At 62.9% G+C, this 57671-nt stretch carries 43 protein-coding genes and 5 pseudogenes (1 of these 48 running past the window's edge); 38 read left to right on the top strand and 10 right to left on the bottom strand.

Annotated features, from left to right (window positions below):
• Positions 1–21: 21 nt before the first annotated feature.
• The 3 genes from CEW88_RS18770 to CEW88_RS18760 all read left to right on the top strand — a co-directional run bounded on the left by CEW88_RS18770 (position 22) and on the right by CEW88_RS18760 (position 3995).
• Positions 22–1131, top strand: coding sequence for a mandelate racemase/muconate lactonizing enzyme family protein (locus CEW88_RS18770; protein WP_108969662.1), 1110 nt, complete (start codon positions 22–24; stop codon positions 1129–1131).
• 454 nt (positions 1132–1585) lie between these two features.
• A complete protein-coding gene (locus tag CEW88_RS18765; RefSeq protein WP_108969660.1) occupies positions 1586–2518 on the top strand; it encodes an IS5 family transposase in 933 nt (310 codons plus the stop codon).
• A 388-nt stretch (positions 2519–2906) separates the two neighbouring features.
• Positions 2907–3995 carry a hypothetical protein gene (locus CEW88_RS18760; protein WP_108969658.1) on the top strand — a complete coding sequence of 363 codons (1089 nt, stop codon included), beginning with the start codon at positions 2907–2909 and terminating at the stop codon, positions 3993–3995.
• Between the two features lie 112 nt (positions 3996–4107).
• On the opposite strand, the gene CEW88_RS18755 is transcribed toward CEW88_RS18760, so the two are convergent.
• On the bottom strand, positions 4108–4995 hold the full coding sequence (locus tag CEW88_RS18755) for a LysR family transcriptional regulator (RefSeq protein ID WP_108969657.1): 888 nt from the start codon (positions 4993–4995) through the stop codon (positions 4108–4110).
• A 102-nt stretch (positions 4996–5097) separates the two neighbouring features.
• On the opposite strand from CEW88_RS18755, the gene CEW88_RS18750 reads away from it, so the two are divergent.
• From CEW88_RS18750 to CEW88_RS18725, 6 genes and pseudogenes are all read left to right on the top strand, one after another.
• Positions 5098–5595: a lactoylglutathione lyase family protein gene (locus CEW88_RS18750; RefSeq protein WP_108969655.1), complete on the top strand. Its 498-nt coding sequence runs from the start codon at positions 5098–5100 to the stop codon at positions 5593–5595.
• Between the two features lie 351 nt (positions 5596–5946).
• Positions 5947–6486 carry a hypothetical protein gene (locus tag CEW88_RS18745; protein WP_108969653.1) on the top strand — a complete coding sequence of 180 codons (540 nt, stop codon included), beginning with the start codon at positions 5947–5949 and terminating at the stop codon, positions 6484–6486.
• 772 nt (positions 6487–7258) lie between these two features.
• Entirely contained in the window at positions 7259–7669 is a 411-nt protein-coding gene (locus CEW88_RS18740) for a transposase (protein ID WP_108969651.1), read from the top strand.
• Positions 7663–8016 (top strand): IS66 family insertion sequence element accessory protein TnpB, encoded by a 354-nt coding sequence (gene tnpB / locus CEW88_RS18735; protein WP_108969649.1) that lies wholly within the window; start codon positions 7663–7665, stop codon positions 8014–8016. Before CEW88_RS18740 ends, tnpB begins: the two co-directional genes overlap by 7 nt.
• 54 nt (positions 8017–8070) lie before the next feature.
• Positions 8071–9485: pseudogene (gene tnpC, locus CEW88_RS25325) on the top strand (IS66 family transposase).
• Positions 9486–9524: 39 nt separating this feature from the next.
• Positions 9525–9953: a manganese efflux pump MntP gene (locus tag CEW88_RS18725; protein ID WP_254694487.1), complete on the top strand. Its 429-nt coding sequence runs from the start codon at positions 9525–9527 to the stop codon at positions 9951–9953.
• Between the two features lie 840 nt (positions 9954–10793).
• Here CEW88_RS18725 and CEW88_RS18720 read toward each other — a convergent pair.
• A complete protein-coding gene (locus tag CEW88_RS18720) occupies positions 10794–11876 on the bottom strand; it encodes a hypothetical protein (protein WP_108969645.1) in 1083 nt (360 codons plus the stop codon).
• Between the two features lie 137 nt (positions 11877–12013).
• Between CEW88_RS18720 and CEW88_RS18715 the strand changes: the two genes are divergently transcribed.
• The 16 genes from CEW88_RS18715 (at position 12014) to CEW88_RS18640 (ending at position 35479) form a co-directional block, all read left to right on the top strand.
• Positions 12014–12925, top strand: a complete 912-nt coding sequence (locus CEW88_RS18715) for a LysR family transcriptional regulator (protein WP_217626460.1) — start codon at positions 12014–12016, stop codon at positions 12923–12925.
• Positions 12926–13084: 159 nt separating this feature from the next.
• Entirely contained in the window at positions 13085–14023 is a 939-nt protein-coding gene (locus CEW88_RS18710; protein WP_108969641.1) for an IS5 family transposase, read from the top strand.
• A 387-nt stretch (positions 14024–14410) separates the two neighbouring features.
• The gene (locus tag CEW88_RS18705) at positions 14411–17164 is read left to right on the top strand and encodes a calcium-binding protein (RefSeq protein ID WP_108969639.1); all 2754 of its coding nucleotides are present in this window, start codon (positions 14411–14413) and stop codon (positions 17162–17164) included.
• 610 nt (positions 17165–17774) lie between these two features.
• Positions 17775–18488: a response regulator transcription factor gene (locus CEW88_RS18700; RefSeq protein ID WP_108969637.1), complete on the top strand. Its 714-nt coding sequence runs from the start codon at positions 17775–17777 to the stop codon at positions 18486–18488.
• A gap of 385 nt (positions 18489–18873) precedes the next feature.
• Positions 18874–20193: a nucleotide sugar dehydrogenase gene (locus tag CEW88_RS18695; protein ID WP_108969636.1), complete on the top strand. Its 1320-nt coding sequence runs from the start codon at positions 18874–18876 to the stop codon at positions 20191–20193.
• A 1-nt stretch (position 20194) separates the two neighbouring features.
• The gene (locus CEW88_RS18690) at positions 20195–21682 is read left to right on the top strand and encodes a glycosyltransferase (RefSeq protein WP_254694486.1); all 1488 of its coding nucleotides are present in this window, start codon (positions 20195–20197) and stop codon (positions 21680–21682) included.
• A gap of 58 nt (positions 21683–21740) precedes the next feature.
• On the top strand, positions 21741–22868 hold the full coding sequence (locus CEW88_RS18685) for a hypothetical protein (protein ID WP_108969634.1): 1128 nt from the start codon (positions 21741–21743) through the stop codon (positions 22866–22868).
• Between the two features lie 3 nt (positions 22869–22871).
• The gene (locus tag CEW88_RS18680; RefSeq protein WP_108969632.1) at positions 22872–24377 is read left to right on the top strand and encodes a mannose-1-phosphate guanylyltransferase; all 1506 of its coding nucleotides are present in this window, start codon (positions 22872–22874) and stop codon (positions 24375–24377) included.
• Between the two features lie 20 nt (positions 24378–24397).
• Positions 24398–26065, top strand: a complete 1668-nt coding sequence (locus CEW88_RS18675) for a right-handed parallel beta-helix repeat-containing protein (protein WP_108969630.1) — start codon at positions 24398–24400, stop codon at positions 26063–26065.
• A gap of 2 nt (positions 26066–26067) precedes the next feature.
• A complete protein-coding gene (locus tag CEW88_RS18670) occupies positions 26068–27546 on the top strand; it encodes an MBOAT family O-acyltransferase (RefSeq protein ID WP_108969628.1) in 1479 nt (492 codons plus the stop codon).
• A 10-nt stretch (positions 27547–27556) separates the two neighbouring features.
• Entirely contained in the window at positions 27557–28804 is a 1248-nt protein-coding gene (locus tag CEW88_RS18665) for an alginate O-acetyltransferase AlgX-related protein (RefSeq protein ID WP_108969626.1), read from the top strand.
• Positions 28794–29612: a hypothetical protein gene (locus CEW88_RS18660; protein WP_159099668.1), complete on the top strand. Its 819-nt coding sequence runs from the start codon at positions 28794–28796 to the stop codon at positions 29610–29612. The genes CEW88_RS18665 and CEW88_RS18660 overlap by 11 nt, the downstream gene beginning before the upstream one ends.
• Positions 29609–30976: an alginate O-acetyltransferase AlgX-related protein gene (locus CEW88_RS18655; protein WP_108969623.1), complete on the top strand. Its 1368-nt coding sequence runs from the start codon at positions 29609–29611 to the stop codon at positions 30974–30976. Before CEW88_RS18660 ends, CEW88_RS18655 begins: the two co-directional genes overlap by 4 nt.
• 2 nt (positions 30977–30978) lie before the next feature.
• Entirely contained in the window at positions 30979–31623 is a 645-nt protein-coding gene (locus CEW88_RS18650; RefSeq protein ID WP_159099667.1) for an alginate O-acetyltransferase AlgF, read from the top strand.
• Positions 31624–31640: 17 nt separating this feature from the next.
• On the top strand, positions 31641–34370 hold the full coding sequence (locus tag CEW88_RS18645) for a tetratricopeptide repeat protein (RefSeq protein WP_108969619.1): 2730 nt from the start codon (positions 31641–31643) through the stop codon (positions 34368–34370).
• Positions 34367–35479: an alginate lyase family protein gene (locus CEW88_RS18640; protein WP_108969617.1), complete on the top strand. Its 1113-nt coding sequence runs from the start codon at positions 34367–34369 to the stop codon at positions 35477–35479. The genes CEW88_RS18645 and CEW88_RS18640 overlap by 4 nt, the downstream gene beginning before the upstream one ends.
• Before the next feature lie 159 nt (positions 35480–35638).
• Here CEW88_RS18640 and CEW88_RS18635 read toward each other — a convergent pair.
• Positions 35639–36225 (bottom strand): annotated as a pseudogene (locus CEW88_RS18635) (IS5 family transposase); the annotation flags it as partial.
• Here CEW88_RS18635 and CEW88_RS25250 point away from each other — a divergent pair.
• Positions 36109–36534 carry a BLUF domain-containing protein gene (locus CEW88_RS25250; protein ID WP_159099666.1) on the top strand — a complete coding sequence of 142 codons (426 nt, stop codon included), beginning with the start codon at positions 36109–36111 and terminating at the stop codon, positions 36532–36534. The pseudogene CEW88_RS18635 and the gene CEW88_RS25250 overlap by 117 nt on opposite strands.
• 512 nt (positions 36535–37046) lie before the next feature.
• Here the strand turns inward: CEW88_RS25250 and CEW88_RS18625 are convergent.
• Both CEW88_RS18625 and CEW88_RS18620 read right to left on the bottom strand, forming a co-directional pair.
• Positions 37047–37535: a GFA family protein gene (locus CEW88_RS18625; protein WP_108969613.1), complete on the bottom strand. Its 489-nt coding sequence runs from the start codon at positions 37533–37535 to the stop codon at positions 37047–37049.
• A 329-nt stretch (positions 37536–37864) separates the two neighbouring features.
• Positions 37865–39187 (bottom strand): mechanosensitive ion channel family protein, encoded by a 1323-nt coding sequence (locus CEW88_RS18620; RefSeq protein WP_108969611.1) that lies wholly within the window; start codon positions 39185–39187, stop codon positions 37865–37867.
• 310 nt (positions 39188–39497) lie between these two features.
• On the opposite strand from CEW88_RS18620, the pseudogene CEW88_RS18615 reads away from it, so the two are divergent.
• Positions 39498–40637 (top strand): annotated as a pseudogene (locus tag CEW88_RS18615) (IS1182 family transposase); the annotation flags it as partial.
• 95 nt (positions 40638–40732) lie between these two features.
• Here the strand turns inward: CEW88_RS18615 and CEW88_RS18610 are convergent.
• The gene (locus CEW88_RS18610) at positions 40733–41665 is read right to left on the bottom strand and encodes an IS5 family transposase (protein WP_108969609.1); all 933 of its coding nucleotides are present in this window, start codon (positions 41663–41665) and stop codon (positions 40733–40735) included.
• A gap of 892 nt (positions 41666–42557) precedes the next feature.
• On the opposite strand from CEW88_RS18610, the gene CEW88_RS18600 reads away from it, so the two are divergent.
• Together CEW88_RS18600 and CEW88_RS18595 are read left to right on the top strand one after the other, a co-directional pair.
• The gene (locus CEW88_RS18600; RefSeq protein ID WP_108969608.1) at positions 42558–42914 is read left to right on the top strand and encodes a cupin domain-containing protein; all 357 of its coding nucleotides are present in this window, start codon (positions 42558–42560) and stop codon (positions 42912–42914) included.
• Positions 42915–43135: 221 nt separating this feature from the next.
• Positions 43136–43591 (top strand): GNAT family N-acetyltransferase, encoded by a 456-nt coding sequence (locus CEW88_RS18595; protein WP_159099665.1) that lies wholly within the window; start codon positions 43136–43138, stop codon positions 43589–43591.
• A 389-nt stretch (positions 43592–43980) separates the two neighbouring features.
• Here the strand turns inward: CEW88_RS18595 and CEW88_RS18590 are convergent, their stop codons facing one another.
• The 3 genes and pseudogenes from CEW88_RS18590 to CEW88_RS18580 form a co-directional block, all read right to left on the bottom strand.
• Positions 43981–45048, bottom strand: coding sequence for an IS110 family transposase (locus CEW88_RS18590; RefSeq protein WP_108969605.1), 1068 nt, complete (start codon positions 45046–45048; stop codon positions 43981–43983).
• A gap of 256 nt (positions 45049–45304) precedes the next feature.
• Positions 45305–45772, bottom strand: coding sequence for a DUF411 domain-containing protein (locus CEW88_RS18585; RefSeq protein WP_108969603.1), 468 nt, complete (start codon positions 45770–45772; stop codon positions 45305–45307).
• A 13-nt stretch (positions 45773–45785) separates the two neighbouring features.
• Positions 45786–48072, bottom strand: a pseudogene (locus CEW88_RS18580) (heavy metal translocating P-type ATPase).
• A 137-nt stretch (positions 48073–48209) separates the two neighbouring features.
• On the opposite strand from CEW88_RS18580, the gene CEW88_RS18575 reads away from it, so the two are divergent.
• Positions 48210–48638 carry a MerR family transcriptional regulator gene (locus tag CEW88_RS18575; protein ID WP_108969601.1) on the top strand — a complete coding sequence of 143 codons (429 nt, stop codon included), beginning with the start codon at positions 48210–48212 and terminating at the stop codon, positions 48636–48638.
• Positions 48638–48960 (top strand): annotated as a pseudogene (locus tag CEW88_RS18570) (YnfA family protein). Before CEW88_RS18575 ends, CEW88_RS18570 begins: the two are co-directional and overlap by 1 nt.
• 295 nt (positions 48961–49255) lie before the next feature.
• Here the strand turns inward: CEW88_RS18570 and CEW88_RS18565 are convergent.
• Positions 49256–49960 carry a GntR family transcriptional regulator gene (locus CEW88_RS18565; protein WP_108969600.1) on the bottom strand — a complete coding sequence of 235 codons (705 nt, stop codon included), beginning with the start codon at positions 49958–49960 and terminating at the stop codon, positions 49256–49258.
• Between the two features lie 150 nt (positions 49961–50110).
• On the opposite strand from CEW88_RS18565, the gene CEW88_RS18560 reads away from it, so the two are divergent.
• The 7 genes from CEW88_RS18560 to CEW88_RS18530 all read left to right on the top strand — a co-directional run.
• A complete protein-coding gene (locus tag CEW88_RS18560; protein ID WP_108969598.1) occupies positions 50111–50881 on the top strand; it encodes a class II aldolase/adducin family protein in 771 nt (256 codons plus the stop codon).
• A gap of 76 nt (positions 50882–50957) precedes the next feature.
• The gene (locus CEW88_RS18555; protein ID WP_108969596.1) at positions 50958–52505 is read left to right on the top strand and encodes an ABC transporter substrate-binding protein; all 1548 of its coding nucleotides are present in this window, start codon (positions 50958–50960) and stop codon (positions 52503–52505) included.
• A gap of 87 nt (positions 52506–52592) precedes the next feature.
• Positions 52593–53570: an ABC transporter permease gene (locus CEW88_RS18550; RefSeq protein ID WP_108969594.1), complete on the top strand. Its 978-nt coding sequence runs from the start codon at positions 52593–52595 to the stop codon at positions 53568–53570.
• A 14-nt stretch (positions 53571–53584) separates the two neighbouring features.
• Entirely contained in the window at positions 53585–54418 is an 834-nt protein-coding gene (locus CEW88_RS18545) for an ABC transporter permease (protein WP_108969592.1), read from the top strand.
• Positions 54415–56025 carry an ABC transporter ATP-binding protein gene (locus CEW88_RS18540; protein ID WP_108969590.1) on the top strand — a complete coding sequence of 537 codons (1611 nt, stop codon included), beginning with the start codon at positions 54415–54417 and terminating at the stop codon, positions 56023–56025. Before CEW88_RS18545 ends, CEW88_RS18540 begins: the two co-directional genes overlap by 4 nt.
• Positions 56022–56915 carry a 2-hydroxyacid dehydrogenase gene (locus CEW88_RS18535; protein WP_108969588.1) on the top strand — a complete coding sequence of 298 codons (894 nt, stop codon included), beginning with the start codon at positions 56022–56024 and terminating at the stop codon, positions 56913–56915. Before CEW88_RS18540 ends, CEW88_RS18535 begins: the two co-directional genes overlap by 4 nt.
• A 16-nt stretch (positions 56916–56931) precedes the next feature.
• Positions 56932–57671 carry the 5' portion of an amidase family protein gene (locus CEW88_RS18530; RefSeq protein ID WP_254694484.1) on the top strand. The gene runs 649 nt beyond the window's last position, so 740 of the gene's 1389 nt are visible here — the first part of the coding sequence; the start codon lies at positions 56932–56934; the stop codon falls past the right edge of the window.

Here is a 57671-nt window from a genome sequence, read left to right as displayed (position 1 = left end):
ACCCGCAAGCCAGAGGGACTGATGGCCAAGATCGAGCGCGTCGAGATATTCATGGTGAACCTGCTTCCGAAGGTGAAGCGCACGGACGCGATCCAGAGCTTCGTGAGCCAGGAAACGCCCTTCGTGCGGATCACGGATGCCGAAGGCGCAAGCGGGCTTGGCTATTCCTACACGATCGGGCAGGGCGGTCCTGCCATTATGTCGCTTCTGCGCGAGACACTGGTTCCCCGGCTGATCGGGCAGGAGGCCGAGGCGATCCAGCGCATCTGGCGCGACCTGCTGTTTTCCAGCCATGCAACCAGCGTCGGGGCGATCACCTCGCTCGCGCTGGCAGCCGTGGACACGGCGCTCTGGGACCTGCGCTGCAAGCGGGCGGGGCTGCCGCTTTGGCGCATGCTGGGAGGGGCGAAAGACAGCGTTCCGATGTACACGACCGAAGGCGGCTGGCTGCACATCGAGACGGACGATCTTGTCGCCGATGCGCTTTCGGCGCAGGCCGCCGGGTTCGCGGGCAGCAAGGTCAAGATCGGGCGCCCGCACCTGAGCGAGGACCGGGAGCGGCTCACAGCGGTCCGCGAGGCCGTGGGGCCCGCGTTCGAGATCATGGTGGATGCCAACCAGTCCTTCAATCTCGCCGAGGCGACCCGGCGCGCGAAGGTGCTCGAGCCGCTCGCCATCGCCTGGTTCGAAGAGCCGATGCCGGCCGACGACGTGGCCTCTCACGCGGTCCTGTCGGCGCGAACCTCGGTGCCGGTCGCCGTTGGCGAGAGCATGTATTCTCTGAGCCAGTTCAAGGACTACCTCGTCGGAAACGCGGCAAGCATCGTGCAAGTGGACGTCGCGCGCATCGGAGGGATCACCCCCTGGATGAAGGTCGCCCACATGGCGGAGGCGCACAATGTGCCGGTCTGTCCGCACTTCCTGATGGAACTGCACGTAAGCCTCGTCTGCGCGATCCCGAATGCGCCGTGGCTGGAATACATCCCGCAGCTTGATGAACTGACCAAGGCGCCGATGCGGATGGAGAACCGTCGGGCCTACCCGAGCGACAGCCCCGGTCTCGGGATCGATTGGGACGAGGACAGGCTTGCCGCGTCGCGGGTAAAGGGGCTGGATTTGACCGCAAGCTAAACGCGGATCAGAGATCCTTTAGTTCCGTTGGTTCATATTACACAGTTCTTTGAGCCCTAGGCTTCGGTTCACGCGAGGATCATGACTGCCGAAAACACGTATAGATAGAGTTATGGATTTTAAGTCATCCATTGGTTGTGTGTTCCGGTATGACCAGGAGCGCCGCGGATCGCTGCCGTAACGGCATTTTGGGGGCTTTTCGCCTCGTTCCATCGCTTGGCTTTTCTGCGAAAGGGTCCGCTGCCTCAGCGGTCACTTCGCATAGTTTTTCGTTCAGGCAGCAGGCTTGACCCCGAAAGGAGCCGCCTAGGGCGCTTTCAAGGCTTCAAGAAAATTTATTTTTTTCGCAAAATCAATTGGTTGACTCTCTATCGCGGGTGGAGGTCTAGAAAGGCGTTGTTGCACAAAGGGGCGAGGGATTCACCTCGTGAATCCAATGTAGTAGCCGGAAGGTATGAGCAGACCTCCGAAGACGACCTACAAGACCACCAACTGGCAAAGCTACAATCAGGCGCTGAGGCAGCGCGGATCACTGACCGTTTGGTTCGATCCCTCGATGCATTGGGAAGCCATTCCGTCGGGGCGTCGCGGCCGTCAGCAGGCCTATAGCGACGCTGCGATCCAGGCCTGCCTCACCCTCAAGACACTCCTCGGGCTGCCGCTCCGCCAAGCGACCGGTTTCGTGGCGAGCCTGCTCGAACTGTCCGGGCTCGGCTGGTCCGTGCCGGACTTCAGCACTCTGTCACGTCGCCAGAAGACTTTGAGCGTGACGATCCCGTATCGCGGTTCCAAGGGGCCGCTGCATCTGCTCGTGGACAGCACCGGCATCAAGGTGGAAGGCGAAGGCGAGTGGCACACGCGCAAGCATGGCGGCTCGAAACGAAGGGTCTGGCGCAAGCTCCACCTCGGGATCGATGAGGAAACGCTGGAGATCCGGGCGGTCGAGGTCACCTCCAGCAATGTCGGCGACGCGCCGATGCTGCCGGACCTGCTTGCCCAGCTGCCCCCGGATCAGGAGATCGCCACCGTTACAGCAGACGGTGCCTACGACACGCGCGCCTGCCACGACGCCATCGCTGACCGCGGTGCGGCAGCAATCATTCCGCCCCGCCGCAACGCGAGACCCTGGAAGCCGGACACGGCAGGAGCCCGAGCGCGCAACGAGATACTGCGGACGTCAAAGCATCTTGGCCGGGCGCTGTGGCGGAACTGGAGCGGCTACCACCGACGTAGCAGGGTGGAGACGAAAATGAACTGCGTAAAGCTACTCGGACAGAAGCTGATGTCCCGCGACTTCGACCGCCAGGTTGCCGAAGTTCAGCTCCGTGCGGCGGTGATGAACCGCTTCACTGCCCTCGGCATCCCGGTCACCGTGGCCCTGGGATAAGTGTGTCCGGGGAAAGGGGAACTGCGGTAATCATCTGATTTGTGCAACAGCGCCCCAGTTGACGAGAATGTTGGAGGCCGGCCTGAGCCGCGGCGCAAGAGGATCACCTGACGCCCGTCATCGGATCAAGCACGCCGCGCTTCTGCGCTTGTTGCCCCTTTGCCTAAAGGTCTGAAACTGGCTCCCCGCAGTCCGATGGTGATACCGGCGCGCCGATAGGTTTTCATGAGAAGGTTGAAGGGGCCCGAATCTTTGCTGCCGATGGCTCATGCGTCGCGCGTCGTCAAGAACCTTGAGGCGAAAGGGCCTCTCGATTCCGATGGCAACCGACTGCAAGGAACGGCTTGTCCACTTGTCGCGTTAAATGCCCAAAGGAAAGGCGTTTGACATGAGTAGATTACTAATCGGCAGCGCCTTGGCGCTTGCACTGTCCTCTACATCCCTGACTGCGGCCCCTATCCACGCCGAGCGCGGCTTCGCTGAGACAGTCGGCGCGCAGCACCTCTGGCTTGCCAAAGGCAACAATGGCAACGGGAACGGGAACGGCAGCAACGGCAATAAGCTGATCAAAAAGGGGCACGGCAACGGCGGGAAGGGCAATCCCGGGAAGGGTAACAGCCACTCGGGCAATGGCTCCGCGAAGCCGGGCAAAGGAGATGCTCAGGCTGGCAACGGCAACGGCAACGGCAAGCCCGAACACGCAGGTGGCGCGAAGGCCAAGGCAAAAGGCCAGGAAGTCGCGCAGGAGGCCGCTGGCAATGGCAATGGCAATGGCGCAAAGGCCCGTCGCGGCTTTTCCGAAGCGGAGCGCGAAAGCGCCGTTCGCCGCCTCGTCTCGACGCCGGCACCCGATGGGCGTGATATGACGCGTATTCTGGGTGCGACGGCGCTGGCGTTGGCGACGCCGAAGATGCTTGTGTCAGGCATTCCCGAAGATGAGCTGATCACATACCGCAATTGCCCCCCGGGCCTTGCCAAGAAAGACCCGCCCTGTGTGCCGCCCGGCTTGGCCAAGAATGGCGTAACCTACAACGACTGGGCATCCTACGACGAAGATCGGTACGATGATCTTTGGCTCGAGCGTCGAAATGACTGGCTCGACTCCGATTTCGATGTCGAGCCGGATCCCGAATATCTGTTGCTTCAGTCGGACCAGATCGCGACCCTCTTCGATCTCGATCCCGCTCCGAATGGTCGGCGGTATGCTCTGATCGACGGCATGCCAGTGCTCCTTGATGACGACGACTACCGGTCGTTGCTCTTGGTGAACCAGCTGGCACAGGTGAGAGACCTCTCTGACGGTCCCCGCATCGCACCCACAGCAGCCCTGACACAACGTGAAATGATCGATCTCTATCGTCTGCCGCAGCTGGATACCGGTAGCAATTATTCGGTTCTGAACGGCCAGATCGTCGAGTTGAAAGACTCGGAATACGAACTGCTTCAGATGCTTCGTATTGCGCGGGCTGTTTTATAGGACTTTTGGAATCCTATGGATTGGGAGGGAGACACGCCCTTCCTTCGTCATGTGGAGCAGCCCCCCGATCCGTCGGCTGCTCCTTACCTTTCGCCGACCATCGTCTCGCGGCTCAGTCCAGCGTGGCCGCGAGGTTCTCGATGAGCCCCCGGATCCGTTTAAGGCGCGCACTTGTGGTGCGACCGCGCCGGAATATGGACCACAACTGCTGGTATTGTGGCGTGGGCAACCGCGCGACAGCCACGCGGTCGGCAAGTGGATATGCAGCGACTCCGCTGCGCGGCAGTAGGGTGTAGCCCACGCCTTCGGCGACGGGGGCCGGTATCTGGCCGATCTGGTTGACGTAGCTTCGCACCCTCAGCCTGTCGGCACCGGCGAAGGGCCCAGGAAAGTTCGGGGGAAACAGCTCGTCGGCGTAGCGATAGACATCTGGATGAGCGACGAGACCCAGCGCTTCAAGCTGCTCGAAGTCCACCTGCCCGCCAACAGCCTTGGGCAGCACGAGGCACAGTTCCTCGCGCCCTACGTGTTGCGCCTCGATGCGTGGGTGGCGAGGGTCCTCGCCGATCACGCCAAGGTCGAAGCGCCCGTCAAGCACGCCCGACAGAATCCGGGACTGCGGCGCCGCCTCGACATGGATCGCGAGTCCGGGGGCATCGCGCATCATCTCAATGGCGCGCGGATAGAAGAGCATCGCAAAGCTTCCCGAGCAGGCGATCCGAAGTTCTCCCACATTCGGATCATCGCGTGTGATGGCTTCGCGCAACGCCCGTTCCTCGGCACGCCGTGACAGGCCCAGATCGCGAACCGTCTCTCCTGCCGGGGTCAGTGTGAAACTCTTGCCATCCTGCGCGATCAACGCCTGCCCGAGTTGCTGCTCGAGCTTGCGCAAATGCTGCGACACGCCGGGCTGAGTCATGTTCAGCCGCCCCGCAGCGCGGGTGAAATGCCCCTCTTCGGCGAGGACGGTGAAGGTCTCGATCCACGTGGCGTTGAGCATCTCTTCATAACGTATTGTTTGGACAATTATCAAATATGATAATTTCATATGCTGAGGCTGACTGTCTACATCTCCCGCAACCTTAAATGACAGGAGATCGACATGACCGCGACGCCCCGCAGCTTTTCTCACATCGGCCTTTCCGTCCCGGACCTCGACGCGGCCGTAAAATTTTATTCAGAAGTGATGGGCTTTTACGTGCTCATGCAACCAAGCGAAATCGTCGAGGACGACAGCGCGATCGGCGTGATGTGTACAGATGTCTTCGGCCCCGGCTGGAAGCACATTCGGATCGCGCATCTCTCGACAGCGGACGGCATCGGCATCGAACTTTTCGAGTTCGCGGGAAACCATGCCCCGGAAGACAACTTCGCCTTCCGCCGCCACGGAACCTTCCACTTCGCGATTCAAGACCCCGATCTCGAAGGACTTCTCGAGAAGATCATCGCCGCAGGCGGCAAGCAGAGAATGCCCGTGCGCGAATACTTTCCGGGCGAGAAACCCTATCGCATGGTTTACGTCGAAGACCCCTTCGGGAACATCTTCGAACTTTACAGCCACAGCTATGAGTTGACCTATTCCGCGGGCGCCTACGCGTAAGCCACGGGCCGCCGCAATAAAGCTCGCCGCGTCGGCCTGAAAAGCTCCGCGTCGAGCAGCGGCACGCAAAGTTCTCCAAGATTCCCGCTTATCACTCCACGCATGAGGCGTGCGACTTTGGTCCCTTTCGGAACCCGCATCTCTGATGCCCGCCTACGTCGGCATCACGCTGGCGAGGCATCGGAGACACGCAACCATAGCGAGCAATCCATTGCGCCTCCTTCAATGCAGAGCCGCAACGACGAATGTTTTGTCTCCCCAAGTGGATAGGCGTATGATGGCGGCACTACCGCCGTCGCGCGGTCGAGGCCCGGGCGGCGATAGCGTGAACCTGAGGAGGAGGACGCTACCATGACTTGCCCGAAACTCTACGCGACCGCAGGAGCCTTCGCTCTGCTCGCATCTTCAGCTCTGGGTCAGACCACCGAAGTCACCGTTGGAAGCTTGATGGACCGGCTCGATGGCGTCGCGCCAGCCGCGGTTCTCGCGAATTCAACCCTGCTGAGCCCCACCGAAAGCGGCGAAATGCAGGTGCTTCGAGAAGGCACCAACGGCTGGACCTGCATGTACCCCGGCACCAATCCGATGTGTGCCGACGGAGGGGCGATGAGCTTTCTGCAAGCCTGGATGATGAATGAAGGTCCGCCGGATACGCTCGGCTTCGTTTACATGCTGCTCGGGGACGAGGGCGCAAGCAACACAGATCCCTATGCCGAGAGCGAGGCGGCAGACAACAACTGGGTCGTCACCGGGCCTCAGGTGATGCTTCTCGGCTCGGGTGCCAAGCCGCTGCTCGACAGCTACCCGACGGAGGTTCCCGAGGACTCAGGTCAGCCTTGGGTCATGTGGCCAGGGACACCCTATGCCCATCTGATGATGCCGATAGACTGACGTCTGCGGATCGCCCGACCTCGCCTTGAAGGCCGGACCCCATGTCTTGGCAGAAGGTTTCTGTAGCAACCGAAACCCGCCGGAACTTTGGTCAGAAACCAGCTTGCCGGGAGCGGGTGTATTGCAGCATGCCCTCCCGGTAAGCGCTTCGCTCAGGCGAAGAGCTCGGAATTGACAGGCGTTTCGCTTCCCAAGACCTGCCATTCGCCGCGTTTGCGAAGCCAAGGCACGGGCAAACTCACATTTTTGCGGACTACGCGGACATGCGGAACTGATCCAACTCCGATGATATGTCGCCCAGCATTCTGGCTTAGTATTGGCGCGCGTCTGCGAATGAGGCGCACTTTAAGATACTGTTTGTATTTGACATTTATGCGGAGGCACCCCATATGCGAAGGCATCAGGGAGTAGCGACCGCTTTCGCGGCGGGGGCACGTCAACATACTCGCGGAAAAGCCGCGTGGCGTGTCCGACGCAACGGGTTTTGCAAGACCGTGGCGAAGTGGCTCTGCGGGCGGAGTCCATACGTCGCCCGGCACAGCCCCAAGGAAACCATCCATGTCTCCACTTTCCATTGGAGTGCTTGCCATCTCGATGTCGATTGACGCATTCGACGCCTCCGTCGGGAAAGGCACGACAGAGGACCGGCCCGGCCTCTCGATGACCTTGCGCACTGGGGCGATCTTCGTAAACGCTGTCTGCGCCCCACATTGCCGACGATAGGCATCGTTGCGAGTTCATACGCATCCGAAGAGAAGGAGTGCGTTTCGCAATGTTCGCAAAGAATTCGTTTCTCACAGCGCTTGTTGTTGAAGTCTTCGCCTCCGGTCAGAGGCGCTGGCCGGAACACGTGAAGGCGCAGGCGGTAGCCGAGACGCTGGAGCCCGGGGCGACGGTGTCGGGTGTCGCTGCGCGCTATGAGATCATGCCGAGCCAGCTGACGGCGTGGCGACGGCTCGCAAAGGAAGGCAAGCTCGTGTTGCCTGCGCTCGAGATCGACGAGCCGGTTTTCGCGCCTCTTGTCATCCCCGATGAGATCGCGGCTGCCTCTGAGCCCGAACTGCCCTGCGCCGAGGCACCGATCAGGATTGTCCGGGGTTCGGTCGTCATCGAGCTCGCGCAGGATGTGCCTGTGTCCCGGATCGCCGAGATCGTCCACGCGCTCGAGGCCCATCCATGTTGATGCCCTCGCAGGGCGTTCGGATTCTGGTGGCGACGAAGCCGGTGGACTTCCGGAAAGGCCATGACGGTCTTGCAGCCTTGGTCCAGTCGACGCTGGCCGAGGACCCATTCACCGGGACGGTCTTCGTGTTCCGCTCGAAGCGCGCCGACAGGTTGAAGATTTTGTTCTGGGACGGCAGCGGTTTGGTCATGGCTTACAAGCGGCTTGAGGAAAGCAGCTTCACCTGGCCGGCGGTCCGCGACGGGGCGATGACGTTGAATAGAACACAGTTCGAGGCCATGTTCGCCGGCCTGGACTGGCGCCGGGTGCGGTCACTGGAGGTCCGCCGTCCGGCTGTGGCAGAGTGACTCACCGCGCTGAATAGCCGGACATCGGCCTCTCAGGCGCAGTATCATCCAGCCATGTCCAGCGCCCCGCCTATCGACCTGTCCGCGATCCCCGAGAGCCAGCGCGCCGCTGTGCTGGCTCTCTTGCAGGAGAACGACGCGCTGAAGGACGCCAACCGGCGGCTGGAGCATCTCATTGCCGAGCTGAACCATGTCGTGCATGGCAAGCGGTCCGAGAAGCTGAGCGATGATGACCGGCAGCTGGCCTTTGAGGACTTGGAAACCGCCGTCGCCGAGGTCGAGACCCGCAAGGAGCAGGCCGCGCCGTCCACCACGACGCCGCGCCGGTCACGGCAGCTCAACCTCGGCCATCTGCCTGCGGGCTTGCCACGCATCGAGCGTGTGATTGAGCCAGCCAACCTCGATTGCCCTTGCGGCTGCGGCCGCATGCATCGGTTTGGCGAGGACCGCACCGAGCGCCTCGACATCATCCCGGCGCAGCTTCGTGTGCTGGTCGACATCCGGCCGAAGTATGCCTGCCGTACCTGCTCGGATGAGCTCACCCAGGCGGTCGCAGCACCCTGGCGGACTGGGCCGGCACTGCGGCCTTCCACCTCGGCCCCGTGGTCGATCGACTGACCGAGCACCTGAAGGGATCGACCAAGCTCTTCATGGAAGAGACCACCGCCCCGGTGCTCGACCCGGGCCGTGGCCTGACCAAGACCGGCTACCTCTGGGCGCTTGCCCGCGACGACCGCGGATGGGGCGGCGATGACCCGCCCGGTGTCGTCTTCACCTACCATCCCAGCCGCGCCGGCGCGCATGCCGAGCAGATCCTGCTGGGCTTCGACGGCATCCTCCAGCTCGACGGCTACACTGGTTACGATCGCCTGACGCGCCCGTCCCGAAAGGGTGGCGCACCGATCACGGTTGCCAACTGCTGGGCACACGCTCGCCGCAAGCTGAAAGAAATCTTCGACCGCGACGGCTCGGAAATCGCCGCTGATGGCCTGCGCCGCATCGCCGAACTCCACCGCATCGAGGCTGAGATCCGCGGCATGGGCCCCGGCCAGCGCCTGTCTGCCCGCCGAGCCCGGAGTGCACCCCTCGTTGACGAGTTCGGCGACTGGCTGCAGGCACAGCGCCTGCGCGTCTCAGCGAAGTCGCGCCTTGGCGAGAAGCTGACCTACATCCACCGCCAGTGGGGCGGTCTGCAGACCTTCCTCCACGATGGCCGTGTCGAGATGGACTCCAAATCAATCGAGAACTTGATCCGTCCGATTGCCCTGACGCGAAAGAATGCGCTCTTCGCCGGCCACGACGAGGGCGGCCGCACCTGGGCCCGCATCGCCTCCCTGATCGCGACCGCGAAGATCAACGGCGTGGAGCCATTCGCTTATCTCAAAGCGACCCTGGAGGCGATCGCAGCTGGCCACCCGAACTCCAGGATCGATGAGCTCCTTCCCTGGAACTTCAGCAAGTCAACCTGATCCCCCATGGGGCGGAGACAGCGCTTACCGATCTTCGGCGTGATCGAGGCCATCACCCCTTTGCTGGGGTGGCTGGCCGGCGTCGCGGCCTCACAGTATGTCGCCGAGGTCGATCATTGGATCGCATTTGCATTGCTCGCAGGGGTGGGTAGTCACATGACGCTTCAGGCCTGGACACGTGCCGAGGATGAACCTCGCGCCACCTCACTCTGGGCTACGGTCATCACAGCAATCGGCACCTCGATCGATGCTATGGCAGTTGGGGTCTCTCTTGCCTTCTTGCAGGTGAACATCTTGGTCATCGCCACTGCGATTGGCGCGACAACTATGCTGATGAGTTCGGCCGGCCCAATAGCCGGCCGCTACGTCGGTGGCCGCTTCGGTCGGATCGCAGAGACCCTTGGAGGGGTTGCCCTGTTCACGATCGGTACAATGATCCTCTTGGAACATCTCAGCGCAGCCGCGTAGCCACCTGTTGCTGCCTCGATTACGCAGTCGCTGATGGACTAAGGGTTCTGGAAAGTCTCCGAGCAGGCTCGCGGCTGTGCTGCATGGCTACCGGACCGGGATGGCCTGCTCGAACCTTGCGAGCGTGAATGATGCTCTCGGTCTCGGCACTTGTGTGAGCGGTGGCGTCACGATCGCATGGCGCACGCTTTTGCTCTGCGGGTCTCGCCGTCCGCAATGGAGATGCAATGTTGGGCGAGACCCAGGGATTGCTGAAGGTTACGTGTGGTTGGAGCCCTCGTCGCGGCCACGGCCTTTCTCGCTGAGAAATGCTGCGCATGCGAAGCCAACACCCGGCTCGAACTTTCTCGAATGACGCAAAAGGGGCTCGGAGGGGTCGATCGCTGCGCAGCGAGGCGAACACCTGGCGAGCCGCGCCGGCCGTCGCTCCCGGCCCACTGCGGACATTCGCCAAGTTGACCATAGCCGCGGCGCAGCTTCCCTGAACTTGCCGTTCGTGGCGTCGCGCAGCATTTCAGGGCAAGTGAAGTCGGCGAGGCGCAGGAAGGGGCCTGTCGCCTTGGCGCCAAGCCCTGCGAATTTTTGCGTATTCGGCGTACTGTTCGAAAACCGCGGTCGAAGGGACAATCGCGGGAACGGTCTTGGCTCAAATCATGGGACCAAATCGCTATAGGCTCTTCCCAGCGAGTTCCTCAATCTCGCGGGGAGGGCCTCCGAGCTTTTACGTCGAATAATCGCCGCCGCAATATCCGCTATGCCTCTCCCGAGCGACCATGGCCACATGCACAGGCAACCGGGACATGCAAGAACGACCGCGGGTCAAGGACATCGGTCCGGTCCCTATTGGTCGACGTGCTCGTCGATCCAGTCGATCAGGACGTCCGCGACCCTGATGTTCTCCTTACCCTGCATGAACATATGCGTGCTGCCCTTGATCCCGACATCGGGGAGCGAGAGGAAGGTGATGTCACCACCGGCCGCCTTGATCTGTTCCATTTCAATGGCGCAGGCCGCGGCTGGATCGCTGCCCATGTAATCGCCGACCACGATGAGGATGGGCACCTCGGCTAGCGCCTTGACCTGCTCGTCCGACAAGTTGGAAAAGCAGCCAGTCTCAAGCTGGATCAGGCCCTTGATGCCGCCCTTGCCCTTCAGGACAGCCTGCGTCGGAAATCCTGCCGACTGCGAGTGGCCGACCAGGATTGCCCCTCCGAGGTCTGCCGCCAGATCGGCGACATTGGCGACGGTCGGGTTCATCGTTTCAGGCTCGATCAGCTCGCCCAAAAGGCTCGGCACCTGGGTCTCGATCATGTCGGGGATCACCTGCTTGGCAAACTCATCGGTTGCCTCGATCGGGAACTGGACGTCTGGCCAAGCCTTGCCGAGCTCGGGACCGAACCTGAAGACCTTCCAGGCCATGCTTGACGTGCCAAGAAAGACCTTTGGCTGCGCTTCAGGCGGCAGACTCTTGTTTTTCACCTGGTTGAAGATCGTCCCATTAAAACCCGAGCGTGCCCGGCCCGTCTGCTCGGCAAGATAGGTGGGAAATCCTTGCCGCGTGAAGTACTCGAACCAGCCCATGCGGCCGTCCGGCGTGGTTTCCCACTGCTTCGAAGAGAGGAGCCCGCCATGCATGAACACGATCGGCAGGTGCTTCGGCTTCGGCGATGTTTGGAATTGGACATACATCTGATCGACAACGACGTCGCCGGCTTCGAAGCTCTCGCCGAAGATGTCCTTGAGGTCGCCCCAGCCAGCGCTCTCGGTTTTGACGGTCCGACCACCAACGAAAAAGCTACCCTGGCTCTGAAGCACAAGCGGCTCCGGGGAAGCCTTGATGTCGGAGAGCGATTGCGCCGAGGCACCTGCTGTGCCGAGGAGAAGGGCAAGCACGGTTGCCTGCGTTTTGGAGAGTATCTGCATCGTAAACCTTTTGTGTTGGGCGATCGTTCGATGACGCGGCGGGCCAGCCGAGCGGTGCAAATTGGCATTTCATTTGCGCTTTCAGATGTACAATGGTCACGATTAGCGCGTAAATTCAGAGAACAAACACAAGGGTTATGAAAAAACGCACCATGGATCACTGGGATGAGTTGCGTATGTTCCTTGCAGTGGCCAAGGGCGGAACGGTGCGTGCGGCGGCTGACGCGTTGGACCTCAACCACGCAACGGTGCTTCGGGGCGTGGCGCGTCTGGAGCAGCGTCTCAAAACAAAACTCTTCGAAAAACTGCCTTCCGGATACAGGCTGACGTCGGCGGGTGCCGACATCGTGGATCTTGCCGCGCAGATGGCGGAGGCCTCGACCAAGATCGAAGGGAGGATTTTCGCGCGCGACCAAAGCGTGTCCGGCCCGCTGCGCCTTACCCTCCCCGTCTCGTTTGCGACCGATCTCCTGATGGAGACCCTGACGGAGTTTCGGTCCGCCTATCCGGACATTGCGCTGGAAATCATCGGAACGGGAACGGTTGCCAACCTGAGCAACCGGGAGGCGGATGTTGCATTGCGCGTCGTTCTTGGAAAGAGGTCGCCGCCAGACAACCTCTATGGAAGCAGGCTCTGCGGGTTCTACACGGCGTTTTACGGATGTCGTGACCGGCTCGGCGACGTTTCGTCACCTTTGGCGTGGCTGCTCGGACCAGACGACGTCGTCCCCGGTGATTGGGTTCCGGAAGGCATCGAAATGGCCGCCACGGCTGTCCGCTTTTCCGAGATGCGCTCGAGGCTTCAAGCCGCCCGTGCGGGCATGGGCATCACGTTACTGCCCTGCTTTGTCGGCGACGAAGACCTCCTGCTTTCCCGTGTCCCAGGCGGTCCGGTCATGCACACCGGCGATGTGTGGCTCCTGACCCACGTCGACACCCGGCAAACCCTGCGCGTGAGACTTCTGTGCGACCGTATACGCAACGTCATGCGAGCCGTCTCCGCCAGGGTTGAGGGGCGAGCGGCCGCGGCGACATCGGACCATCTTTGAGCCCTTCGACAGGACTACAATGACACGTGGAATCGCTTTCGGCCGCCTTTAACGCGCCATCTCCCCTATACGGCATGGATCAGCGGGACGGGCGGCGTTGTTGCAGAAATCTCATCGTGAAAGATTCACATCACGAATCCAAGCGGTTAGGCGGGCGTCATGAGCAAGCCCAAGCCCAAGCCCGCCCGCTACCGCACGACGAACTGGTCCGCCTACAACGCTGCGCTGACGAAGCGCGGGTCTCTGCTGATCTGGCTGGACAAGGAGATGGCTTGGCACGCGCTGCATGAGGGCCGCCCCGGACGCCCGCCAGTCTTCTCGGATGCGGCGATCCAGTTCTGCCTGTCGATCAAGGTGCTATTCAAGCTGCCGCTCAGGCAGACTGCCGGGATGGTCGCAAGCCTCCTGCGCCTCGCCGGGCTGGACTGGCCCGTTCCAGACTTCTCCACGCTGTGCCGCCGGCAGAAGACTCTTAAGGTGCAGATCCCCTATCGCCGTGCCGGCGGGCCGCTGAACCTGTTGGTGGACAGCACCGGCATCAAGTTCCTCGGCGATGGCGAATGGCAGGCCCGGAAGCACGGTTTGCAAGGCCGTCGCCAATGCCGCAAGGTCCATCTGGCCATGGACACCGCCACCTCCGACATCCGCGCGGTCGAGTTTACCCCCAGCCGGGAAGGCGACAGCCCCGTCCTGCCAGACCTGCTGGACCAGATCCCGGACGACGAAGACATCGGCACCGTGACCGCAGACGGCGCCTACGACACCCGCCGCTGCCATAGCGCCATCATCGCACACGGTGGCACTGCGATCATCCCGATCCGCAAGAACGGTCGGCCATGGAAAGACGACTGCCCAGCTGCCCGGGCGCGCAACGAAACCCTGCGCGCCACACGTCACTATAGCAGGGCGTTCTGGAAGCGGTGGACCGGATACCATATCCGCAGCCGCGCCGAGGCCAGGATGCGATGCCTGAAGGCCTTCGGCGAGCGCATCGCCGCCAGAGACCCCGACCGCCAGACTGCCGAAATCCACATCCGCGTCGCCCTCATGAACCGCTTCAACGCCCTCGGCACAGCCGAGATCGTCCGCGTGACCTGAACCTGACGGGGAAAGGGCCCCCCACGCCTCAGGACGCCGTTCTGCAACAACGCCGCTGGCATCAGCCGAATGCACATGCAGCAAAGCGCGCTTGGCAAAGGCAGCGCCAGGAGCTGAGCGGCCTTGCGGCGAGAGAAGAATACCTCGTGGTAGAGGGCAGGGGCCTCTCGCCAGATTGTTCTCGCGCCAGCTTCTTTCGCGTCCAGTTCTCCACTCAGATCGCCCATAGGCCGAAATCCCGCGAGATCAAGGCAGAATATCGCCGTCAACCACGATTTGGTCGATTTTTGTCACCGCCAGACCATAAATTCCACACTTTTTCTGTGCTAGTCGATCTGCGAGCGAAGGCCACCCCTAGAACCCTCACGACTAAGGATTGTAGTGGCAATGGTCATAAAAATAGCGGCGGGGGCCTCCTCCGCCGAAATCCAGCGCGCAGTGGACTCCGCTTCCGAAGGAACGGTGATACGTCTTGCTGCCGGCGAATACAGGTTTACGTCCACGGTGAAGATCACCACCGATGGCGTGACGATCGAGGGCGATGCCGCTGGCGGCACCGTCGTCACTTTGGACGACTCGATGGCAGGAGACCCGGCGTTTCAGGTTGGCGCGAACCTGTTCGAAGAGGATCTTGGCGCCGAGCTGTCGGTGTCGGCCGGAGCCAAGGGGGCGCACAGCCTCTCCTTGGCCAAAGCCAACCACGACCTTCAGGCCGGGGACGTGATCTGGATCACCATGCCCAATGATGACGCCTTGTACGACGAAATAGGTGACACCGCTTGGCAGAAGGACAACAAGGATCTGCGCACGCAGATGGTGACGGTCAACTCTGTCGACGGAAAGAAGATAGGCTTCGACAACGCGCTTGATTTCGACTTCGACAGCTCTGCAACCGTGCAGCTTGTGGAGACGGTGGACGATGTCGCGATCCGGAACCTGGTTCTGGAAGGGGATTACGGCCGCTCCGATCCAACCGATTTCTCCAATACGATCTCGGCCGAGGACGATGGCATGATGATCCTCGTCAACACCGCGTCGGGGTTCTCGCTGAGCGATGTGTCGATGATCGAGGCGGGCTCCAGTGGTCTGGTCCTCGCCAAGTCCGTCAACGCCGACGTCAAAGGACTCACCGTCGAGGGCTCGCACAACAAGGGCTCGGACGGAAACGGTTACGGCGTCTGGATCCGGGATGTTTACGACAGCAGTTTCAGCGATCTGACGATCATGGACACGCGGCACGCGGTGCTGTTCGCATCCTACACGTCGGCCTCGGGGAATGATGTCCACGTCACCTACACCAACCGCGACATCAACTTCCACGGCGGTCTCGACACGCGCAACACCGTGGTCGTTGACAGCTCCATCCGGGACACCGAAGCCGAGCAACGCTCCCTGGGCCTGACCTATTTCGTCAACGACGGAGGCAAACGTTACGGCGCGCCCACGGATCGGGATGCCAACACTGTGCTGTTTACCAACGTTCACGGTAGTGTGCGGGCCGAACAGATCGAGCTGACCGATGCCGGCGGGGTCGCGTACATGTATGGCAGCGCCGACACGGTCACGGGCGGCGCTGGCGACGATTGGATCGATATGGGAACCGGCGCGGACGTCATCTACGCCTCGGGCGGAGACGACACGCTGATCGGAGGCTCGGGCACCGATACTGTCATTTTCGACGGCAGCATCGACGACATTTCCGTCTCTTCCACCCGCTCGGGCGTGCTCGTTGAGCATGCCGGAGGATCGATGCTTCTCGACGGGGTGGAGGTGCTTCAGCTTGGCGCGAAGAGTTTCTCGATTTCCGACAAGCTCGATTGGCTGACCGCTCACGGCGGATGGTCGGGAGACCATGCCGATGAGGACGCGTCCGTCGACGATGATGTGTCGGTAGATGTCCCTGAAAATGTCCCCGGCGACGAGGATGCAGCTGGCGGTGAGGGCCAATCGCCGTCGGAGGGATCGGACGACACCGACAGCGATCACGGTGACGCCGACGAGCCCGCCGTCGTGCCTGATGAGGGGTCTGTTGCGGTCTTCACCGGAACCTCGAGCCGCGACACTCTGGTGCTGTCTGGTGCTGCGACCGAGGTGGATGCGCAAAGCGGAGCTGACTTGGTCATCGGCGGAGCGGGGGACGACTATGTCGTCTTGGGATCCGGGCATGACCGGTTCGAGGCATCGGCCGGCAATGACACCGTTTTCGGCGGCTATGGAAACGACACGGTGTCCGCCGGGGCAGACTTGGGGCCGATCTCGGTCTCCGAAACCTCGGAAGGCGTTCTGCTCGAATACGACAGCGGGTCCTTGCTGATCGATGAGCGCGTGGAGTTCATCGAACTGGGCGCGACAGAGTACCGTGTCCGCAAAGACCTGGCCTCTCTAATCGGCTCGAAAGGCTCCGAGAGCGAGACCTCGCCCGAAAGCGGGGCCCAGTTTTTTGAGCCATTGGCCGGAGAGGATCGCGAGGCGGCAAAAAGCGCGCCGCCAAACCAAGGGGAGATTTCCAATGACCTGATCAAGGTTCCCGAAGGCGGCCTCAGCGGCACCGACAAGTCCGAGCGGTTGGTTGCAGAGGACGGTCAGACGGCCGTGTTCGCGCAAGGCGGCGACGATACCGTGCTTGCGTGCGATGAGGATACATGGATTGACCTCGGTGCCGGCGATGATCGCGGGCAAGGGCGAAATGGCGCCGACACCCTCCGTGGTGGGGAGGGTGCCGACAACCTGCGTGGCAATAGCGGTGACGACTACCTTCTTGGCGGATCGGGAGACGACACTATTTATGGCAACGCTGGTAACGATACGGTTGTTGGGGGCGATGGCGCCGACAAGCTGAACGGCGGTTCTGGAGACGATACGCTTGAAGGCGGAAATGGTTCCGACAAATTTGTCATAGTTGAGGGCAAGAACGTCATCACCGACTTCGATGCCGGTGAGGGCGACGTTTTCTACTTTGCAAATCAATCGGATAGCCAGGTTCTGAGCGGCTTCCATCATTGGTTTGAAACCGGTGAAAGCTCCGCTGGGCTTGAGTTCTCTTTGGCGGATGGTGGCCTGACGGTCACTGCCGATACCGGGAGCCTCCACGTCGAGAACGTAGCCATCGATACCATCGCAGGCTGGTACGACCTCGGCTGACAGGGGGTGAGCAGCGCGCTCTTGCTGCGCTGCTCGCCGACCGGCGGCACTGGTGGGGGTGAGTGTCCAACGGCGCCAATCCCTTCCCATGCCAACCCTGCGAACTGCGGCGTTTTGTGGGCGTGGGAAGCGTTCTCAAAGGTTATACGGCGAAAAATGTGGCTGGAAGCTGTCCCGCGCTCCTGAGGCGCTGGCGAGCTATGGGTGTCAAGAGCTGACGCTCTACCGTCTGAGTATCCGGACCCTCGCCCCGCCACGCATCATCGTAAAGGAGCTCGCGCAAGTGTGCCTCGATCTTACATTATCGTAACGGTTTCCGGTCACATCTCCGCCTTCAAGAACGAGAACTGATCAGGTCAAGAACACCTAAAAGTTGAAATTGTCACGATAAGTCCCTGTATTACGTGTCATTTGTTGCTCGAGATAGGCGTAATCGGGGTTGCCCCAAAAAAGATCAAAAGTTTAACCTAAATTTAACAATGACGTGGCCAGAAATCGCGTTTCCGTTACTTGCTTTCTGCAGGAGCGAGAACACATCGACCCGCTGAAATATAAGAAAAGCTCAAGCTGACTTCTTAGCCGCCGCCAAACTTCCAGAGGTCATACTTCTATGAACGAGTTCAACACGGTCCATAATGTGCTCATTATGGACACAAATCCGGTCTTGGTTGCCGGAATCTCCATGCTGCTTCAGGAGGACGGCAGTGTAGCTGCCAAGGCACTCACAGTGTCGACAGGTCAGGCCATGATGGGCGACCTACTTGTGGCGAATATCGATCCCGAAACCGATCTGATCATCATCGATCCGTGCCAGTTCGGTGAGCAACTGGAAGCGGTGATGGACATCATCAGTGCCGGGCTCTCGAAGAAGCCAAAGTACATTGCCTATTGCGGTGTGATGAACGCTGGTGACCAAGAGATGGTGCGATCGCTGCTGACGCTTGGTTTCAGCGGAGTGGTGTCAAAGCAGGTCGACCTGCAGGTGGTTAAGATTGCAGTCGCTTCGGTTCGCCATGGATTGGTTCATGTCGAACAGGCGTTTGCGGAGGCAATGTTCCAATGCGGTCCCGCCATCGACGCTCATCCGATCCCCACTGACCGGAGCCGGAAGTGCGCGCTGGAAGCCGAGCTGACCGAGCGCGAAGCTTTTGTCCTGCGCGCCGTGGCGTTCGGCAAAAGTATGAAGGAGATTGGTCACGAGTTGGACCTCTCTTCCAAGACGGTCGAGACCTACAAGGCCAGAGGCGCTTCAAAACTGGGCTTGCGAACCCGTAAGGACATCGTTGGGCATGCGCTCCGGTCAGGATGGGTCACCCAACAGTAGGGTAATCATTCAGAGAAAAATTGATTTGAAGAGAGACGCCGATTGGCGTCTTTTTTTGTGCCTGCGGCGACGTGAAATGACACTAAACACGCCAGATTCAGGAAAGTTCCCGCCTAAGGAATTTCCTGACAAAATTTCGCCACGCTGTCAGGAAAGTGGAGTTTTTGTGGGGAAACCTACTACAGAAAATAAGTGCAATCCTGACACAAAGAGGGTTTATCCCGACTGTTTTGCAGCTGCAGAAAGAATACCTTGACCCTGCAACGTGAAGGCGCGTGGCGAAAAGCCGCTGATCCGTGTGAGGCGCTGATGCGTGATGGAACAGTTTTCGAGGGGGCGAATATCTCGTCGCTTCGGGTTTGATAAACCCTGAAAGGAATGCCGAATGGCAAACATCGCAGTAATCGGAATTGGGTATGTCGGGGCGGTGTCGGCCGCCTGCCTGGCACGCGACGGGCACAATGTCGTCGCCGTAGATGTCGACCCGGGAAAGGTCGACGCCATCAACGCCGGCATGTCGCCGATCGTTGAAGAGGGCCTTCCGGAACTGATCGCAGAGGTCGTGGCCGCCGGCAAACTTGTCGCGACGACCTCCATCGCCGAAGCGGTTGTGAAGACCGAAGCATGTTTCGTATGTGTCGGAACGCCGTCGGCTCCCGATGGTTCGGTCGGTCTCGACTACGTGGCAGCCGCCTGCACCCAGCTCGGCGAAGCAATCAAGGCTCAGGATACCTGGTATTCGGTCATCATGCGTTCGACAATCGTGCCGGGCTCCATGGAGGGCACCTGCATTCCGACGCTCGAGGCTGCATCAGGGATGAAGGCCGGCGTTGATTTCGGCGTGGGTTACTATCCTGAATTCCTGAGAGAGTCGACAGCTATTGAAGATCATAAAGAGCCCGGACTCATCGTCTTTGGGTCTCTCGACAAGGTTACGGGTGCATTCCTGACCGCGCTCAACAAGGATATCAAAGGGTCGATAAATTCCGTTGATCTGCGTACCGCGGAAATGGTGAAATACACCTCCAATTCCTGGCGTGCTGTAAAAGTATCCTACGCGAACGAAATCGGAAATATCGCGAAGGTGAATGATATTGACGGGCAGCTGGTGATGAAAATCCTGTGCTCCGACAATAAAGCCGCGATGAGCCCGTATTTCATGCGTCCCGGCTTCGCCTTCGGCGGATCGTGCCTGCCGAAAGATGTTCGCGCCCTGCGTGCACTGGGCGATGCGAAGGGGCTCGATACGCCGATCCTCGATGCGGTTCTGGTCGCCAATGAGGCGCAGATCAAACGCGCAGAGCAGATGATCGAGAAGAGCGGGGCCAAGAAGGTCGGCATGGTGGGCATCAGCTTCAAGCCCGGTACCGACGATCTGCGTGAAAGCCCGCTGGCGACGCTGGCGTCGAAGCTTCTTGGAGATGGTAAGGAGATCGCGGTCTACGATCCCTTCGTCAACGAGGCCTATCAGAACAATCACTCGGCGGCCGGCCGCGGCAACGACTATGGCCTCGACCTGAAGGACAAGATGGTCGGCAGCATCGACGACCTGATCGCTACCAGCGACATCATTCTTGTCGGCAACAAATACGACGAGACCGTTGCTCCGCTGGAGACGGCAATGGCAACGCGTCCGATGGTCGATCTCACCCGGATTTCGGCGAAGGCCCGGTCCAACGGCACCTACGAGGGGATCTGCTGGTAAGATGGCCCGGATCGCTGCGCATATTACCTACCTCGCGGTTCTGGTCTGGCTGAGCGTGTTAGTGCTCGGTGCCGATATCAGTTCTGTCTCGAAGGGCCTCGTGGTTGTCGGTCTGATCGGCATCTGGCGCTACAGCTGGGCGGCGGTGAATTTCACCCGCGCAGCGATCTATCTCAACTACGTCTTCCCGCGCCTCCGGGCGCGGGCGGAAAAAGCCTACGGCGCGCTGCCCGCGCCGGCCCATGCCTATTTTCTTGTGACCTCCTTCAAGATCGAGCCGGATGTGACCACACGCGTCTATCGGTCGATCTTCCGTGCCGCGGCTGCATCGCGAGGCGGGGCAACGATCGTGGTCTCGGTCGTGGACCTTGCCGACGAGACGCTGATCCGGAAAATCTGGGACCTGATGCCCCGGGACGTGGATCTGTCGAGGGTCCAGCTGCACCTCGACAGGATACCGGGCACCGGCAAGCGTGATGCCCTTGCGCGCTCCTATCGACTGATCTCCAGGATGAGCCCGACCCGGCATGACGTCGTGGTGGTGGCAGATGGCGACACCTGCGTCCCGGTCGATATCGTCGAGACCTCGGCCCCTTTCTTCACCGATCCGCGGGTGGGGGCACTGACGACCGACGAGATCGCGGAAACGCCTGAACCGGGCCTGTTCCGCGATTGGTACAACCTTCGCTTCTCGCAGCGGCAGATGATGATGTCCTCGCAAGGCCTGTCCGGACGGGTGCTGACCTTGACCGGGCGCATGTCGGTGTTCCGCGCCGATCTGCTGACCGATCCGGGCTTCATCGCACAGGTGGAATCCGACAGTATCGAACACTGGCGCCTCGGCACTGTTAAGTTCCTGACCGGAGACGACAAATCCACCTGGTTCTGGTTGCTCTCCAACGGGTATCTGATGCGCTACCTGCCGGATGTCGCCTCGGTCTCGATGGAAAGCCAGCCCAAGCCCGGCTTCATGGACAGTGCGATAACGCTGATGGTGCGCTGGTTCGGCAACATGCTGCGGACCAACGGCCGGGCGCTGGCGCTGAGCACTTCGACCATCGGATACTACACCAAGTGGGCGCTTCTCGATCAGCGCTTGGGCATCTGGACGACCATCGCGGGTCCCTTGTCCGTGATCTGGGGAACGCTCTTCATCGATGTGATGGTCCTGCCAGCCTATGTCGCGTGGGTCCTGTTCACCCGCTACGTGTTTTGCTGGATCCTCTCGCTAGTCCGCGAACCTGGGTTTCCGATCACCTACCCGTTCCTGCTTTGGTTCAGCCAGATCTTCGGAGCGACCGTCAAGAGCTACATCCTCTTCCGGCTCGACCGTCAGAGATGGACGCGCCAGCCGGGGGGCAGCGCCGGCAAGGCGGCCCGTCCTCCTCTCGGACAGCGCGTTCGGGCCTACTCCTCGACCTACGTTCACTCTCTGGCACTGGGCTGGCTTGCCCTGGCCACCCTGTTCCTCTCCGGCGTCCTGCGCTGAACCCCTCTTAGCCCTTCCAGTCCTCAAATTGCCGTAGCCCGCAAAGGGAGAACCCAACATGTCCATTACTCACGCAGAAACCGGCCAAATCGACGGGAGCAGCGGTCACCTGCACGATGTGCCGGCGACAAGTCTGCCCAGCGATCATCCGATGATGGAGCTTCCCTTCGCGGCGGAAATCGACGGTCGGCAGTACCAAGGGACGGGCGTTTCGCTGACCGGCGTAAAGCTGACCGGCCTGGCCGATCCGAACCTTGTCGGGCATGATCGCCTGCTGCGTCTTTCGTTCCCCTTCGAGGCTTTCCAGCTGGCCATTCCGGTCGAGGGTCGCATCACAGGCGTCAACCCCGGAAACGGCGAGATCGAAGTTACCTTCACCGATCCGACCGGCCCGCATCTGCCGCAGCTTCGGCATGTGCTGAACTCCTACATCGCAGGAGACGTGGTCTCGATGGGGCGTGTTCTGGGGGTGGCCCTGCAGCCGAACAAGCCGTCGAAAGGTGGCAAGCCAGCCGCCAGCGGCGGCGGCAGCGCGCTTCGGACCATGGGCAACGGCCTGCTGGTCGCAACCGCGACCCTTGCGCTTATCGGTGGGGCCTCATGGCTGGTCCATGATCGCTTCTTTGTCGACCACGTCGTTGCCCCGGCCCGGGTCGAAACGGCGGGTCGCGCTCTGACGGCGATCGATGCCGGCCAGATCGACTATCTCGATACCGAAGCGTCGATGGGCGAGGTCGCCTTCTCGATCCGCTCGACCTCCGGCGAAACGCTGTCGGTGGCGATGCCTTGCGACGACTGCACCGCGGTCTCGGCGGGTCCGGAACTGGGCGCCACTGTCCAGGCCGGCCAGCCCGTTCTGCGGATTTCCCAGGCCGACGCCCCGCTTATCCTCAAGGTGCGGGTTGAGCCGGATCAGCTCTACGCGCTCGCCGAGGCGCGCGCCATCGAGGCCCGCTTTGCCGATGGCACGTCGATCACCACCCATGCGGACGAGGCCTCTCTGTCGTCGGCGGCGGCAGACACCTCTGGCCGCCCCCTGTTCATCGATCTTGTGCCCCAAGCCAACATCGACGCCGGTCGCGCCGGACAACTGGCCCGCCTGACGATCGAACGCGACTACCCCTTCGCCAATGGTCTCGACGGGATCCGCGGCGCAATCGCAACCAAATTTGCAAGCGTGGAGTAACAAATGACCCATCGTATCATTCCAACGATTCTTTGCGGCGGCATGGGCTCGCGCCTCTGGCCGATGTCCCGTGTCGATCAGCCCAAGCAATTCCAGTCCGTCAATGGGGCAGGTTCCAACACGTTCTTCCAGGAGACGATGCTGCGCCATCACGTCGAGGGGTTCGGTGACCCGATCGTCGTCACGAACGCCAAGCAGACTGCCATCGTGGCCCGTCAGATGCGGAGCATCGGCATGGACGCGACCATCGTCGGCGAGCCGATCGGCCGGAACACCGGCCCGGCGGTGCTGGCGGCAGCGCTCTTTGCCCTGCGCAAAGATCCGGATGCTCTGCTGCTGGTTCTGCCGTCCGATCACATCATCACCGGCGACATCAACCGCATCATCATTTCGATGGCGGATGCTGCCGACAACGGCCGCATCATCACCTTCGGTGTCGAGCCCAGCTATCCGGAAACGGGCTACGGCTACATCACCGATGGCGGTGCTTTCGGGAATTATGCCGGTCTGCATCACGTCTCGAAGTTCATCGAGAAGCCGCCCCTGGAAGACGCAACCGCGCTTCTGGATGCCGGCGGATCCTATTGGGCGTCGGGCATCTCCATGCTGCGCGCCGATCTTCTGGTCAGCGAATTTGCCCGCTACGATCAGGGCACGCTCGCGGCGGTCTCCGAAGCGGTGGCCAAGGCGCATTTCGATGAGCTTGGTGCGTCGATCCTCGAGGAGCTGGCCTTTGTGCGCTCGTCGAATGAACCGACCGAACGTCTGATCTTCGAGCGCTCCGACCGCATTTCGCTGGCACCTCTGCCGGGGATCAAGTGGGACGACGTCGGTGCGTGGAACTCGGTTCACTCGATTTCCGAGAAGGCCGGCAACGGCAATGTCACCCAAGGCGATGTCATCACCCACGAGACGTCCAATTCGCTGATCCGTTCCGAGGATCGCCTGGTTGCCGTGATCGGTCTTGATGACGTGATCGTTATCGACACGCCGGACGCGCTGCTGCTGGCAAGTCGCGAGCATAGCCAGGACGTCAAGAAGATTGTCGAGCAGCTCAAGGAGCGCAAGCGGGTCGAGGTTGCAAGCCACCGCCGCCGTGACATGCCGTGGGGCCAGATCGAGCGTCTGCGCGACACCGGCAGCTACGAAATGGACATGCTGAGCGTCGAGAAGGGCGGCAAGCTGAAGGTGAACGGAACCGGCCGCGGGCTCTCGATCCTGACGGCGGTTTCGGGGAATGCCGAATGCGAGCTGCCCAGCGGCGTGAAGCGCCTGAACGCGGGTGTCTCGGTCATCATCGATCCGGACTATTCCATGCCGCTGGTCAATGACGGTGAAGAACCCTTCCTTTTGCTGCATGTCACCGTCCCCGATCTGACGGCGCTCGCCGAGCAAGCTGCCGAGGTCGCGAAGACCGCAGCCGAGATCGAGGAACTTGGCCAGATCGAGTCGAAGCTTGACGGCATGACCGCCGACAGCGCTCCCGACGGATCGCTCAGCGCGGCCTGATCGCCCGAGAGGAAAGAGTGATGCAGCAGCGTTTGTCCCCCAGGCCGACGTCGATGATCGGACTGGCCCGCGCCCGACAGGGCACGCGTGGGGTTCTCATGGGCTTGATGATCGGAACCGCGGTGGTCTTCGGCGGCACGGCCTCCCAGGCCGCCGAGAGATTGGTGCCGATCGCGACCACGCCCAAACCGGGCCTACAGTTGGAGGCTCGCAAACCGGCGGCTGCGTCGCTCGGCGCGCTATCGGGCGATCGTCTCACGGATCTCGTGCTCTCGGGTGTGCCCTCCGGTGATTTGTCGGCCCTGGCTCAGTCCAGCGATGCAAACGGCCTTCGGGAAGGTGCGCGCCGGCTGTGGGAAGATCTCGGCCTCGAAGGGGACGGCGGCGATACGACAGAGCACGCGCCGTCGCAAAGCGTGGTATTCCCGACCGCGTCGGGGATGCCGGAACTCTCGACGGGCTCTGCGGCCCTGGCCTTGACGCGCTTCACCTCGCTGTCGGGTCCGGTCGCCACCGGCGCCATCGAGTCCGCATCGGAAGGTGATGACGCCATCTACCTCGAAAAGGGCGCGGCGACGATCGACGGCCTGATCGAGGCTCGAACACCGGGGATCAGTCCTGCGCAGGGCGGCGTTGTCCTGACCCGACCGCTGGTGATCTGGCAGGGTGCAAGCCTGCAGCTCAGCGAGGGCGAGACTCTCTACCTGTCGCGGGAAGACGGCGCGTACCTGCTCGCCTTTGGTGAAATGTCGGTCGAGGGCGCAACGATCGCGTCGACGACATCGCACAACCCTCGCGTTTCGCAGTTCGCACCGTTTGTCGCGGTGGCGGGGCAGGGGGTCTTCCGGTCGAACCACGCCCGCTTCGTCGGCCTCGGGGCCGTTTCGGACCGGGATGCCGGGCAGGCCGACAGCATGTCGGGGCTCTCGATTTCCGCCGGTCTGCTGTACCGGCCGGATCAGGCGTCCCGCATTCTCAACAGCCGCTTCGACGACGTCCATCTGGTCGCCCTCAGCGGCGTGCAGGACACCGTGGTGAGCGGCAATGATTTTGCGGGGCAGTACGCTGGCGGCCTGAAGGTCGAAGACAGCCCGCGGGCGCTTGTTTCCGGCAATCGCATGACGACGCCCGGCCTCTATGCGGCGATGCATCTGCGGAACCTTGCGGAGGCGCGTATCGAAAGAAACACGATCGCCTCGGCCAAGGGCAAAGGCATTCTGATCGACGGTGTCAGCCGATCGCTGAAAATCGAAGGAAACGTGGTCGCCAGCGCCGCAGGGGTTGGGATCGAATTGCGCGGGACAACCTGCAGCGATCTGACCTCGAACCTCGTGCTGGCATCTGGCGGCAACGGCATCGAGCTGAGCCGAACCGGCGACCTCGAAGCACGTCGGAACGTTGCGCTGTTCAACGGCGCGGCGGGGGTCGCGATGTCGAGCCAAGTGCCGGGAAGCAAGCTGGCTCTCGCGGACAATCTCATCGGGCGCAACCGCGAAGGCGTTCGCGGCGCAGGGCTGTCCGACCTCACGCTTGAGGGCAACCGTCTGCCAAGCCAGATGCCCCGTCTTCTGGGGGGTGAGCTTGGCCTGAACCAGACCGCATGGCTGGCGGCGCGCAAAGAAAATCAATCTTTCAACTTCTCCAACGGCGCACGGCAGGCCGCATCCTCTGCGTGTGAAGGGATCTGACAATGGTCTTCGCTTCCGAAACCTTCCTCTTCCTCTTTCTGCCGCTGTTCCTGGTGGCCTACTATCTGACCCCGTCCAAGGGTCGTAACCTGACGATCCTTCTGGGCAGCTACGCCTTCTATGGCTGGTGGCGGATCGATTTTCTGTTCCTGCTCATCGCGACCACGGTCTTCACCTGGATGTGCGGGCGCATGGTTGACAAGCGCCGCGACGAGGGGCGGGCAAAGCCGTGGCTGGTGCTCGGACTCGTCGGCAACCTCGGTGTTCTGGGGATCTTCAAGTACCTCGGCTTCTTCATGGACAGCCTGACCGGGGCGTTCGGAACGACGCCGGATCAGATCGGCTTTCACTGGCAGATCATCCTGCCGATCGGTGTCAGTTTCTACGTCTTCCAGTCGATTTCCTACCTCGTCGATGTATGGCGCAAGGATGCGCCGGCGGACACCGGACTGATCGATTTCGCGGCCTTCATCGCGCTCTTCCCGCAGCTGATCGCCGGTCCCATCCTGCGGTTCAAGGATCTTGCCGACCAGTTTCGCGACCGCCGTCATACGTCAGAGATGTTCACCGACGGCATGGCGCGGTTCGTGATCGGCCTGTCCAAGAAAGTCCTGCTGGCTGATGCCGTGGCACCGCTGGCGGACCTGGCCTTCAACAATCCCGACCCGGCCTCGCCGCTCGCCTGGCTTGGCGCGGTGGCCTACATGCTGCAGCTTTATTTCGACTTCTCGGGCTACTCCGACATGGCGATCGGCCTCGGCATGATGATGGGCTTCCGCTTCACCGAGAACTTCGCGACGCCCTATATCTCGAGGTCGATCACCGAGTTCTGGCGCCGCTGGCACATCTCGCTGTCGGTCTGGCTGCGCGACTATCTCTACATCCCGCTGGGCGGCAACCGTCACAGCACCGCGCGGACCTACTTCAACCTGTGGATCGTCATGGTGCTGGGCGGCATGTGGCACGGGGCAAACTGGACCTTCCTGGTCTGGGGCGTGTGGCACGGAACCTGGCTGGCCCTTGAGCGCGCCCGCTTTGTACCGCGCGGAGATGGCCCCCTGTCGCTGGCGCGAACCCTTCTGGTGGTGCTGATCGGCTGGGTGTTCTTCCGGGCGGCGGACATGGGACAGGCCCTCGATGTGCTGGCGGGCATGGTCGGACTGCACGGCATGGTGATGCCCTTCGACATCGCGGTGCAGATCCGGACCGAACAGCTGATTTTCCTGTGCATCGCGCTGCTGATCGCTGCCTTTGAGCCGAGGCTGAACCTCTGGGTGCGGTCCGTCTGGGCCAGTGCGCCGGGAAGCACGATGGGCGGCGGCACCCCCGAGGTGGCCGGATCGGGAGGCGCGGCCAGCGTCGCATCGACCAATACGCTCGGCGCGGTCCTGTCCAGCTTCGTGATCGCGGTTCTGCTAGTCGCCTGCGTGCTGCGCATCGCCGAAGCCTCTTCCACCCCCTTCCTCTACTTCCAGTTCTGAGGCGAGACCTATGATCGTAACCATCGCACGCATGGCCATACCCGCAGCTCTCCTCGCCTACTCGGCGTGGAGCGCCGCGGACGCGCTGCCGAACGTCGGTGCGCAAATAGAGCAGGCGCATTGGACCGCCGAATCCTGGTTCGACGGAAAAGCATCCGCCGCCATCGACTCGACGTGGAGCGATGCGCTGCCGCACCGGGACTTTGCCTCCGGGATCGTCGGCGCCGGGCGCTGGCTGGCCCTTGGCGAAGGCAAGGACGGTGTGGTGCCCGGCCGCGACGGCTGGCTGTTCACCGCAGAAGAAGCCCGCTCCATGCCGGAGCCGCTGTCGGCAAGCCTCGCCCGCATCGCGGTCCTGGAAGAGACGCTGAACGAAATGGGCGTCTCTCTCACGATCGTCCCACTTGCGGCCAAGGCCGACATCTACCGCGACGAAACCCGCAACCCGTCGATGGCCAATGACCTCGAGGCCCGCTACGACCAGGTGCTCGCCTCGCTGCGGGCGATGGGGATGGACACCATCGACAGCCGGACCGCACTGGTGAGCGAAGCCGAGGTGTCGCAGGTCTTCTACGCGTCCGACACGCACTGGACACGCGACGGTGCAGCAGCGGTGGCGCGGGCAATCGCCGCGGATCTTCCGGGCGGCGACACCGTGTTCGAGCCCGTCGAAACCGAGACAGTGGCGTTCCATGGTGATCTGACCAAGTTCATCACCACCGAGGCGTACGCCAACGCAATCGGACTCAAGGAAGAGACCGCACGCCTGTTCAAAGCCGAGGCCGCCGCTTCGGAAGATGGAGCGGATATCTTCGGCTCCGGCGACGATCTCTTCGCGGCCTCCGCCCTGCCGACCGTGCTGGTCGGGACCTCCTATTCGGCGAACCCCGACTGGTCTTTCCAGGAAAGCCTGAAGATCGCGATGCAGAGCGACATCGTGAACTACGCCGAAGAGGGACGCGGGCCCGTGAAGCCTTTCCTCAAGATGCTCGCCGACCCAGCGTTCCGCGATACGCCGCCGCAGCGCGTCATCTGGGAAATTCCCGTGCGCTACCTGTCCGACCCCAGCATCTGGGAGCCGGAAGAGGCGCAGAAGGATCAGCCGATCCTCGCGGGCGGAATGCTGACCGACGAGTTGGCGCGCATCGACGCAGACGCGCCGGTGAGCCTGCAGGCCGCCGCGCCCGACGCCGCGGGCCATACCGGCCAACTGGCCTCGCTCGATCTGAACACCAAAGGAGAAACCCATGTCGACTGAGACAATCCTGACCCATCAGACCGTCGCGACATGGTCCTCCTTTCCCGAACACGCCCGGTCTACTTTTCGGAATAATCCGAACGGTCTTCGCTCAAGGTCGGGTGTGGTGCTTCTCCTCGTTGGTCTGGGCTTCGGCCTCGTGTCGGGACCGGCCAGCGGGGAGAGCATTTCATCACCATTCGGTGTCAACGCCACACGGGAGCTGCCAAGCGTGCAGTTGCGGCAGACCCGCCGCGACATGCTTGCGGAGCGGCATGTCAGCTACGGCCGGTTGCGCAATCTCGCGGATGCGGGCGACGGGCTGGCGGCATGGGCCATCGGCCAGAAGCTCGAGGCCATGGACCGTCCCGAGCTGGCGTCCGACGTCGCACATTACTACGCCACTGCCGTGATCAGCGGACGCCTTTTCGCAACGCCCCGGCTCGTCGATGCGCTCGATGCCGGGCTCGAGAGCAATGCGTTCGAGAACCAGCCGACGCGTCTGCGCAGCATCGGCAACGCGCTCGAATTCGCGGCGAGAAACGGCGAAGCCAAGGCGGCGGCGCGGCTTGCCCGTGCCTGGCAGGATGGCGACGTCTTCGGGACGACAGATGCCGAAAAGAGCGAGCGCTACGCCCGCATGGCGGCAGCCGACGGGCACAATGACGCAATCGAGCTGATCGTCCGCCAGAAAATCGTGGCGCGCGATGTCGAAGGCACCAAGGAAGCCATCAACCTTGCCGGTTCGGTAAACGACCTAGGAATGGTTGCGCTGGGACAAAACCTGCTCCGCGAATTGCAGTCTGATCAGGCAGGGGAAATCGAATGACCCTCATACATCGTTCCAATCTGACCGTTTTCGCCATGGTCGCGCTCGGGCTGTCCGGCGCTGCTTCGGCGGGTGCAGCGCAGGAGTCCAGCTTTGGCTGCGCCGGCCTGGAACAATCCAGCCTTGTGCGTGCCGAAGAGGGCAAGGATGGCGTGTTCTATCGCGTCGCGACCGATCTTACGATGGGACAGATCATCAACCACCGCGCAGCCGATGCGGTCGCCCGCATCGCACGCGCCTTGGAAGAGCAGGGCACGACCCTGGTCTTCGCGCCGGTCCCGACCAAGGGGCAGGCCATGCCCGAAGACCTGCCGTCGAAGTCCCTCACCACCGGATATGACGTCGCAAAAGCCCGTGCCGAATACGCCGTGTCGATCGAGAACCTGCGTGCGAGCGGTGTTGTCACGGCCGACATCCTGACACGGATGCTGGACACGTTCGATCCGGCGGAGGTCGCCAAGTACGGGACGGAAGACACCCCGTTGTTCTTCCGGTCCGACTACCACTGGACCTCCGAAGGCGCGCGCCGTGCGGCGCGGGCCGTCGCTGATCAGATCGTCAGCCACCCGGGTTACGGTGATCTGACCCCGAACAGCTATCAAACGCGGCAGGTCGGCGAGCTCGAAGGCTTTTCCAACATGCGCCGCGCCATGCAGCGCCAGTGTCGCGACGCCCTGCCCGAAGTGGAGAGCATGGGGTTCGAAACCAACGCGGACACCACCCCTGCGCAGGACGACGCTGGCCTGCTGGACATTTTTGCGGGCGCCGAAGAGCAGAGCCAGGTCGTTCTGCTCGGGACGTCCTTCTCGGACAACTCGACCAACAACTTCGCGGGCTGGATTTCCCAGTACTCGGGGCTTGAGGTGCTGAACTACGCCGTGACCGGTGGCGGCCAGTACGGGGCATTGATCTCCTATCTGACCTCGCAGGACTATCTGGAGCAGCGCCCGCGCTTCATCGTCTGGGAAAACCCGATCTACACCGATCTGCTGCAGTTCGGCACGGGTCCGATCGAAGAGCTGACGGCGGCTGCCTCCGCAGCCTGCTCCGATCCCCTCAAGGTCACCGCCACCTCTGAAACCCTTGAGGCGGAGCTCGGTGGCGCGACATTCGACACCGACGATGCGATCCTGGCCCGCTTCGGGTCTGAAGGGCCGCGGAACGCGGAATTCACCCTCGTGACCACGGATGGCGTGTCGCGCCGCTACTTCTCGAACCGTGATGACCGCCTGCGGGCAACCGGAAATTTCTGGCTAGGGCTCGGGCCCTACGTCGATCTGCCGATCGAGAGCATCAAGGTTGCTTTCGACCGACCCATCCCCAACGGCGCAAGCCTGAGCCTCTGCCCCAACTTTGGAGAATGAAGATGAGCGACTTCAACTCGACCAAAATCCGCACTGTTGTTTCCGCGATTGCCATGATCGTTTTTGGTCAGGCCGCGGCGGCGCAGGATTCCCAGCTGTATGACAATGCGGCAAATCCCGACGCGGGCTTCCTGCGCGTCATCGCCGTACGGGATGCGTCGGCCATCATCGCGGGCGAGAATTTCTCGGATCTGGGGGAGGGCGTTTCTCCTTACGTGACCATCGAGGAGCCCGGCACAGTCAGCGTCTCTGCGGCCGGTGTCGACGGAACAGCCGAGATTGCCAAGGGCAGCTGGAACAGCTGGCTGGTCACCGCAGACGGCAAGGGCGTTCTGGTGACCGATCCGCTGGGTCATAGCCCCGCGCAGGCGGACCTGACCTTCTACAACATCTCCGACAAGCCGGAGGTCGACCTATACGTTCCCGCCGCCAAGCGGGTGGCGCTGGAGGGTGTCGGCGAAGGGAGCGGCGACTGGGTTGCCCTCAAGGCGCCGCTGTCGCTCGATTTCGAGGCGCGCACTGGCGACGAGACGCTGGCGGCTGTGTCCGCCGTGGCGCTGGCGCGGCGCGAAGGCACCACCCTCGTGTTCAGCGGGACCAACGGAAACTACCAGCTCGTGGCGCTGAAAGCGTCGCAGGTCAATTGAGCCAGAGGGCAAAGCGAATGATGAACGTGACTCCGATGCGCATCAGGCCGCTTCTGCAAAGCGCGCGGTCTGCCCTGCTGGCCGGCACATTCCTGGCTGTCGCGGCCCCGGTGATGGCCGCTGGGCCGGTGAAGGTCGATTTCGAACCGCCGCAGATCGACGCGCAGCCGGTCTGTGAAATCCGCTCCCCCGACAGCGTGATCACGACCCGTTGGGACGGGTGGGATGGGCAATCCCTCTCTGGCATGGACTCGACGCTTGTCCGCCGCGACATGCGCCGTCTCATGGCGATCGACCCCGTGAAATGGCTGCCGGTGGGAGAAAAGGTCGTCGCGCTGTTGCCGACGATCGATGCGACCTACGACGGCGACAAGCAGCTGATGGAAACCATCGAAATGCGGCTCGAGGCCGGTCAGGCGGCGGACGTCCGCGCCGAAGGGCTGATCAACAAAGCGCTTGCCTCGACGGCTGCCGAACAACCGCAGAACCAGCGTCGTCTGGGCGAATGGCTGATGCAGGGCAAAGGTGTCGCGCCCGATCGGGACCGTGGTCTGCACCTGATCGTTGCGGCCGCGCGTGGGGGGGATGCCAACAGCCTTTTGAGCATTGCCAACCTTCAGCAGCGCGGCGTCGAAGTGCCGGGCTGGAACGTCGAGCCGAAGATGACGGTCATGATGGGCTTTGCCTCGCAGGTCGGCCGGCTGGACGAGACGATCTGCGACCGTGTCGTGAACATCGCCCGGGCCTACCGGAACGGCGACATCGTGCAGATGGACAATGCGCTGTCTGAACGGTGGTTCCGCTTTGCCGCGGACCTCGGCAGCCCCGACGCCGCGTGGAGCGTCGCGGACATGCATCTGCGTTCGGAAGAGATCTCGAAGGACAACGAGGTGATGCTGCACTACCTCGGCATCGCCGCGACAGGCGGCGATCCGAATGTGCTCATCCAACTCGGCCGCCTGTATGAAGACGGCGCCTTGCTGGAGCGCGACCTTGGGCAGGCCGAAGAGCTTTACCAGCGCGCGGCCGCTTCGGGGGATCGCGCCGGGATGGGTCGCCTGACGCTGTTTCTCGACAGGCTGCGCGAGGCCAATCCGGCGCGCACCGAGGACTATGACAAGGCGCTCACCGCGCTTCTCGAGAGCGACAATGCGCCGGGCTGGGCCTATGCCAAAGCCGCGGATCGGGTTCTGGCGCGCGAAGGCCGCTGGGCCGGCGAGCAGACGGCCATGGACTACTATGCCAAAGGTGTCGCCCTGGGGGACCCCGAAGCGATCCGCCAACGGGCTCTGCTCAACATTGGTCTTGGCGACGCCGAGTCCTTCTATTCGGGCATCGACGACCTGATCTTCTCCGTGGAACAGATTGGCCGCTCGGGTCCGGTCAACGATCTGATCCAGGCAAACCTGTGCCAGGCGCCAGACGCGCCCCTCGTCGATCGGGTCGAGTATTGGGCGTCGCTGGATGGTGCGGAAACCGAAGCGCCGGCCCCAACGCTCGCGGAAACGATGATCCGTGCCAAGGACGGTGTCACCCCCGTCTTACCGTATCACATGATGAGCACCGTCCTCGACCATGCGCAGGCCGTTCTGCCGGAAGACGCCTCGGCGAGCGACCTGACCGCTCTGGCGTCAAACGACACGATGTCTGCCGCCGAGCAAACCTACTGGTCGTTGATTGCGGATCGTGCGGCGGCCGTGTCGCCCGAGGATGGCAAGGGATGGGTCGATGCGCTGGGGGACAATCTGGCGCTGCGCTTCGTGGACCGCTTCCCGCAGGGCAAGGACGCTGAAGCGATCGCACTGCATCTGGCAGCACAAGGCTACGGCCGCGCCATGATGCTGCTGACGACCATCGATACCGAGGCCTACCCGGCCCCGGCAGCCATCGCGCGCGAGTTCGGCTCGGTTATCGCGGCGCGCGGCGATTTCGAGGCAAGCCTTCTTGGGCTGCGCTACGCGGACGGCCTTTCGGACGATCAGAAGGCCAGTCTGATCCGGCATGCGCGTGCAACCACCACTTGCACCTTCAACGAGGGACTGCAGATGGCCGAGGCGCTCGCGGACCACGGCTCGCCGGATGAGTTCGCGCAGTGGGTGCGGATCTCGAAAGAGCTGGTAAAGTCCGAAAGCGCATGGTCGCACACGAACCTCGGCGATCTCATCTTGGCGCATGCCGACATGCTGGGTGACGATGCCGCCGATGACGCCCGCAACCTTTGGCTGGCCGGGTATGAAAAAGGTGACCGCCCCGCCGTGTTCCGCCTGATGACCGAGGTCGAACAGCCCGAGACGCCGGGCTTTGATCCTGAAAAGGCCGCGGAATACTACGTGGCCCTCGCCGAACGCTCTGCTCCTGATCAGCTGCCGTCGGTGCTCGGCAAGCTCGCGAATGCGCAGCCCGACATCCGGCAGGACGTCGAGACGCGCGTCGATACCGACGCCCTGTGGCTGGCGGCTGCAGAAGCCGGCTCGTCGGAAGCCATGCTGCACCATGCACGCCGACTGCGGGCTTCGGCGAGCAATCAGGCGGATATCAGTGAAAGCGGCGTATGGCTGCGCCGCGCCGCGGACGCCGGCAGCGACGCCGCAATGGTAGAGCTTGCCCGCAGCCTCGCCTTCGGCATTGGCGCCGAGGCCGATCCCGAGGCGGCGCGCGACTGGCTTCAGAAGGCGGCCGCCCTAGGTAACGAGGACGCCGTTTCACTGATGAACTCGATGCAGATCGCGGAGGTCTCCACCCAATGAAGGGAACTTCACTCACAACGCTTGCGGTTCTGGCTGCGCTCCTGCCAATGAGCCCCTCATTTGCGCAGGAGGACGAAAAGGCCCCCGGGATCGACCCGGTTGAACTGTCCGGTACGGAGGGGTCGGTTCCGCAGGCGGAGGAGGAGATGACTGCAGACGCCGGCGCGGAGTCCGATTGCATGGAGCCGGTCGAGCCCGTCGTGTCGCTGAGCTACGGCAGCCGATACACCGAAGACAGCGAAACCCGGTCGGATTTCGACGAAGACGCCAATGCCGCGGTGAACGCGGCGCTCGAACCGGTCGACGACTTCATCTCGGACCTGACGCGCGAAAGCAATCGCGCCCTGACCCGATCTGGGGACCGAGGCGTTGCAGCGGCCGAATGCCTCTACGAACGCCTTGTGCCCTGGGCCGAAGCCGACGCGCTGTCGGATTTGACCACGATGAACGCGAACATCTCGGCTCCGAGCCGCCTGGGCGGGATTGCCTTTGCCTACAGCAATGCGCTGACCGTGGCAGAGCCGACCGAGGAACAGCAATCGGTCATCGAAGGCTGGCTCGAGGAGCGCGCGAAAGCGACCATGGCCTATTTCGACGAGGAAGCTCCCCCCCGCGCGTCGCGGAACAATCTGCGGCAATGGGCGGCCATGGGCGTGACCCGGATCGGCCTGACGACCGGAGACGAGGAGCTGGTCGCGTGGGGGCTCGAGACCGTCGAGCATACCGCCTGCATGGTGGAAGAGGATGGCGCACTACCCCTGGAAATGGAGCGCGGCGATCTCGCTCTTCACTACCAGATGCACGCCGTTCAGGCACTGGTGATCACCGCGGCCCTACTTGCGGAGGATGATCCCGAGATCTTTGACGTCTGCGATGGCGCGATCAAGAGGGCTGTCGACTACACACTGCACGGCTTTGAGAACCCTGAACTGATCGAAGCCCGGACCGGCCGCGAGCAGAAGATCGATGACGCGCCGGAGAACTTCGAAATGGCTTGGGCCGTCGCCTATCTCCGGTACCAGAATGACCCGGACCTCGAGGAGCAAATTGCTGACATAGACAATCTGTCAAACTCCAAAATCGGAGGTGATCAGCGTCTGATCTGGTGATGCGCTCGCTGTCTGAAGATCGTCTCCTGGCAGACAAGAAGCGTCGCACCGTCGTGGATCAGCCGAATGTCGATCGGCTCGAGGGTCCAGGCATGACGTTTCGCACGTTGGTGCTGAGCCCATTGCCCGTTTGACTAGGGTCAGGACTAGTTCTCTCTCTCAAAGCCAGAAGATTACGATCGCAGCGAGTGCGATTGCTGAGAAGAAGGTTTGCGGGCAGCGGTCATAACGGGTCGCAACCCTCCTCCAGTCCTTGAGCCTGCGGAACATGATCTCGATCCGGTTGCGACGTTTGTATCTGCTCTTGTCATACCGGACGGGCGTCTTCCGTTTCTTCCGGCCCGGGATGCAAGGACGTATCTTCTTGTCCTGAAAGGCTTCTCTGAACCAATCGGCATCATAGCCACGATCTCCGAGCAGCCACTTCACGTTGGGCAACCCGCTGACCAGGGCACGCGCCCCGATGTAGTCGCTGACGGGTCCGGCAGTCAGGAACAGGTCGATGGGTCGGCCCTGGCTATCGCAGATCGCGTGCAGCTTCGTATTCATGCCGCCTTTGGTTCGGCCAATCAGACGCCCACGCCCCCCTTTTTGACGCCCAGGCTGGACGCCGTACGATGGGCCTTCAGATGAGTTGCGTCGATCATCACGGTCGTCTCCTCACCGTGCTCGGCCGCCAACCCCGCCATGATCCGGGCGAAGACACCCCTGTCGCTCCAACGCTTCCAGCGGTTGTAGAGCGTTCTCTGATTGCGGCCTCGTCAAGAGTGAGGGGCTGTCCGTTGGTGTCTCGAGATCAAGATCGTTCGATCTATGTCATGGCGCGGGCGATGAATCGGTCACTGGGCGTAAGCGGCACTCTGCACCGGCAGCTACATATCTTTACGCAATACGTCGAAGGGCCCGTCGCTTCTATGGCTAAGGTCAAGGAAGACATTCTGCGTGATCAGAGGCACCGAAATATTCAAGGTGTTTACGACGGGCCGATAGCGGAGAGATCTTTCAGAGATTGGGCGATGGGCTACACGTCTGAGAAAGATACCTGCTGGGAATAATGGGCGAAGACGAGTTTTGCACCGAGAGATATCCGGCTCGCAAATCTAGATCAGATCATTTCTTTTTTCCGTTATGCTCATCTCATGGAAGCGCGGGACGCCGATACGAACCGCCGCCAAGTGGAGAACATCTGCGGTTTCGCGAGGTTGATCCGAAGAACGTTTCGGAGGCATTTGCCGCGACCATCCACTTCTCCGGACGATCATAAGAAAGAAGCCGGAGACGGCTGAGGGTGCCTATTGCGCTGTTATGGCCGAACGGGCAAATTCAGCGCGGAGGACCCAGAACTCTGACGCTTGGCTCGCGCTGCTAGCCGGGCCTAGGGGAGCCAACTGGAGCGTCCGCAACCAAGGATGAGCCGGCTGTACGTGTTCTCTAGACAGGAGCGTGTCGCCGCTCGCAGCCGTCGCCTCGAGGTGCTTTTCCGGCGAAGCGGACCATCATTCCAATACCATTGGACGAGCGAGGAGCGGACAATGCGGTCATCGCACAACTCCAGAACGAAGACGTGTTAGGTTCCGATCTGGTGCGGCGATGCATGAATTCTCGGTTCAATCGGAGTGCCATCGTTTTCAGTTGCGTGGCGATCAAATGTTTTGACCCCGGGAGGAAGTATCGTACCAGGCCGTGCTTCGCTGACAAAAATATGTTTACTGTTTTCAGGCGAGGCCATGATCGCGTTCGGATCGTCAAGGGTGCCGACATAGATGCCCAAACGATCCGGCCATCTCTCAAAGGTCAACGCCAACTTGGTCCCGCATTTAGAGCAGAAGTGCACGTGAATGTCTTTGCCGCTTCCATCTGAAGGCAGCGTGTAGACGGAAGGCCGCCCATCCGTGAAAGCGAATTGATCGTGCTCGAAAATAGGTTCGATCATCCGGTCTGAACCAGTCGCTCGTTGGCAGAACCGACAGTAGCAGATCGTTACCCAGAGAGGAGGGCTTCCGGTATTGTATTCGACTTCGCCGCAAAGACAGCGTCCCTTGTGCCCAATTGGCATGTCTATCTCCTCTGAAAAAATGATCTATCAAACTCTCCGGAGCCTATCTGGAACTCTGAGAAACCACAAAGCCCAAAGATCGTTCTGGGCTCGGAGGGGTCGATCGCTGCGCTCAGCCTGAACGGCAGCTTCCGAGAAATGTGTTCAGCGATGCGATGTCGGCTACCTGCAGCTTCGCTGCCGTTCGTCCAAGACGCAGCGAAGGTCGGCTTCCCGCCCTTCTTGTCAGAGCGTTCAGATGTGCAACGGCTGGCACAAGCGGCGGTAGTGGGCTGATGGCGGTTCGTCATGCCGCCTCGGCCTAATCAATCTGCATGAGCGCCCGCCACCTATTCACGCGGCGCGCTCCTCGCGAGGAGGTCATCACTGTCTTGGCGCTCAGCATCGACCAAGGGAATCAGCGCCGCTTCTTCTGACTTGTGAACCGAGGGCTCCGGTGAGGCAGAGCTCGCCTGCTGCATTGGCGCTTTGCGCGGTGGTGGTTCGAAAGGCGCCGCTGGTAGTCCCGCCCCTTCGAGGCGAATGCGATAAGTCGTGTCAGGAATCGCCACGCCGGCTTCTTCGATAGCGGTCTTGACCAATCGAATGGCATCTCCGCGTGCCGTGGAAAAGCCGGTCGCGGTCTGGTCGACCCAGCCGGTCACACGCAGGATCGCACCGGACTCGGTGATGTTTTCGATCCAGACGAGCTCTTCCGGGTCGTCCAGCACGAAGGGCAGCGCCTTCAGCGTTGCCTGAGCCAGGCTGCGCGTCGCCTCGAGATCAGCATCAGGGTCAATGCCGATGTCGAACATGAACCGCCGCGCCGGAAACTGCGTGTAGTTCACGATCTTACCCTTGAAGACAGTCGCATTCGGAATGCGGATGTGATTGCCGTCGAGCGACAGCAAAATCGTCGCGCGCGAGGTCAGTCGGATCACCCGGCCTACGTCGCCTTCGATCTCGACCAGGTCGTTCGGGCGGAAGGGTTGGCGCAGGCTCAGCATGACGGACGCTACGAAGTTCTCCACCGTGTCGCGGACGGCAAAGCCGATGGCCAGGCCGATGATCCCCGCAGCGCCGAGGATCGTGCCCAGCAGAGCCGCCGCCCCCACGACATCCAGCGCAACCACGATGCCGACGATCCCGGAGGCCACGCGGAACGCCTGCCGATAAAGCTCGGCGATGAAGGCATTGGGCGAGATGCGGTCCCAGAACCGCATTCGCGCCACGAGGATGCCTGCCGTGAGGATTACCAGGAAGGCCACGAACGCCAGCAGCAGCAAGGGCAGACGGGAGATCAGTTGCGCGACCCGTGCCCGGAAGCGATCAACCGCGGGATTGATCTGATGGGCGAGGTCGTCCGAGGCCGTGAGCGTGTTGTTCACCGCAACGACTCCCTCGAGGCGCTCGGCAATGCTCTCGGCCTTCTCGCTGATGGATGGGTCGGTGACATTCCCCGTCAGCGATACGACACCGGCGTCGACGCCGACCGTGATCCCGCCGAATTCCAGAGCCCTGAGGATTGCCCGCAGGCGAGTTTCAACGGCCACGTCGTCAGGTACGTCCTCGACCGCAAGCGTCGGTAACGCATCGGCCTCGGTCACGACATTCTGGGCCAGTATCTGGCAGGGGGCGAGCATGAGGGCGATGCAAAGGAGGACCTTGTTCATGCCTCTTCCAGATAGCGTATTCCATCGAAGCGCCAACAGGCCGATCGGCACCAATCTGGCAGCGGTGCGAGTCCAGACTAGCGAGTCGGTGCCAGCTTCCATTGCGGCATCTTCCCGCCTTCGGAGTTTCCTGCGAACCTCTATGAAATGCCCAGCATGCGGGCAGGAGCCGACATATATGGGTGGAAACCGGAAGTTCGCTGCATTCAGGACGAACGGCAGCGATGCGCATATTCCGTTGAAAAACTCCGCTTGCCTGAAGAGCTGGCCGCTGATTCAATTTGGCTGCGGCAGCTTGAGGTTAACGGCGATGATGGGGTCCCGGCAGGAAGCGCAAGGCGCTCTGTTCTATGAGTTCTCGATTGAAGCGCACGTTCCGCCCGACCACATGCTCCGATCGGTTGACCAGTTCGTCGACCTGGCCAGCATCCGTCAGCACCTGGCGCCATTCTACAGCTCTACCGGACGGCCCTCGGTTGATCCGGAACTGATGATCCGCATGCTTCTGGTGGGTTACATAATGGGCATCCGGTCCGAGCGCCGGCTCTGCGAGGAGGTCCATCTCAACCTTGCCTACCGCTGGTTCTGCCGCCTCGATCTGACCGTCCCGGTGCCGGATCATTCGACCTTTTCCAAGAACCGCCACGGCCGCTTCCGCGACAGTGACCTGTTGCGCCATCTTTTCGAGACCGTGGTGGCGCGCTGCCTCGAGGAGGGCCTTGCCAGCGGCCAGCGCCTCGCCGCGGACGCGAGCATCATCCAGGCCGACGCGAACCGGCAGAACTCCACGCCGAAGTCAGACTGGCACCCCGCCAACATCGACCCGGGAGACGCGCCTCGGGCCGTCAGGGAATATCTGGAAACGCTCGACGATGCCGCTTTTGGCGCGGCGAGCCCGGTCGAGCCGAAGTTCACCTCGCATTCCGATCCCGCTTCGCAATGGACCGGGGCTCGGGGAGGTCCGGCCTACTTTGCCTATTCCACCAACTACCTGATCGACACCGACAACGGCGTGATCCTTGATGTGGAGGCCACCCGGTCGATCCGCCAGGCCGAGGTTGGATCGGTGCGGACGATGATCGACCGGGTGAACGATACCTTCGGCATCGCACCGGAACGGCTGATCGCCGACACCGCCTACGGCACCGGCGTCATGCTGGACTGGCTGGATCAGCAGCGCGGCATCGCACCCCATATCCCGGTGTTCGACAAGTCAGCTCGCCGGGACGGAACATTCGAACGCGCCGACTTCAACTATGATGCCGAGAGCGATGTCTACACCTGCCCGGGCGGCAAGGAATTGAAGCAAAGCCGCCGGACCTTCACGAAACCCCGGGAGAAGAAGCCCGATGATGATGGCATGCTTCGCTACCGCGCCGGCAAGGCCGATTGTGATGCCTGCAACCTGAAGGCGCGCTGCTGCCCCAAGGAGCCGTCTCGAAAGGTAACCTGATCAATCTTCGAGCCCTCCCGGGATCGGGCGCGTGCGATGGCGCTGTTGCACAAATCAGATGATTACCGCAGTTCCCCTTTCCCCGGACACACTTATCCCAGGGCCACGGTGACCGGGATGCCGAGGGCAGTGAAGCGGTTCATCACCGCCGCACGGAGCTGAACTTCGGCAACCTGGCGGTCGAAGTCGCGGGACATCAGCTTCTGTCCGAGTAGCTTTACGCAGTTCATTTTCGTCTCCACCCTGCTACGTCGGTGGTAGCCGCTCCAGTTCCGCCACAGCGCCCGGCCAAGATGCTTTGACGTCCGCAGTATCTCGTTGCGCGCTCGGGCTCCTGCCGTGTCCGGCTTCCAGGGTCTCGCGTTGCGGCGGGGCGGAATGATTGCTGCCGCACCGCGGTCAGCGATGGCGTCGTGGCAGGCGCGCGTGTCGTAGGCACCGTCTGCTGTAACGGTGGCGATCTCCTGATCCGGGGGCAGCTGGGCAAGCAGGTCCGGCAGCATCGGCGCGTCGCCGACATTGCTGGAGGTGACCTCGACCGCCCGGATCTCCAGCGTTTCCTCATCGATCCCGAGGTGGAGCTTGCGCCAGACCCTTCGTTTCGAGCCGCCATGCTTGCGCGTGTGCCACTCGCCTTCGCCTTCCACCTTGATGCCGGTGCTGTCCACGAGCAGATGCAGCGGCCCCTTGGAACCGCGATACGGGATTGTCACGCTCAAAGTCTTCTGGCGACGTGACAGAGTGCTGAAGTCCGGCACGGACCAGCCGAGCCCGGACAGTTCGAGCAGGCTCGCCACGAAACCGGTCGCTTGGCGGAGCGGCAGCCCGAGGAGTGTCTTGAGGGTGAGGCAGGCCTGGATCGCAGCGTCGCTATAGGCCTGCTGACGGCCGCGACGCGCCGACGGAATGGCTTCCCAATGCATCGAGGGATCGAACCAAACGGTCAGTGATCCGCGCTGCCTCAGCGCCTGATTGTAGCTTTGCCAGTTGGTGGTCTTGTAGGTCGTCTTCGGAGGTCTGCTCATACCTTCCGGCTACTACATTGGATTCACAAGGTGAATCCCTCGCCCCTTTGTGCAACAACGCCGTATATAGGAAGGCGATGATCTCGACATGCTCAATCAGGATATCCCCCCAACCCATAAAGGAGCCTGACAGAACCCAGCCGTCCGTCTGGGATTGCCGCTGTTGGATCAAGCGGACCCGGTCTTCGGGCAGGCGCTTTGTCGTGAATGGTGGGTCTGTTGGTATCCAATAGAATTCGTCTACGTCCAGCAGTGGAACGCCTATTTGCGCGGACAGTGTTGCGCCAAGCGTTGAGACGCCCGAGCATGATGCTCCGATCAAGAATATTCTTGGCACGTCAGTCCCGCCGGTAACATTCAAAACCATGAGGGCAATAGCGGTGCGCGTCACCTTCTGCAATCTCCGCTTCGTCCCACACTGCCGACGTCGGATCGTTGGAAATGCTGCGCCGAGGCCCGAAGGGCCGCTTTGGGGAAGCCGCGCCGCGGCTATGGTCAACTTGGCGAATGTCCGCAGTGGGTCGGCAGCGACGGGCGCAACTGCCCGCCGAATGCACGGCTCGCCGCACTGCCGCAAGCCCGCTCCGAGCCCAAATTGACTGTCGCGGTAGGTGGCCACTTCGCAGACGCAGCAATGAACGTTATGTCGGGGCCGACCCGAAGCCGACCTTCGGGCTGGACGACTTCGCTGCGGCGCAGCTTCTCCGAAACAGTCGTTCATGCGTCGCGCAGCATTTTTCTACGGCCACGTTACGCTGTGCGGGCCTTTCTAGCCGTTCGCGGCGCATTGCACGAAGAAACGTTCCGCTCGGGCATGCCCTAATGAACGGGGCGGTGGAACGACGGTCACCGCTTTGGTAGAACACAAGCAAACCAGCGGAGCCATTCAATCATGTCGAACCAAGCCATCAACCTAGAAGCCAAGCTGACCGAGTTTTCCGAGCATTGGTGCCCGAAGATCGTGTCGCGGTTCAACGAGTGCGACGTGATGGTCGTGAAGGCATTAGGCGAGTTCAACTGGCACCATCACGACGACACGGACGACTTCTTCCTCGTTCTCAAGGGCAGGCTGCGGATCGAGCTGCGCGACGGTGACGTAATCCTTGGTCCGGGCGAACTCTACATTGTGCCCAAGGGCGTCGAGCACCGTCCGGTCGCGGAGGAAGAGGTTCACCTGCTGCTGATTGAGCCGCAGGGCGTGCCGAACACCGGTGACGAAGCGACTGCGGCGCAAAAGGTCACCATCTGACGTCCACAGCAGACTCCGCAGAAGCCGCCATTCGTACTCTCCGTGACATTAGTTAGGCTGGGCTCTGTGTAGCCATGCGACAATGCGGCAGCGGACTACCAGTGCGCGGACAAAGGACACTTTCTCCACAACCGTTGCGGAGGTCCGGTTCCACTCGGTGGTGCTTGGCGGACGTCACCGTCAACTGGTCATCGTCTTTATCCCCCCTTAAGGTGCTGAGAATGACCTCAACGTTCGACATCACGCGCGCGGGTTTGGACGACGTTCCGGACCTCGTTCCACTTTACGAGCGCTTCTTTGCAGAGGACGCCATCAAGATCGCGCGCTCCAAGATCGAGGCCAATCTAAGACAGATGCTAGTGGACGACCGGGCGGCCGTGTTCGTTGCGACTGCTGACGGGCAAGCGATCGGGCTTGCTTCCGCGAGTTTCACCTGCGGTGTTGAGTTCGGCTGGGCAGCAGAGATCGAGGATCTGTTTGTTGTTCCCAAGCGCCGCGGGCAGGGCCTGGCCCGGCAACTGATCGAGATTGTGCTCGAATGGGCAGACGACCGCGGGGCGCGCCAGAGCTATCTCGTCATCACGCCGGAGGCCGAAGACGCGCAATCACTCACCGCACTCTACAGTAAGTTCGGTTTCGTCCGCTCGGACCGTCTCCTGATGTATCGGGCTTCTTGAACGTCCGAGCACTGCCTCAGGAGGCGGATGGGTTTGAAGCAGTCGTTGTCTCGCTCCGCAGCATCAAGCACTTTGGACTCGAAGCGGTCGCGCGACGACGCGGCGGGTCGTAGGCCTGGCAGGCAGCGGCGGCCGTCGCTCCCGGCCCAGATGTATGTGCCGGCTGCTGTTCGCAATCAAGAATTTGGCACGACTTCGGAAATCGCTCATATGTATCCGGCCTGTTGATCGGCTCGCGGGCCGTGGCCTTGATGGGGTTACGCACGCGCCGTGGTCTCATTACCGGCAAGGTCCAAAATGACCATTTGGGCCGTCAGACTCTGGGGGCGTATCTTCTCCGTTCCATGCTGTCGTCTCTATCGCGAACTCCTTGGTGGCTGTGGAAGGCGTCAAATCGCTTCCATCGCCGCGTCTTGTGAGGCGTCGAACCGGGTGCCGTGCCGCAGAAGGCTCCAGGCGGTCCGAGCCAGCTTGTTGGCAAGCGCGATGGCCGCCTTGTTTCGCGGCATACGGGCGACTGCCTCGGTCAGCCACGGGCCGAAACTGAAGTCGGACCATCGGTGAGGGCGCATCATGATCACTTTCGCAGCTTGCACGAACAGCATCCTCAGATAGCGGCTGCCGCGTTTGGTGATCCGGCCGAGGATCGTTCGCCCGCCGGTGCTGAACTGTCGGGGCACCAAGCCAACCCAGGCGGCGAAATCGCGCCCCCGGTCGAATGCCTCGCCTTTGCCGACGGCCGCAACCATCGCCGTCGAGATCATTGGCCCGATGCCGGGTATTGTCATGATGTTGGCGCAGTTCTCTTCGGTTCGGCTGATCCCTTCGATCTCGTCGGAGACATCCTCGATCCGTTTGTCCAGCCAGAGCCAGTCGCCGTAAAGCCCGATCAGGATACCTCGCATCCGGGGCGAGATCTCGTCCCGCCGCTGTTCGAGGATCGTCTCAAAGGAATTCTTCAGCGCCCGCAGCCCCGACCTGACGGTGATGCCCCGCTCGATCAGGAAGGCCCGGATCTGGTTGATGGTCGCCGTGCGCCGCGACACCAGCCGCGCGCGCACCCGGTGCAGGGCCTGAAGGTCGAGCTGGTCCTGGCTCTTCTCCGTCACCGTCCGCAGGTTCGGCCGCAGAGCGGCTTCGGCGATCGCCTCGGCGTCGTTGTAATCGTTCTTCTGACCCTTGTTGAACGGCTTCACGTAAATCGCCGGGATGATCCGTGGCTCGAACCCCATCCGCCGCAGCGTTCGGCTGACAAAATGGGCGCTGAGGCAAGCCTCCATCCCGACCACACATTGCGGCAACTTCTCGAACGTTGCCTCCAGCGCAAGCCGCTTGATCTGCTTGCGCAAAACCAGCTGACCCGAGCAGTCGAAACCGACCAGATGGAATGTATCCTTGCCGATGTCGATGCCGACAACCGCCAAGTCTTCAATGCTTCCTGTCTTATTCACACACATGGCTGCTTCTCCTTTGGCGCGGATGATCCCAGTGCAGGATAACCCAACGGTGGGGGAAGCAGCCGGCACATCCCATTACCTGCCGTTCAGTTCCTTGCCGATCGCCGCGGTGCAGCTTCACCAGACCGGCCATTCGTCTATCGCGCAGCATTATCGGAGGATGAAGGTCGGCAGGGCGGACCTACCTGACTTTCGCTGCGACCGCGCGGTGTGAGATTTGCGCAGTAGCCTCACGGCGATCCTGAGATCGGTGCCGTCAGGTAGCCTCGTAGCTGGAGAAGACCTTCGTCCCGCCATCTCCGAGGATCAGGAACACATCGTAGGCTTCCCGCTCATGCTCTGGCCCCATGCCCGGTGATCCATAAGGCATGCCGGGCACGGCGAGACCCACGGCATTGGGGCGCTCGGAGAGAAGCCGTCGGATGTCGGCAGTCGGCACATGCCCCTCGATCATGTAGCCCTCGACCTCGCCGGTGTGACAGGAGGTCATCTTCTGGGGGATGCCGTTCTCGAGCTTGTACCGGATCAGGAGCGTGCCGTAGCTGCGCTGAGTGGTGACGGTGAAGCCGTCCTCCTTCAGGAGCTCGATCCAAGCGGTGCAGCAGCCGCAATTGGGATCTTTCAGGACGTGGATTGCGGGAGAGCTTTGGGACAGACCGGCGGTCGGCAAAGTCGCGGCGAAGCTCGCGGCGGAAGCCATCATGGCGCGGCGGGTGAGGATCATCGGTGTCTCCCTTTCAGGTCGATGCGGTTGCGTGATCGGGGCGTGTCTCAGCGGTCAGACCGACGTGCCCCGCAGGTTCAGGCGTGCCGGTGGGACGGAAGAACAGCAGCCGCAGGGCGTTCATCGTCACCAGCACGGTGGCGCCGGTATCCGCGAGGATTGCGATCCAAAGGCCGGTGATCCCGAGCACGGTAGTCACGAGGAATATCGCCTTGAGGCCGAGCGCAATCGCGATGTTCTGGCGGATGTTCGACATGGTGGCGCGGGAGAGGCGGATCTTGCCCGGCACATCGGTCACGCGGTTGCGCAGGATCGCCGCGTCGGCCGTCTCGAGCGCCACGTCGGTGCCCGAGCCCATGGCAACGCCAACATGCGCGGCGGCGAGCGCCGGCGCATCGTTGATCCCGTCGCCGATCATCATCACGCGGGCCTCCGCGCTCAGGTCGCGGATCGCCGTCACCTTGTCCTCCGGCATCAGTTCCGAACGATGTTCGATCCCGAGCCCTTCAGCGATGGCTTGGGCCGTGCGCGGGTTGTCCCCCGTCAGCATGACCGAAGATATGCCGAGCCCGCGCAGTTGCGCGATAGCGTCCGCCGCGTCGTCCCGCGGCTCGTCCCTGAGCGCGATGAGGCCCTGAGGCACGTCTTCGCGCAACACGATGACCACCGTCTTGCCCTCGGCCTCCAGCGCCGCCACGCGGGTCCGCAGGTCGTCCGTGAGGGCACCGCGCTCGTTCGCCAGCCGTGGGGGAGCCCACGCTGACGGTCACGCCGTCGATGGAGGCTTCCGCCCCCTTGCCGGGAAGCGCGCGGCCGCCGGTGGCCGACGCCGCGCCCACGCCTCGCCGCTCGGCTTCGGCGCAGATCGCCTGTCCGAGCGGGTGGCTCGCGCCGCTCTCGACCCCGGCGGCCAGCGCCATGAGGTCGTCGCCGCTTCCACTCAACACAGAGACATCTGTCACGCGGGGCCTGCCATGTGTGAGCGTCCCGGTCTTGTCGAAGGCGACATGGGTCGTGCGGGCCACCGCCTCGATCACCGAGCCGCCCTTTATCAGCAGGCCATTGCGTGCTCCCGTGGACAGGGCCGAGGCAATCGAGGCTGGCACCGAGATCACCAGCGCACAGGGGCAGCCGATCAGCAGCAGCGCAAGCGCCCGGTAGATCCATTCACCCCAAGCCAGCCCGAAGGCCAGCGGCGGAACGATAGCGACGAGAACAGCGACACCGACCACAGCGGGCATGTAGACCCGGCTGAACCTGTCGATGAAACGCTCGGTGGGTGCGCGGGCGCTCTCGGCCTCTTCCACGAGGCGGACGATGCGGGAGATGGTGTTGTCCTCGGCCGACCTCAGCACCCGCACGCGCAGCAGAGCTTCGCTGTTGATCGACCCCGCGAAGACCTCCGCGCCCGGCTCCTTGAGGCTCGGAACGCTCTCGCCGGTCACTGGGCTCTCGTCGACACCCGACGTGCCCTCGATCACCTCGCCGTCGCAGGGCACGCGGTCACCGGGGCGGACTTGCACGAGCTGACCTAACTGGAGCTTCTCGGCCGCGACCTCTCGTGTCTTGCCTCCCACTTCGAGCCGTGCCGTCTTCGGCACGAGCTTCGAGAGGGCGCGAATACTGTCGCGCGCCTTGCTCGCAGAGACTCCTTCCAGGAGTTCGCCCACGGCGAAGAGGAAAACGACGAGCGCCGCCTCTTCCGGCTCACCGATGATCAGCGCGCCACCAGCGGCGATGGTCATCAGCATCTCGATGGTGAAGGGCATGCCGGCCCGCGTCATGGCCAAGGCGCGCTGCGCCACGGGCAAAATCCCAACGAGTGTCGCCAGCACGAACGCCCAATGCGCGATCTCAGCCGGCAGGACAAACGTTGACGCCCAAGCTGCCGTGAGCAGTGCGCCGGTTCCGAGCACGAGGCGACCCTTGGACGTCTTCCACCAAGAGGTCGGCGCGTCATCGGTGGGCCCAGTGATCTCCTCCAGTTCGCTGTCGATTTCCACGGCCTCCGCCGCATCCGCAAAGGCGCCATCCGGCAGGACAAAGCCGCCCTTGGGCTTCTCTGGCCGCGCGCCCTTTGGCGCGATCCCGAAGCCGACTCCGCGCACTGCCTTCTCGACGTGCTCTGGCGGTGTCTGTGCCTCATCGAGCGTCAGTCGCAACCGCTCGGCCATCAGGGCGACATCAACACGCTCGACGCCAGGCAGGCGCTCGACTGCGCCGCGCACCTTGGCGGCGCATGACCCGCAATCCATGCCTGTAACGCGCCATTCGCGTTGTCGTGTGCTGCTATCGGCCATACCGAACCTCCGTTGTGATTCTCGGTTGAACTTAGCTATACGATCTACAGCCACTGTAGGCTCAAGCCTCGCGAGGAAGGTTTTCCGTATCTTTGGCCACGGGGGACACGACGCGCTAACGAGGGAAGGAGACGCTCATGCTGGCCATTGGAACACTGGCAAAGCGGACGGGCACCAAGGTGCAGACGATCCGCTATTACGAACAGATCGGTTTGATGCCCGAGCCCGGGCGCAGCGAGGGGGGGCAGCGCCGATACGGGTCGCTGGAACTCGACCGGCTCGCGTTTATCCGGCACTCTCGACAACTCGGCTTTTCGCTGGAGGCGATACGGGAACTCCTGGACCTCTCGGACAGCCCAGAAAGGTCCTGTGCGCAGGTCGATGCGGTTGCTCAGAAACAGCTCCATGAGGTTGAGGCTCGCATCGCTCGGCTTGAGGCGCTCCGGGTCGAACTGCAACGGATGATCGGCGAGTGCAGGGCCGATCGGGTTGCGAACTGCCGCATCCTCGAGGTGCTACGCGACCACGAAGAGTGCCTCTCTGATCACGACCGGCCCGATTCCTGATGCCGAGCGTGTTGATCTATCCGCTCGCGGCCCTGGCCGAGATCGCCGGCTGTTTTGCAATCTGGGCCTGGTGGTGGGGCGCGTCGATCTTCTGGCTGTTGCCAGGGATTGCGAGCCTTGCAGTGTTCGGCTGGTTGCTGGCTCAGGTCGAGGCAGGTTTTGCCGGCAGAGCCTATGCCGCCTACGGGGCGTCTACATCGCCGCGTCGCTGTTCTGGATGTGGAGCGCTGAAGGAGAGCGGCCAGACCTATGGGACATTGCTGGCGCCTGCCTGTGCCTGATTGGCGCCGCAGTGATTCTTTTCGCTCCACGCGCAGGTTGATAAGGGCTCGGAGCGGGCTTGCGGCAGCACGGCGCCCCCCTCACCTAGGCGAGGCGGTCATTTGGCGAGGGTGGCCTATTGCGGGCCTTCGCCCAAGGGTCAAGCGTTGCCCTACGGTTTCATCATGGCGGCCATTCGTGCATCACGAAGCATCTCTGCCCCTCGAATGACGGCAGAGCCGGCTCAAAGCCGACATCTTGGCTTTTCCGGACAGTGCTCGGTCGACCCGTGTCAGCGAGTCGCGCCGGATTTGCCTTGCCGTAGGCCCTCACGGGGTCTTGGGCCGGACGGGCGTTCAGCCCTCCGTGGTTCCGGCCTCGATGTCTCGGAACTGGCGCGTCACCAGGTCTTGTGCGACGCCGATGTGATACCTTATGGCCTCGCGCGTCGCGACCTCGTCACCGCGGCGCAGGGCGGTGACGATCGGCTCGTGGGTTTCGGCGATCTTGTGCGGATCGTCGTAAAGCCGGCCGATCACCATGATCGAGAACTCGGTTTCGGCGGCGATCTGATCGAAGACATGCAGGAACTTGGGGTTGCCGCTGCCGGCGCAGAGCAGGCGATGGAACTCCATGTCCGCCTCGACTTGGGTAAGCATGTCGGCGCCGGCAGCGGCAACCTCGTGCAGCGCGTCGATCTGCGCGGCGAGCCGGTCGATCGTGTCGGTCAGCCCGTTCCGAAGCACCCGCTGCGCGGCGGCGATCTCGATCACCATGCGCAGCTCGTAAAGGTCGTTCAACGCCTCGGCCGAGGTCTCGCGCACGAAAAAGCCGCGATTGGCGTGGTAGGTCACCAGCCCCGAGTTCTCGAGCAGCCGCGCCGCCTCGCGCACCGGGGCGCGGCTCACGCCCAATTCGCGCGCGACCACCGATTCCGAAAGCCGCGCACCGGGGGCGAGCTGGCCAGTGACGATGGCCTTGCTGAGCAGCGTGGCAACGCGCTGCACGAGCCCCTCGCGGTCAAGGGGTTGGAAGCCGGTCTGCTGTGGGGATCTCGCCATGCCGTCATGCGCCTGAATTTCCCCCAAGGGTAAATGCGGTTTTGACGATTGTCGACAATTCCCTTGACCGGGGCAGGGGGGCTGCCCTTACCATGAGGTAAGAATGTGCACGATGCTCGCCCCGCGGCGAGCCTACCAGAGGAGAGCCGAATGCCAGATGGCGCGCCGACGTCCACAGTCCAGACCCTCCGCCGCGACCTTGCCGCCGCGTACCGGCTGATCGCCCTCGAAGGGATGGATGACGGCATCTACACCCATATCTCGGCGCGCCTGCCCGACGGCCCGAAAGGCGAAAAGCGATTCCTGCTGAACCCTTTCGGCCTGCGGTTCGACGAGGTGACGGCGGCAAACCTCGTGACGGTGGACGAGACCGGCGCGGTGATCGACGATCCCTTTGGCGCGGGCGTCAATGCCGCGGGGTTCACCATCCACTCGGCCGTGCATATGGCGCGGCATGACGCGCTCTGCGTGCTGCACACCCACACCGTCGCGGGGGTGGCCGTGTCGTCGGTGAAGGAGGGGCTGCTCAGCCTCAACCAATGGTCGGCGCAGTTCCACGGGCGCATCGCCTACCACGCCTACGAGGGCATTGCGCTCGATCTTGCGGAGCGCGAGCGCATCGTTGCGGACCTTGGCGACAGGCAGGTCATGCTGTTGCGCAATCATGGCACCCTGCTGCTGGGCCGCTCGGTCTCCGAAGCGGTGAAACTGGCGCTCAACCTCGAGCGATCCTGCAAGGCGCAGGTGGCAGCGCTCGGTATGGGGCTGACCGCCGACGTGCTGCCCGAGGCGGTCGCCGAGCACACGGCGCGGCAATACCAGAACGCTTATGACTCGGTCGAGCTTCGCGGCAAACCCGACCCCGAATGGGCCGCGCATCTGCGCCGGCTCGACGCTCACGCCCCTGATTACCGGGGCTGAGCCTCTGCCCGCCCCGGTCAGTTTCCGGGGCCTGACTTTCGAAGAAAAGCAGTCAAACAGAACCAACAGGGACCCCATGAAAACACTTAGAGCGACCACTTTCCTGATCGCCGCCACCCTTGCCGCGCCGCTTGCCGCGCAGCAGGAGGGTGGCCGCCTCGACATCGTCGTGCAGCCCGAACCGCCGGGGCTGATGATGGGCCTCGTGCAAAATGGCCCCACCCAGCTGGTGGCGGGCGACATCTACGAGAGCCTGCTGCGCTACAACGCCGACCTCGAGCCGCAACCCAGCCTCGCCAAGAGCTGGGAGATCTCGGACGATGGGTTGACCTACACCTTCCAACTTCAGGACGGGGTGACCTGGCACGACGGTGAGCCCTTCACCGCCGATGACGTGGTCTTCTCGGCCGACGTCTTCCTGCGCGAGACACACGCCCGCCTGCGAGCCTCGCTGGCCTATGTCGAGAGCATCACCGCGCCCGACCACACGACGGTGGTGTTCCAGCTCAAGGAGCCCTTTGGCCCGTTCATCAACGCCTTCGAGGCAGGCACCATGCCGATCGTCCCCAAGCACATCTACGAGGGCACCGACTACGCGACCAACGAAATGAACGCGACGCCCATCGGCACCGGCCCGTTCAAGTTCGAGAAATGGGAGAAGGGCAGCTACATCCACCTGGTGAAGAATGAGGACTACTACCTCGACGGCAAGCCCTACCTCGATGAGGTCTATTACCGCGTGATCCCCGATGCTGCCGCCCGTGCCGTGGCCTTCGAGACCGGCGAGGTGGACGTGCTGCCCGGCGGCTCGGTCGAGAACTGGGATGTGCCGCGGTTGACCGAGATGGAGGGCGTCTGTTCCACCGGCGCAGGCTGGGAATTCTTCGCGCCGCTCTCGTGGATGTGGCTGAACAACCGGCAGGGGCCCACCGCCGACGTGCGCTTCCGCCAGGCGGTCATGTACGCCATGGACCGCGACTTCGTAAAAGACGTGGTGTGGAACGGCTTCGGCAAGGTCGCGACCGGACCGGTCGCCTCTTCGACCAATTTCTACAGCGATGACGTGACCCACTACGACTACAATCCCGACAAGGCCAAGGAACTGCTGGCCGAGATGGGCTACGATGGCGCTCCCGTGCGCATCCTGCCGCTGCCCTACGGCGAGACCTGGCAACGCTGGGCCGAGGCGGTGCGGCAGAACCTCTCAGAGGTCGGCATCAACGCCGAGATTGACAGCACCGACGTCGCGGGCTGGAACGAGAAGACCTCGCAGTGGGACTATGATCTCGCCTTCACCTACCTCTACCAGTATGGCGACCCGGCGCTGGGTGTGTCGCGCAACTACGTGGCGAGCCAGATCAGCAAGGGCAGCCCCTGGAACAACGTCGAGGGCTACGAGAACCCCGAGCTCGACGCCAAGTGGACCGCCGCCGCGGGAATGGTGAACACCGAGGACCGTGCTGCCGCCTATGCCGAGATCCAGAAGGAGATCGTCGACGACGTGCCCGTGGCCTGGCTTCAGGAACTGGAGTTCCCGACCATCTATCGTTGCAACGTCAACGACCTGGTGACCACCGCCATCGGGGTGAACGACGGTCTGCGCGACGCCTGGGTCGAAGAATAAGTCACAGCCACGGGGCGGGCCGGTGCCGGCCCGCCCCTGAGCCGTCCTCCAGTGGAGGACAGGAACCAACGGGACGTCCGGGGGCCTATGACCATACTCACCGTAATCCTGTCACGGGCGTTCAAGGCGTTCCTGACACTCTTGGCCATCGCGGTCCTGAACTTCTGCCTGCTGCATGCGGCGCCGGGCGATCCGGCGGTGGTGCTGGCGGGCGAGGCGGGGGCCGCCGACGAGCAGATGATCGAACAGTTGCGCGAGCGCTTCGGTCTCGACCAGCCGTTCTACGTGCAGCTGGGCAAATACGTCGGCAGCGTGCTGACGCTGGATCTCGGCTACTCCTTCCGGCAGGGCGCGCCCGTCGCGCAGCTCATCGCCGAGCGGCTCCCCGCGACACTGCTGCTGACGTTGACCGCCTTCGTGATCTCGCTGGTGCTGGGCATCGCCTTTGGCGTCGCTGCCTCGGCGCGGGTGGGCAAAGCCTCGGACAGCCTGCTGACCACGCTGGCGCTGCTGTTCTACGCCACGCCGCTCTACTGGGCTGCGCTGATGGCGGTGCTGGTGTTCTCGGTCTGGCTCGGCTGGCTTCCCGGTTTCGGCTACGAGACGGTGGGCGCGGGCTACACCGGACTGGCGCGTGCCTTCGACATCGCCAAGCACCTCGTGCTGCCGGCGCTGACGCTCGGGCTCTTCTTCATGGCGGTCTACATGCGGATGACCCGCGCTTCGATGCTGGAGGTGAGCCAGCTCGACTTCGTCAAGACAGCCAAGGCCAAGGGCCTGTCGGGCCCCGCCATCCGCCGCCGCCACATCCTGCGCAACGCGATCCTGCCGGTGGTCACGCTTGCGGGCCTTCAGGTGGGGCAACTGGTGGGCGGCGCGGTACTGACCGAGACGGTCTTTGCCTGGCCCGGCATCGGGCGGCTGATGTTCGAGAGCCTCGCGGCGCGCGACTACAACACCATCCTCGGGGTCTTCCTCGTCTCGGCGGCCATGGTGATCCTGTTCAATATCGTCACCGATATCGTCTACCGGCTGGTCGATCCGCGCATCGGCGCGAAGGCATGAGGAGGGTCTGAGCCATGTGGAAACGCTTTTCCTCCAATATCGGGGCGATGGTCGGCGTGGTGCTGCTGCTGGCGGTGATCGGGATCGCCATCTTCGCGCCGCTGATCTTTGCGCACACGCCGTGGCAGATGGTGCAGCGTCCGTTCCTGACGCCCTTCACCATGGACGGGCTGCCGCTGGGCACCGACACGCTCGGCCGTGACGTCGCCTCGCAGCTGGCCTACGGCGCGCGGGTGTCGCTGCTGGTTGGGCTCGTCTCGACTTTGGTGGCGCTGCTGATCGGCGTGCCTCTGGGCGCGCTCGCAGGGTTTTACGGCAACTGGGTGGACGAGGGGGCGATGCGCTTCACCGAGTTCTTTCAGACCATCCCCAACTTCGCGCTGGCCATCGTGCTGGTGGCGATCTTCGAGCCGACGCTGGCCTCGATCACCATCGCCATCGCGATCGTGTCGTGGCCCCCGGTGGCGCGGCTGGTACGGGCCGAGGTCATGTCGGTGCGCAAGCGCGAGTTCGTCGACGCCGCGCGGCTTGCGGGCCTGTCGCGGCCGCGCATCCTGCTGACGCAGGTGCTCCCCAACACCGTCTCGCCGATCATCGTCATGGCCTCGCTGATGGTCGCCACGGCGATCCTGCTGGAAAGCTCGCTCTCGTTTCTCGGCCTCGGCGATCCCAACGCGATGAGCTGGGGCTACATGATCGGCGCGGCGCGCACGGTGATCCGCAGCGCCTGGTGGCTCAGCTTCTTCCCGGGCATCGCCATCGTCATCACGGTGCTGGCGCTGAACCTCATCGGCGAGGGTCTGAATGACGCCCTCAATCCCCACCTCAGCCGGAGGGGCAAGGCATGAGCGCGCTTTCGATCGAACACCTCAGCATCGGGCTGCCGCAGGGCGCCGACCGGGCTTTCGCGGTCGAGGACATCTCCTTTGCCATCGAGAAGGGCGAGATCCTCTGCGTCGTCGGCGAAAGTGGCTCGGGCAAGTCGATGACCGCCAATGCGCTGATGGGTTTGCTTCCGCCGGGCGTTGGTGTGAAGGCGGGCCGCGCCACGTTCGAAGCGCGCGACATCCTGCGCCTGCCCGAGCCCGAGAAGCAGGCGCTGCGCGGGGCGCGTATCGCGATGATCTTTCAGGAGCCGATGACCGCGCTCAATCCGCTGATGCGCATCGGCGAGCAGATCGCCGAGGTCTTCGCCGCGCATGACCGCTTTTCCCAGCAGGAGCGGCGCGAGAAGGCGCTGAACCTCATTCGCGAGGTTGGCCTGCCGGATCCCGAGAAGATCATCCGCGCCTATCCCTTCCAGCTCTCCGGCGGGCAGCGTCAGCGGGCAATGATCGCCATGGCGCTGGCGCTGGAGCCGAAGCTGCTGATTGCCGACGAGCCGACGACGGCGCTCGACGTGACGACGCAGGCGCAGATCCTGAAGCTGATCCTCGACCTGCGCGACAAGCGCGGAATGGCGGTGATGTTCATCACCCACGACTTCGGCGTGGTGGCCGAGATCGCCGACCAGGTGATCGTCATGCGCGAGGGTCGGGTGGTCGAGCGCGGCAGCGCTGCCTCGGTGCTCACCGACCCGCAGCACGAGTACACCCGCCGTCTGCTCGATGCGATCCCCACCGGCAAGCTGCCGCCCGCCCGTGCGCCACGCGAGGTGCCGGCGCTGGAGATCAAGGGGTTGCGCAAGGTCTACCGTACCGGAGGCGGCATGTTCCGCCCGGTGCGCGAGGTGCGCGCGGTGGATGACGTCTCGCTCACCGTCGGGCGCGGCGAGGTGCTGGGACTGGTGGGCGAGAGCGGATCGGGCAAGTCGACGCTGGGCCGCACCGCCGTGCGGCTGGTGACGCCCGACGGCGGGCAGGTGCTGGTCGGCGGCACCGATCTGGCGGCGCTCTCCGAGGAAGAGCTGCGCAAGCAGCGCCACAAGGTGCAGATGGTGTTCCAGGACCCCTATGCCTCGCTCAACCCGCGCCAGCGCATCATGGGCGCCCTCACCGACGGGCCGATCACCAAGGGCGTGCCGAAAGCGCAAGCGCGGGCCCGCGCGCGGGAACTCTTGGAGATTGTCGGTCTCGGCGCCGATGCCGCCAGCCGTTTCCCACATGAATTCTCCGGTGGCCAGCGCCAACGTATCGGCATCGCCCGCGCGCTCGCCATGGATCCCGAGTTGATCATCGCGGACGAGGCGGTTTCGGCGTTGGACGTCTCCATTCAGGCGCAGGTTCTGGACCTTCTGCGCGATCTGCGCGAGCGTTTCGATTTGTCGATCCTCTTCATCACCCACGATTTGAGGGTGGCGGCGCAGCTCTGCGACAGGATCGCCGTGATGCAGAAGGGTAAACTGGTGGAGATCGGAACCGTGCACGACATTTTCCTGAACCCGCAACAGGACTACACGCGGCAGCTCCTGGCCGCCGTTCCGGGCGCAGATTGGGCAAAGGCAGGCGCCGCATGAGGGGCGTCATCACGACGACCGGCGGCGTCGATCTCTGGCCGCACTTCCGCGGAGTCTTCGCCGAGGACGCGCCCGAGCTGACCGTCTTTCAGCGCGAGGATATCTCCGATCCGGCACAGGTGGATTTCGTCTTCACCTTCATCCCGCCCGACGATCTCTTCGAGGGAATGACGGGGCTCAAGGCGATCTTCTCGGCAGGGGCCGGGACCGATGCGATCATGGCCTGCCCGTCGCGCCCTGCGCATGTGCCGGTCTACCGCGTCGAGGATGCCGATCAGGCGCTGCAGATGGCGGGTTTTGCGGCCTTCCACGTGCTCTGGCATCACCGCGACATGGGCCGCTACGTCGCCCAGCAGGGGCGCGGCGAGTGGGGGCGCAGGGTCATCGGGCTCTCGCCCGCCTACCGGCGCGTGGGGGTTCTGGGGTTCGGTCACATGGGCCGCGCCATCGCCAAGGGCTTGGTTGGGCTTGGGTATCCGGTGGCGGGTTATTCGCGCCGCGCGCCTGAACCGGTGGAGCCGGGCGTGGAGCATTTTCACGGGGACGGGCTCGACGTGTTTCTTGCCCGGAGCGACATCCTGGTGAACGTGCTGCCCCTCACCGATGCCACGCGCGGGCTGATCGATGCGGGCTTCCTGTCGAAGCTGCCGCAGGGCGCGGCGCTGGTGCAGATGGGGCGCGGCGGGCAGGTCGTGGAGGACGACCTCATTGCCCAGCTCGACAGCGGGCACCTGTCGGGGGCCTCGATGGATGTCTTCGACACCGAGCCGCTGCCGCAGGGCCACCCGCTCTGGACGCATCCCAAGGTGCTCGTCACCCCGCATGTCGCCAGCATCCCCGAACGCCGCTTCGTCGTGCGGGCGATCCGCGAACGACTGTCCTCTCTCTGACTTCGGACCCCGCATCATGACAGACCCCAACGATCTCACCGCCCGCGCGCTGGCCGCCCGCGTTCGTGCCGGTTCGCTCAAGGCCGCCGAGGTGACCCGCGCCACGCTCGACCGGGCGGCGCGGCTGAACCCCGCGATCAATGCCATCGTGCAGGACACCGGTGAGGAGGCAATGCGCGATGCCGAGGCGCTTGACGCCCGCATCGCGGCGGGCGAGGACGGCGGCGCGCTGGCCGGCGTGCCGGTGACGGTCAAGGTGATCGCCGACCAGAAGGGCTATGCCACGACCAACGGTACCACGCTGGCCAAGGACCTCATTGCCACCCAGGACAGCCCCTTCCTGCGCAACATGCGCACACAGGGGGCCATCGTGGTCGGGCGGACCAACTGCCCGGCCTTCTCCTACCGCTGGTTCAGTTCGAACAAGCTGCACGGCACCACCAGCAACCCGCACAACTCCGCGCTGACCCCCGGCGGCTCATCGGGTGGAGCAGGGGCGGCGACGGCGGCGGGGCTGGGGCATATCGCCCATGGCACCGACATCGCCGGCTCGATCCGCTACCCGGCCTATGCCTGCGGCGTGCAGGGTCTGCGCCCGACGCCGGGAAGGGTGCCGGCTTTCAACTATTCCGGGCCGGACCGGGCCATCGGCCCCCAGCTCATGGCGGTGGCCGGCCCGCTGGCGCGCCGGGTCGACGACCTGCGGCTGGGGCTCGAGGGCATGTCGGGCTATGCGCCCGAAGACCCCTGGAGCGC

It is taken from the genome of Alloyangia pacifica (assembly GCF_003111685.1).
Lineage (GTDB): Bacteria > Pseudomonadota > Alphaproteobacteria > Rhodobacterales > Rhodobacteraceae > Salipiger > Salipiger pacificus_A.
The sequence above is the reverse complement of the archived record's forward strand: the minus strand, read 5'-3'. Positions and strand labels throughout refer to the sequence as shown.

Coding starts and splice junctions, on each gene's coding strand:
- CEW88_RS18770 (WP_108969662.1), top strand. CDS start 22: ATGGCCAAGATCGAGCGCGTCGAGATATTCATGGTGAACCTGCTTCCG.
- CEW88_RS18765 (WP_108969660.1), top strand. CDS start 1,586: ATGAGCAGACCTCCGAAGACGACCTACAAGACCACCAACTGGCAAAGC.
- CEW88_RS18760 (WP_108969658.1), top strand. CDS start 2,907: ATGAGTAGATTACTAATCGGCAGCGCCTTGGCGCTTGCACTGTCCTCT.
- CEW88_RS18755 (WP_108969657.1), bottom strand. CDS start 4,995: ATGCTCAACGCCACGTGGATCGAGACCTTCACCGTCCTCGCCGAAGAG.
- CEW88_RS18750 (WP_108969655.1), top strand. CDS start 5,098: ATGACCGCGACGCCCCGCAGCTTTTCTCACATCGGCCTTTCCGTCCCG.
- CEW88_RS18745 (WP_108969653.1), top strand. CDS start 5,947: ATGACTTGCCCGAAACTCTACGCGACCGCAGGAGCCTTCGCTCTGCTC.
- CEW88_RS18740 (WP_108969651.1), top strand. CDS start 7,259: ATGTTCGCAAAGAATTCGTTTCTCACAGCGCTTGTTGTTGAAGTCTTC.
- tnpB (WP_108969649.1), top strand. CDS start 7,663: ATGTTGATGCCCTCGCAGGGCGTTCGGATTCTGGTGGCGACGAAGCCG.
- CEW88_RS18720 (WP_108969645.1), bottom strand. CDS start 11,876: ATGCAGATACTCTCCAAAACGCAGGCAACCGTGCTTGCCCTTCTCCTC.
- CEW88_RS18715 (WP_217626460.1), top strand. CDS start 12,014: ATGAAAAAACGCACCATGGATCACTGGGATGAGTTGCGTATGTTCCTT.
- CEW88_RS18710 (WP_108969641.1), top strand. CDS start 13,085: ATGAGCAAGCCCAAGCCCAAGCCCGCCCGCTACCGCACGACGAACTGG.
- CEW88_RS18705 (WP_108969639.1), top strand. CDS start 14,411: ATGGTCATAAAAATAGCGGCGGGGGCCTCCTCCGCCGAAATCCAGCGC.
- CEW88_RS18700 (WP_108969637.1), top strand. CDS start 17,775: ATGAACGAGTTCAACACGGTCCATAATGTGCTCATTATGGACACAAAT.
- CEW88_RS18695 (WP_108969636.1), top strand. CDS start 18,874: ATGGCAAACATCGCAGTAATCGGAATTGGGTATGTCGGGGCGGTGTCG.
- CEW88_RS18690 (WP_254694486.1), top strand. CDS start 20,195: ATGGCCCGGATCGCTGCGCATATTACCTACCTCGCGGTTCTGGTCTGG.
- CEW88_RS18685 (WP_108969634.1), top strand. CDS start 21,741: ATGTCCATTACTCACGCAGAAACCGGCCAAATCGACGGGAGCAGCGGT.
- CEW88_RS18680 (WP_108969632.1), top strand. CDS start 22,872: ATGACCCATCGTATCATTCCAACGATTCTTTGCGGCGGCATGGGCTCG.
- CEW88_RS18675 (WP_108969630.1), top strand. CDS start 24,398: ATGCAGCAGCGTTTGTCCCCCAGGCCGACGTCGATGATCGGACTGGCC.
- CEW88_RS18670 (WP_108969628.1), top strand. CDS start 26,068: ATGGTCTTCGCTTCCGAAACCTTCCTCTTCCTCTTTCTGCCGCTGTTC.
- CEW88_RS18665 (WP_108969626.1), top strand. CDS start 27,557: ATGATCGTAACCATCGCACGCATGGCCATACCCGCAGCTCTCCTCGCC.
- CEW88_RS18660 (WP_159099668.1), top strand. CDS start 28,794: ATGTCGACTGAGACAATCCTGACCCATCAGACCGTCGCGACATGGTCC.
- CEW88_RS18655 (WP_108969623.1), top strand. CDS start 29,609: ATGACCCTCATACATCGTTCCAATCTGACCGTTTTCGCCATGGTCGCG.
- CEW88_RS18650 (WP_159099667.1), top strand. CDS start 30,979: ATGAGCGACTTCAACTCGACCAAAATCCGCACTGTTGTTTCCGCGATT.
- CEW88_RS18645 (WP_108969619.1), top strand. CDS start 31,641: ATGATGAACGTGACTCCGATGCGCATCAGGCCGCTTCTGCAAAGCGCG.
- CEW88_RS18640 (WP_108969617.1), top strand. CDS start 34,367: ATGAAGGGAACTTCACTCACAACGCTTGCGGTTCTGGCTGCGCTCCTG.
- CEW88_RS25250 (WP_159099666.1), top strand. CDS start 36,109: ATGAGTTGCGTCGATCATCACGGTCGTCTCCTCACCGTGCTCGGCCGC.
- CEW88_RS18625 (WP_108969613.1), bottom strand. CDS start 37,535: ATGCCAATTGGGCACAAGGGACGCTGTCTTTGCGGCGAAGTCGAATAC.
- CEW88_RS18620 (WP_108969611.1), bottom strand. CDS start 39,187: ATGAACAAGGTCCTCCTTTGCATCGCCCTCATGCTCGCCCCCTGCCAG.
- CEW88_RS18610 (WP_108969609.1), bottom strand. CDS start 41,665: ATGAGCAGACCTCCGAAGACGACCTACAAGACCACCAACTGGCAAAGC.
- CEW88_RS18600 (WP_108969608.1), top strand. CDS start 42,558: ATGTCGAACCAAGCCATCAACCTAGAAGCCAAGCTGACCGAGTTTTCC.
- CEW88_RS18595 (WP_159099665.1), top strand. CDS start 43,136: ATGACCTCAACGTTCGACATCACGCGCGCGGGTTTGGACGACGTTCCG.
- CEW88_RS18590 (WP_108969605.1), bottom strand. CDS start 45,048: ATGTGTGTGAATAAGACAGGAAGCATTGAAGACTTGGCGGTTGTCGGC.
- CEW88_RS18585 (WP_108969603.1), bottom strand. CDS start 45,772: ATGATCCTCACCCGCCGCGCCATGATGGCTTCCGCCGCGAGCTTCGCC.
- CEW88_RS18575 (WP_108969601.1), top strand. CDS start 48,210: ATGCTGGCCATTGGAACACTGGCAAAGCGGACGGGCACCAAGGTGCAG.
- CEW88_RS18565 (WP_108969600.1), bottom strand. CDS start 49,960: ATGGCGAGATCCCCACAGCAGACCGGCTTCCAACCCCTTGACCGCGAG.
- CEW88_RS18560 (WP_108969598.1), top strand. CDS start 50,111: ATGCCAGATGGCGCGCCGACGTCCACAGTCCAGACCCTCCGCCGCGAC.
- CEW88_RS18555 (WP_108969596.1), top strand. CDS start 50,958: ATGAAAACACTTAGAGCGACCACTTTCCTGATCGCCGCCACCCTTGCC.
- CEW88_RS18550 (WP_108969594.1), top strand. CDS start 52,593: ATGACCATACTCACCGTAATCCTGTCACGGGCGTTCAAGGCGTTCCTG.
- CEW88_RS18545 (WP_108969592.1), top strand. CDS start 53,585: ATGTGGAAACGCTTTTCCTCCAATATCGGGGCGATGGTCGGCGTGGTG.
- CEW88_RS18540 (WP_108969590.1), top strand. CDS start 54,415: ATGAGCGCGCTTTCGATCGAACACCTCAGCATCGGGCTGCCGCAGGGC.
- CEW88_RS18535 (WP_108969588.1), top strand. CDS start 56,022: ATGAGGGGCGTCATCACGACGACCGGCGGCGTCGATCTCTGGCCGCAC.